General features: G+C 40.4%; 47 protein-coding genes and 10 tRNA genes (2 of these 57 running past the window's edge). 44 read left to right on the forward strand and 13 right to left on the reverse strand.

Annotated features, from left to right (window positions below):
- Nucleotides 1–822: the 3' portion of an ABC1 kinase family protein gene (locus tag J8Z25_RS07420; RefSeq protein ID WP_250661922.1), read on the forward strand. Its footprint begins 501 nt before the window's first position; only the last 822 of its 1323 coding nucleotides appear in the window; its start codon lies off the left edge, out of view; its stop codon occupies nucleotides 820–822.
- A gap of 107 nt (nucleotides 823–929) precedes the next feature.
- On the opposite strand, the gene J8Z25_RS07425 is transcribed toward J8Z25_RS07420, so the two are convergent.
- The 4 genes from J8Z25_RS07425 to J8Z25_RS07440 form a co-directional block, all read right to left on the reverse strand.
- Nucleotides 930–3269, reverse strand: a complete 2340-nt coding sequence (locus tag J8Z25_RS07425) for an arylsulfatase (RefSeq protein WP_250661923.1) — start codon at nucleotides 3267–3269, stop codon at nucleotides 930–932.
- Between the two features lie 15 nt (nucleotides 3270–3284).
- Entirely contained in the window at nucleotides 3285–4517 is a 1233-nt protein-coding gene (locus J8Z25_RS07430) for an anaerobic sulfatase maturase (RefSeq protein WP_130051713.1), read from the reverse strand.
- Nucleotides 4518–5176: 659 nt separating this feature from the next.
- Nucleotides 5177–5253, reverse strand: a tRNA-Pro gene (locus J8Z25_RS07435).
- A 105-nt stretch (nucleotides 5254–5358) separates the two neighbouring features.
- A complete protein-coding gene (locus J8Z25_RS07440; RefSeq protein WP_130051712.1) occupies nucleotides 5359–5976 on the reverse strand; it encodes an arylesterase in 618 nt (205 codons plus the stop codon).
- On the opposite strand from J8Z25_RS07440, the gene J8Z25_RS07445 reads away from it, so the two are divergent.
- The 22 genes from J8Z25_RS07445 (at nucleotide 5977) to J8Z25_RS07550 (ending at nucleotide 21116) form a co-directional block, all read left to right on the forward strand.
- A complete protein-coding gene (locus J8Z25_RS07445; RefSeq protein WP_130051711.1) occupies nucleotides 5977–6696 on the forward strand; it encodes an ABC transporter ATP-binding protein in 720 nt (239 codons plus the stop codon).
- Nucleotides 6686–9187, forward strand: a complete 2502-nt coding sequence (locus J8Z25_RS07450) for an ABC transporter permease (RefSeq protein ID WP_250661924.1) — start codon at nucleotides 6686–6688, stop codon at nucleotides 9185–9187. Before J8Z25_RS07445 ends, J8Z25_RS07450 begins: the two co-directional genes overlap by 11 nt.
- 137 nt (nucleotides 9188–9324) lie before the next feature.
- The gene (ruvC, locus tag J8Z25_RS07455) at nucleotides 9325–9849 is read left to right on the forward strand and encodes a crossover junction endodeoxyribonuclease RuvC (RefSeq protein WP_250661925.1); all 525 of its coding nucleotides are present in this window, start codon (nucleotides 9325–9327) and stop codon (nucleotides 9847–9849) included.
- Between the two features lies 1 nt (nucleotide 9850).
- Complete coding sequence (ruvA, locus tag J8Z25_RS07460; RefSeq protein WP_130051709.1) at nucleotides 9851–10471, forward strand: Holliday junction branch migration protein RuvA; 621 nt, start codon at nucleotides 9851–9853, stop codon at nucleotides 10469–10471.
- Between the two features lie 7 nt (nucleotides 10472–10478).
- On the forward strand, nucleotides 10479–11483 hold the full coding sequence (ruvB, locus tag J8Z25_RS07465) for a Holliday junction branch migration DNA helicase RuvB (protein WP_130051708.1): 1005 nt from the start codon (nucleotides 10479–10481) through the stop codon (nucleotides 11481–11483).
- A 981-nt stretch (nucleotides 11484–12464) separates the two neighbouring features.
- Nucleotides 12465–13169: a protein TolQ gene (gene tolQ, locus J8Z25_RS07470; RefSeq protein WP_130051707.1), complete on the forward strand. Its 705-nt coding sequence runs from the start codon at nucleotides 12465–12467 to the stop codon at nucleotides 13167–13169.
- On the forward strand, nucleotides 13156–13581 hold the full coding sequence (gene tolR, locus J8Z25_RS07475) for a protein TolR (RefSeq protein ID WP_130051706.1): 426 nt from the start codon (nucleotides 13156–13158) through the stop codon (nucleotides 13579–13581). The genes tolQ and tolR overlap by 14 nt, the downstream gene beginning before the upstream one ends.
- 1 nt (nucleotide 13582) lies before the next feature.
- Nucleotides 13583–14521, forward strand: coding sequence for a cell envelope integrity protein TolA (tolA, locus tag J8Z25_RS07480; RefSeq protein WP_167658576.1), 939 nt, complete (start codon nucleotides 13583–13585; stop codon nucleotides 14519–14521).
- A 9-nt stretch (nucleotides 14522–14530) separates the two neighbouring features.
- The gene (gene tolB / locus J8Z25_RS07485) at nucleotides 14531–15889 is read left to right on the forward strand and encodes a Tol-Pal system beta propeller repeat protein TolB (RefSeq protein WP_178926866.1); all 1359 of its coding nucleotides are present in this window, start codon (nucleotides 14531–14533) and stop codon (nucleotides 15887–15889) included.
- A gap of 34 nt (nucleotides 15890–15923) precedes the next feature.
- Entirely contained in the window at nucleotides 15924–16463 is a 540-nt protein-coding gene (gene pal, locus J8Z25_RS07490; protein WP_130051703.1) for a peptidoglycan-associated lipoprotein Pal, read from the forward strand.
- Nucleotides 16464–16475: 12 nt separating this feature from the next.
- Nucleotides 16476–17237 (forward strand): tol-pal system protein YbgF, encoded by a 762-nt coding sequence (ybgF, locus tag J8Z25_RS07495; protein WP_130051702.1) that lies wholly within the window; start codon nucleotides 16476–16478, stop codon nucleotides 17235–17237.
- A 168-nt stretch (nucleotides 17238–17405) separates the two neighbouring features.
- Nucleotides 17406–17481 (forward strand) — tRNA-Lys (locus J8Z25_RS07500).
- A 62-nt stretch (nucleotides 17482–17543) separates the two neighbouring features.
- Nucleotides 17544–17619, forward strand: a tRNA-Lys gene (locus tag J8Z25_RS07505).
- 55 nt (nucleotides 17620–17674) lie between these two features.
- Nucleotides 17675–17750, forward strand: a tRNA-Lys gene (locus J8Z25_RS07510).
- Nucleotides 17751–17806: 56 nt separating this feature from the next.
- A tRNA-Lys gene (locus tag J8Z25_RS07515) sits at nucleotides 17807–17882 on the forward strand.
- A gap of 57 nt (nucleotides 17883–17939) precedes the next feature.
- Nucleotides 17940–18015: transfer RNA gene (locus J8Z25_RS07520), tRNA-Lys, on the forward strand.
- Between the two features lie 58 nt (nucleotides 18016–18073).
- A tRNA-Lys gene (locus J8Z25_RS07525) sits at nucleotides 18074–18149 on the forward strand.
- Nucleotides 18150–18200: 51 nt separating this feature from the next.
- Nucleotides 18201–18276 (forward strand) — tRNA-Lys (locus J8Z25_RS07530).
- Between the two features lie 53 nt (nucleotides 18277–18329).
- Nucleotides 18330–18405 (forward strand) — tRNA-Lys (locus J8Z25_RS07535).
- Nucleotides 18406–18534: 129 nt separating this feature from the next.
- Nucleotides 18535–19575: a quinolinate synthase NadA gene (gene nadA, locus J8Z25_RS07540; protein WP_054561293.1), complete on the forward strand. Its 1041-nt coding sequence runs from the start codon at nucleotides 18535–18537 to the stop codon at nucleotides 19573–19575.
- Nucleotides 19576–19725: 150 nt separating this feature from the next.
- Nucleotides 19726–19813 (forward strand) — tRNA-Ser (locus J8Z25_RS07545).
- 94 nt (nucleotides 19814–19907) lie between these two features.
- Nucleotides 19908–21116, forward strand: a complete 1209-nt coding sequence (locus J8Z25_RS07550) for a DUF6538 domain-containing protein (protein ID WP_178926867.1) — start codon at nucleotides 19908–19910, stop codon at nucleotides 21114–21116.
- Nucleotides 21117–21432: 316 nt separating this feature from the next.
- On the opposite strand, the gene J8Z25_RS07555 is transcribed toward J8Z25_RS07550, so the two are convergent.
- Nucleotides 21433–22923 (reverse strand): KAP family P-loop NTPase fold protein, encoded by a 1491-nt coding sequence (locus J8Z25_RS07555; protein WP_178926868.1) that lies wholly within the window; start codon nucleotides 22921–22923, stop codon nucleotides 21433–21435.
- 436 nt (nucleotides 22924–23359) lie between these two features.
- Nucleotides 23360–23659, reverse strand: a complete 300-nt coding sequence (locus tag J8Z25_RS07560; protein WP_250661926.1) for a carboxymuconolactone decarboxylase family protein — start codon at nucleotides 23657–23659, stop codon at nucleotides 23360–23362.
- A 229-nt stretch (nucleotides 23660–23888) separates the two neighbouring features.
- On the opposite strand from J8Z25_RS07560, the gene J8Z25_RS07565 reads away from it, so the two are divergent.
- Nucleotides 23889–24773, forward strand: a complete 885-nt coding sequence (locus tag J8Z25_RS07565) for an AraC family transcriptional regulator (RefSeq protein ID WP_130051699.1) — start codon at nucleotides 23889–23891, stop codon at nucleotides 24771–24773.
- A gap of 27 nt (nucleotides 24774–24800) precedes the next feature.
- Here J8Z25_RS07565 and J8Z25_RS07570 read toward each other — a convergent pair whose 3' ends face one another.
- Nucleotides 24801–25199, reverse strand: a complete 399-nt coding sequence (locus J8Z25_RS07570) for a DUF2750 domain-containing protein (RefSeq protein WP_130051698.1) — start codon at nucleotides 25197–25199, stop codon at nucleotides 24801–24803.
- Between the two features lie 85 nt (nucleotides 25200–25284).
- Nucleotides 25285–25866, reverse strand: coding sequence for a TetR/AcrR family transcriptional regulator (locus J8Z25_RS07575; protein WP_130051697.1), 582 nt, complete (start codon nucleotides 25864–25866; stop codon nucleotides 25285–25287).
- 120 nt (nucleotides 25867–25986) lie between these two features.
- Here J8Z25_RS07575 and J8Z25_RS07580 point away from each other — a divergent pair, with 120 nt between their 5' ends.
- From J8Z25_RS07580 to J8Z25_RS07615, 8 genes are all read left to right on the forward strand, one after another.
- A complete protein-coding gene (locus J8Z25_RS07580; protein WP_167658851.1) occupies nucleotides 25987–27030 on the forward strand; it encodes an alkene reductase in 1044 nt (347 codons plus the stop codon).
- Between the two features lie 210 nt (nucleotides 27031–27240).
- A complete protein-coding gene (locus J8Z25_RS07585; protein WP_167658850.1) occupies nucleotides 27241–29598 on the forward strand; it encodes a TonB-dependent receptor domain-containing protein in 2358 nt (785 codons plus the stop codon).
- 57 nt (nucleotides 29599–29655) lie between these two features.
- The gene (locus J8Z25_RS07590; protein WP_250661927.1) at nucleotides 29656–30783 is read left to right on the forward strand and encodes an alkaline phosphatase family protein; all 1128 of its coding nucleotides are present in this window, start codon (nucleotides 29656–29658) and stop codon (nucleotides 30781–30783) included.
- Complete coding sequence (locus J8Z25_RS07595) at nucleotides 30780–31841, forward strand: alkaline phosphatase D family protein (protein WP_502934596.1); 1062 nt, start codon at nucleotides 30780–30782, stop codon at nucleotides 31839–31841. Before J8Z25_RS07590 ends, J8Z25_RS07595 begins: the two co-directional genes overlap by 4 nt.
- A gap of 140 nt (nucleotides 31842–31981) precedes the next feature.
- Nucleotides 31982–35305 (forward strand): exodeoxyribonuclease V subunit gamma, encoded by a 3324-nt coding sequence (recC, locus tag J8Z25_RS07600; protein ID WP_239977436.1) that lies wholly within the window; start codon nucleotides 31982–31984, stop codon nucleotides 35303–35305.
- Nucleotides 35292–38867, forward strand: a complete 3576-nt coding sequence (recB, locus tag J8Z25_RS07605) for an exodeoxyribonuclease V subunit beta (protein ID WP_250661928.1) — start codon at nucleotides 35292–35294, stop codon at nucleotides 38865–38867. The genes recC and recB overlap by 14 nt, the downstream gene beginning before the upstream one ends.
- Before the next feature lie 5 nt (nucleotides 38868–38872).
- Nucleotides 38873–40966 (forward strand): exodeoxyribonuclease V subunit alpha, encoded by a 2094-nt coding sequence (recD, locus tag J8Z25_RS07610; protein ID WP_502934600.1) that lies wholly within the window; start codon nucleotides 38873–38875, stop codon nucleotides 40964–40966.
- Nucleotides 40953–41408 (forward strand): GNAT family N-acetyltransferase, encoded by a 456-nt coding sequence (locus J8Z25_RS07615; protein ID WP_167658845.1) that lies wholly within the window; start codon nucleotides 40953–40955, stop codon nucleotides 41406–41408. The genes recD and J8Z25_RS07615 overlap by 14 nt, the downstream gene beginning before the upstream one ends.
- On the opposite strand, the gene J8Z25_RS07620 is transcribed toward J8Z25_RS07615, so the two are convergent.
- Both J8Z25_RS07620 and J8Z25_RS07625 read right to left on the reverse strand, forming a co-directional pair.
- Entirely contained in the window at nucleotides 41405–42034 is a 630-nt protein-coding gene (locus J8Z25_RS07620) for a trimeric intracellular cation channel family protein (RefSeq protein WP_130051689.1), read from the reverse strand. The genes J8Z25_RS07615 and J8Z25_RS07620 overlap by 4 nt on opposite strands.
- A gap of 117 nt (nucleotides 42035–42151) precedes the next feature.
- Entirely contained in the window at nucleotides 42152–43441 is a 1290-nt protein-coding gene (locus J8Z25_RS07625; protein ID WP_130051688.1) for an amidohydrolase, read from the reverse strand.
- A 317-nt stretch (nucleotides 43442–43758) separates the two neighbouring features.
- On the opposite strand from J8Z25_RS07625, the gene J8Z25_RS07630 reads away from it, so the two are divergent.
- The 6 genes from J8Z25_RS07630 to J8Z25_RS07655 all read left to right on the forward strand — a co-directional run bounded on the left by J8Z25_RS07630 (nucleotide 43759) and on the right by J8Z25_RS07655 (nucleotide 49800).
- The gene (locus tag J8Z25_RS07630; RefSeq protein ID WP_130051686.1) at nucleotides 43759–44421 is read left to right on the forward strand and encodes a Crp/Fnr family transcriptional regulator; all 663 of its coding nucleotides are present in this window, start codon (nucleotides 43759–43761) and stop codon (nucleotides 44419–44421) included.
- A gap of 54 nt (nucleotides 44422–44475) precedes the next feature.
- Nucleotides 44476–44880, forward strand: a complete 405-nt coding sequence (locus tag J8Z25_RS07635) for a V-type ATPase subunit a family protein (RefSeq protein WP_250661930.1) — start codon at nucleotides 44476–44478, stop codon at nucleotides 44878–44880.
- Between the two features lie 105 nt (nucleotides 44881–44985).
- Nucleotides 44986–45489: an Mpo1 family 2-hydroxy fatty acid dioxygenase gene (locus J8Z25_RS07640; protein ID WP_130051684.1), complete on the forward strand. Its 504-nt coding sequence runs from the start codon at nucleotides 44986–44988 to the stop codon at nucleotides 45487–45489.
- 21 nt (nucleotides 45490–45510) lie between these two features.
- Nucleotides 45511–46299 carry an SDR family oxidoreductase gene (locus J8Z25_RS07645; protein WP_130051683.1) on the forward strand — a complete coding sequence of 263 codons (789 nt, stop codon included), beginning with the start codon at nucleotides 45511–45513 and terminating at the stop codon, nucleotides 46297–46299.
- Between the two features lie 178 nt (nucleotides 46300–46477).
- Nucleotides 46478–47479, forward strand: coding sequence for a branched-chain amino acid aminotransferase (locus J8Z25_RS07650; RefSeq protein ID WP_284693412.1), 1002 nt, complete (start codon nucleotides 46478–46480; stop codon nucleotides 47477–47479).
- 167 nt (nucleotides 47480–47646) lie between these two features.
- Nucleotides 47647–49800, forward strand: a complete 2154-nt coding sequence (locus tag J8Z25_RS07655; protein ID WP_250661932.1) for a prolyl oligopeptidase family serine peptidase — start codon at nucleotides 47647–47649, stop codon at nucleotides 49798–49800.
- A gap of 73 nt (nucleotides 49801–49873) precedes the next feature.
- Here the strand turns inward: J8Z25_RS07655 and J8Z25_RS07660 are convergent, their stop codons facing one another.
- Complete coding sequence (locus tag J8Z25_RS07660) at nucleotides 49874–50932, reverse strand: DUF481 domain-containing protein (RefSeq protein ID WP_250661933.1); 1059 nt, start codon at nucleotides 50930–50932, stop codon at nucleotides 49874–49876.
- A gap of 134 nt (nucleotides 50933–51066) precedes the next feature.
- A complete protein-coding gene (locus J8Z25_RS07665; protein WP_167658837.1) occupies nucleotides 51067–52362 on the reverse strand; it encodes an anti-phage deoxyguanosine triphosphatase in 1296 nt (431 codons plus the stop codon).
- A gap of 214 nt (nucleotides 52363–52576) precedes the next feature.
- Between J8Z25_RS07665 and J8Z25_RS07670 the strand changes: the two genes are divergently transcribed.
- The 6 genes from J8Z25_RS07670 to ttcA all read left to right on the forward strand — a co-directional run bounded on the left by J8Z25_RS07670 (nucleotide 52577) and on the right by ttcA (nucleotide 57422).
- The gene (locus J8Z25_RS07670; protein WP_250661934.1) at nucleotides 52577–53395 is read left to right on the forward strand and encodes a glucosaminidase domain-containing protein; all 819 of its coding nucleotides are present in this window, start codon (nucleotides 52577–52579) and stop codon (nucleotides 53393–53395) included.
- Complete coding sequence (locus J8Z25_RS07675; RefSeq protein WP_250661935.1) at nucleotides 53388–54056, forward strand: DUF2987 domain-containing protein; 669 nt, start codon at nucleotides 53388–53390, stop codon at nucleotides 54054–54056. Before J8Z25_RS07670 ends, J8Z25_RS07675 begins: the two co-directional genes overlap by 8 nt.
- A gap of 498 nt (nucleotides 54057–54554) precedes the next feature.
- On the forward strand, nucleotides 54555–55448 hold the full coding sequence (gene ppk2 / locus J8Z25_RS07680) for a polyphosphate kinase 2 (RefSeq protein WP_130051656.1): 894 nt from the start codon (nucleotides 54555–54557) through the stop codon (nucleotides 55446–55448).
- An 11-nt stretch (nucleotides 55449–55459) separates the two neighbouring features.
- The gene (locus J8Z25_RS07685; protein ID WP_250661936.1) at nucleotides 55460–55771 is read left to right on the forward strand and encodes a hypothetical protein; all 312 of its coding nucleotides are present in this window, start codon (nucleotides 55460–55462) and stop codon (nucleotides 55769–55771) included.
- A gap of 118 nt (nucleotides 55772–55889) precedes the next feature.
- The gene (locus J8Z25_RS07690) at nucleotides 55890–56309 is read left to right on the forward strand and encodes a hypothetical protein (RefSeq protein ID WP_178926881.1); all 420 of its coding nucleotides are present in this window, start codon (nucleotides 55890–55892) and stop codon (nucleotides 56307–56309) included.
- A 219-nt stretch (nucleotides 56310–56528) separates the two neighbouring features.
- Nucleotides 56529–57422: a tRNA 2-thiocytidine(32) synthetase TtcA gene (ttcA, locus tag J8Z25_RS07695; protein WP_130051653.1), complete on the forward strand. Its 894-nt coding sequence runs from the start codon at nucleotides 56529–56531 to the stop codon at nucleotides 57420–57422.
- 43 nt (nucleotides 57423–57465) lie between these two features.
- Here the strand turns inward: ttcA and uspE are convergent, their stop codons facing one another.
- Nucleotides 57466–57671, reverse strand: partial view of a universal stress protein UspE gene (gene uspE / locus J8Z25_RS07700; RefSeq protein ID WP_130051652.1) — the end only. It continues 718 nt past the right edge of the window; only the last 206 of its 924 coding nucleotides appear in the window; its start codon lies beyond the right edge, outside the window; the stop codon is at nucleotides 57466–57468.

Here is a 57671-nt window from a genome sequence, read left to right on the forward strand (position 1 = left end):
GTTGATAACTTAGCTTACATTCTTAAGCTCAGTGGCTTATTACCCAAAGAGGTAGAAATACAGCCTCTTATCGATGAAGCAAAACAACAGCTTATAAACGAAGCTGACTACGAATTAGAAGCTAATTATTTAAAACGCTACAGCGAGTGTTTAAAGGGTGACGACAATTACCTTATTCCAAATGTGGTAGATTCGCTTAGTTCTTCTCAAGTGTTAGTCATGAGCTTTGTTGAAGGACAAGAGCTAGATGAACTGGCAACCACAGAGCAAGCGCTACGTAATAAAGCGGTTGAACAGTTACTAAGCCTATTTTTACGTGAATTATTTAGCTTTAAACTAGTTCAAACAGATCCAAACTTTGCCAACTATCAATATCAAATCGACAATCAACGCTTAGTGCTTTTAGACTTTGGCGCTACCCGTGAGCTACCTCAGCATATTAGTGATGGCTACTTACAGTTATTATCTGCTGCAATAAATAATGACAGAGCAGGAGTTGCAACAGCTTCACAGCATATTGGCTATTTTCAAGAAGGGCTAGCTCAAGAATATATAGATAATGTTGTCGAGATATTTCTACTTGCCTGCGAGCCACTGCGCCATCAAGGTGAGTATGATTTTGCAAATAGCGACTTACCAAAACGTATTAAAGAACTCGGCATAAAAATGAGTACAGCCTCTGAGCACTGGCACGCGCCCCCTGTAGATGCCTTATTTGTTCACAGAAAACTAGCAGGCCTGTTTTTAATCGCTGCAAAGCTAGGCGCAAAAGTGAATGTAAACAGTATTTTTGAAGAGTTTAAGCGGCAGAAGAGTAGATAATATATCAAAGTAGGTTAATCAAAAGTCCCGCATGAAATGCGGGACTCTTAGAGTTAACCTTTATCTATTGCATCTTATCTATTGAACAATAGAAGTCGTTACCTGTTCTATTTTTTGTTAAAAGTAAAAGGGGCTTCATAGTCAAGACTTACGGCACCACCCTCATCTTCACCAATACCCACACCATCATCAAGTGAGAATAAGCTGGCAATTGTATTTGGGATCAGCTTTTTAGCTGCAAGTTTGCCGTTAACGTATAAATATACATTACCACCTTTTCCTAAACCTGCGGCGTTCCCTTTACCCCCTTTGCCATCTTCATCATAACGAAACTCAACTTTGATCTCATTTTCACCTTTTTTGAGTTCCGAACCAGAGACTTTAGTATACTCATACGTCAACCAATTATACTCGAATGTTGGTACTCCGTTTTTAACAAATAAAGTCCAACCAGCGAAGTTACCGCCTTGTGCAATAACAACACCATTGGTGTTTTTCACATCATCAGTAATGACTTTTGCAACTAAATCAAAAGATTTATTTTTGATATTTAAAAAAGAGTTTTCAGGAATACCTTTAGCCCCTTCATATAAAGTCAAACTCTGTTTACCAAACATCGCATCGGGTCGGCCAGCTATTTCTGCATTCATACGCTCAAGCGTGCGGTCATCAATTGGGTAAACATGATTCTCTTGTGCTTCTTTATCGAAAAGCTTTTTAATTTCTTTGAGTTTCTTGGGGTACTTATCAGCTAAATTGTTAGAAAGAGACCAATCCTGTGTGGTGTCAAACAACTCCCACTCATCTTTTTGCAAGGTAGTGAAGTTCGCTGATGATTCGGTTAATGCCCAATGTGTAACCCTTGCTAACCAGCCATCTTTGTAAATAGCTCGATTACCAGCAAGCTCAAAGTATTGAACTTTGTGATCTGTTTCTGCATCGGGGTTGTTAAATGATTGCGCAAAACTCACCCCAGCCATAGGGATTTGCTTAATACCTTCGACTTTCTTAGGAAAAGGAAGTTTAGCTGTTTCTAATACTGTCGGAGCGATATCAACGACATGTGACCACTGGCTACGGATGTTTTGACTATTCTTTTTAATGCCATGAGGCCAACTTACTACCATGGCGTTTCGTGTACCGCCATAATCTGATGCCATGCCCTTAGTCCATACAAAAGGCGAATCACCAGCGACAGCCCAACCTGAAGCGTAATGTGGAAAACTTTCTGGCCCACCGAGTTTTTCGATATTTTCCAGAGCATATGAAGACGGTTCGTCAATGCCATTATAGAAAGCTAGCGAGTTGAAGCTACCATTTCTATTCCCCTCTGCACTTGCTCCATTGTCCCCTACGATGTAGAAAATTAGGGTGTTGTCGAACTCGCCATTTTTCTTAAGTGTTTCAACAACTCGACCTATTTCATGATCCGTATGTGCTAAATAGCCAGCATATACTTCCATTTGTCGTTCAAATACACGCTTTTCGTCAGCAGTGAGCGAATCCCATCTAGGAACAAACTCTGGCATGGGCGGCAGTACCGTATTTTTCGGAATAATGTTATTTGCTTTTTGTCGCTCAAATGTTTCTTGTCTCAATTTATCCCAGCCCATTGAGAACTTACCTTTGTACTTATCAATCCATTCTTTGGGAGCATGATGCGGCGCATGTACGGCGCCAGGCGCATAGTAAATAAAGAAGGGTTTATCGGCATTATAACTTTGCTCTAAATTTAGCCATTCAATGGTTTTGTCTGTCATATCCTCAGTAAAGTGATAATCTTTCTTACGTGGCGTTTTTATGCGAGTAATACCATCAATTAATACTGGTTGATACTGGTCCGTTTCCCCACCAAAAAAGCCATAAAACTTATCAAACCCGACTTCTTTCGGCCATAAGGTTTGAACCCCAGCTGGACCTGTTTCCCATGCTGGGATCTCATGGTTTTTACCAAACATAGCCGTGCTATAACCGTTGTATTTCAAAATTTTAGGTAATGCTGCGATGTAATTAGGTCTTACACCAGTATTTCCAGGAAAAGCTGTTGCCGTTTCGGCAATAGAGCCCATGTTATTTTGGTGATGATTACGTCCTGTTAATATTGCTGTGCGCGTAGCGGAGCTAACGCCAGTCGTATGGAATTGGTTATACATTAAGCCTTGTTTAGCCAGCGCACTTAGCGTTGGCATGTCAACAGCACCACCAAACAGTGATGACTGACTAAAACCAACATCATCGAGTAATATTACAAGTACATTGGGGGCTCCATCTGGTGCTTTCACACGGGATGTTGGATCTGGTCGCTGTACATCTCTAACATCTAATTGAGAGTAAGTTTGAGGTCTTACATCCGGAATTGGAAGCTGAGTTCTATCAGGTGTGTCAGCACTGGCTATATATGGAGTGAGTGCGCTAGTTAAAACCACTGATTTTTTAATTATATCCATTTAGTTTTATCCCTTTTAATTGTTAGAAGATTTCAGAATTAACGGACCATTTAATGCTTGCATGACATAACTAGCAGGGTAACCGTTAGCCAGTAATTGAGTCATAGCATGTAAATACTTTTGGATTGAGTTGAAAAAATGAAAATACCCGTCGCACAGAACATTCTCATACTCGCCAGTATCTGCAAGGTAACGATGTTTAGGGCAACCCCCATTACATAACTGACGAACATTACATTTTTTACATCGTTCAGATAAACGAGATTCTTTATTGAAAATATCTTTATTATTTGAAGCAATATCTTGAAAAGAACTCGTCATCACATTACCTATTTTTGACTCGGGATAAGCAACATGATCACAAAAATAAACGTCGCCATTAGCCTCTACGGCATAAGATGAGCCGCAATTTTTTGCGTGAATACAGTTAGGTGAGGGGTTACCAATATATTGAGTTAACGCCTGCTCAAAGTTTAAAATAAAAACCTTACCTACATCTTCTTTGATCCAAAGGTTAAATATATCGACAAGAAACTTTCCGTATTCCTTTGCATCTACAGCCCAAGAAAGTGGGTTATATTTATTTTGTTGGTAGGATTTAGCAGTAGAAAAAATGAGATTACTGGCAAAGTGCTGACCTCGAGATTGTTCATCTTTTGAGGGTAGTGATTCTACAACTGGGGAAAACTGAATATGTTTAATCTTATGCTTACGAAAAAAGGTATAAATTTCTTCACCATGTTGGCAATACTCTTTAGTAACACAAGCTAATACGTTGTATTGCACATTCATTTTCTGTAAAAGCTTAATCGCACTGAGGATCTCGTTGAATGCGCTCTTACCTTGTTTAGTACGGTATTTTGCTTGTAGCCATTCGGGGCCATCTAAGCTAATTCCTACAAGAAAGTTATTTTCTCTAAAAAAACGACACCAATCGTTATTCAATTTGGAGCCATTAGTTTGGATGGTGTTTTTAATAACTTTTTGGCCTGCATATTTTCTTTGAAATTCGACAGCTTTTTCAAAAAAATTAAGCCCAACCAATGTGGGTTCACCGCCGTGCCAAGCAAATTCAACCTCGGGTGTGTTTTGACTATTAATGTAATTACGTACGTATGCTTCGAGAGTATCCTGTTGCATCGACTTATTAGATTTCAGAAGGGTATCTTTCTCTAAGTAAAAACAATATTCACAATCGTAATTACATTTTGAACCTACAACCTTGACGGTGGTATGAAGTCCACTCATAAATATTCCATTATCATGTATGTACCTTTTAAGGTTAGTACGAATTTATTTTTATACAACTGATATATATAAAAATTATAATTTTTATTCACAGCATTTATATAAATTGATGTATGGAAAGAAGAAAGTTCAGAAAAATTTTTAGCCCTCAGAAAGCCCAAATTGATTAGTTATTTTTGAGGGTTTGAAAAACCTTTTAAAGTAAAAGGCAGTGTGGGTTTCCAGAGTTTTACAAATTTGGATGTGCGCAATACACAGGGAAGTCCAATTAATAGAACTTAATCAAACTTGAAAGTCGCGAAATTTCATGAGCGGAACCTGAGGCGTAACTCATTTTTGTCCAAAGGCGTGTTAGAGTGGCTGTCTGCTTCTCGTTCAAACCTATCAGTTAGGAGCAGTTCTATCCTAATTTTTAAAAGCATAAGCTCAGATATAAGGTGCTACAGTTCATTGCCCCTCTATTACAAATTTTTTTTCTGAAAAGCTTTTTATAAATTCTATCGTGAGGAAGGTAACAAAGGTGCCATTAGCTGTCTTCCTATATATCCCCCCAATCAACACCTAATCAAACCTAAAAATGAGAAAATAAATTTAGTTAAGTATGGTGCGATAAAGTAAATAGGTAAGTTAAGTAAATTATTGAATAGAGTGTAGAAAAATGGTCGGCATAGCAGGATTTGAACCTGCGACCCCTGACACCCCATGACAGTGCGCTACCAAGCTGCGCTATATGCCGACGTTGAAAGTCATAGTACGGCTTTTTTTATAAAAATCAATATCAGCGCAGTTCGATTGCCTGTTTATTGTTCAGGCAATCGGTATTAAATCAATGGGCTAGTGGTTAATCTAGCCAATCGTTGATCGTTTTGTACATAAAGTCGCGTATTAATGGTTGAGCATCGGCGTTAGGGTGGAGGTTATCGTTTTGCATAAGCTCAGGACGGCCTGCAATATTAAGCATGAAAAAAGGCATGAGCTCAGAATCTGTTTCATCAGCAATAGTTTTAAAGCTATCGGTGAAAAGTTTGGTATAACGCGGACCATAGTTTGGTGGAATTTGTACTTCCATTATGGCGGTTTTCGCCCCAATTTGTTGGCTTTTCGCTATTAAATCACGTAGGTTAGTTTGCAGGCGTTTAATAGGGAAACCACGTAAACCATCGTTTCCGCCAAGCTCAATAAGCACATGAGTGGGTTCAAATTCACTTAGTAACGCGTCGAGTCGTCTTAAGGCGCCGCCGGTAGTTTCACCACTAATACTAGCGTTTACTAAATATACAGATTGGTCTTTTTCATCGTACTTATCTTGTAACAATTTAACCCAGCCTTGTTCTTGTTTAAGGCCGTATGCGGCGCTTAAACTGTCACCTAAAATTAAAATTGTGTTGTCAGCTGCTGCCGTAAGTGGTTTGATTACTAACAGTAAAACGAATATAAAACGTAGGATTGGATGCATCATATGTCAGCGCTTTCTCAATTAAACATCATTCAAGTTAAAGGACTTTCTAAAACGGTCACCACGGTTGAGGGCAACTTGACCATCCTCAGTGACATCAGCTTTAATGTCAAGTCGGGTGACTCAGTTGCAGTAGTGGGCACCTCTGGTTCGGGTAAGTCTACTTTATTAAGTTTGTTAGCCGGACTTGACCAATCAACTAGCGGCAGTATTTATTTAGATGGTGCTGCTTTGCACGAATTAGGCGAAGAAGCACGCGCGGCACTTCGCGCCGAAAAAGTGGGGTTTGTGTTTCAGTCTTTCATGCTTGTACAAAGCTTAACAGCACTTGAAAACGTGATGCTACCGGCTGAACTTGCCGGTAGTAAAGACGCGAAACAGCAAGCGCTTGAGCTACTTGAAAAAGTAGGTTTAAGTCACCGTGTTGGCCATTACCCATCGCAATTATCTGGCGGTGAGCAGCAGCGTGTAGCTATTGCGCGTGCATTTATTGGTACACCGAAAATCTTATTTGCCGATGAACCATCAGCGAACCTTGATAGCAAAAACGGTAAATTAATTGAGTCATTATTATTTGAATTAAATAAAGAGCACGGCACGACACTTATTTTAGTAACGCATGATGAGCAGCTTGCACAAAAGTGTCAGCAAATTTTACACATTGAAGCAGGGCAGTTAGTAACTGTAAAAGAAAGCGAAGGAGTGCAAGCGAATGTGGGCTAAATTAGCACTAAAACTGTTTTCACGTGAGTTTAAACGCGGTGAGTTAACAGTGATCAGTGCAGCAATTGCCTTAGCTGTTCTCACTGTTTTAACACTGTCTATGGTTACCGACCGAATTGGTCAAAGTATTGAAGAAAAAAGCAGTGCCTTTATTGCTGCTGATCGCGTTTTAGCAAGTAACCATGCTTTACCTGCCGAGTTTTTAGAAAAAGCCAACCAAGAAAACTTACGTACCGCTAAAATAACCTATTTCGATACCATGTTATTTGCTGGTGACGAAATGCAGCTTGGCTCGGTGAAAGCGGTATCAAACACCTATCCGTTAAAAGGCGAGTTAAAAGTAAAAACTAGCCTGACTGATCAACCACAAGTAACTGCTGATATCCCAAGTCGTGGTGAAGTGTGGTTAAGTGAATCAGTGTTTTATGCGTTAAACATTAAAGTGGGCGATAAAGTAGAGCTTGGCGCTGCTACGTTTACTGCTAGTCATGTTGTAGCCGAAGAGCCTGATGCACCGTTTAATGTGTTTTCAAGCAGCCAGCGAATCTTAATTAATGAAGCAGACATAGCCGTTACAGAGGTAATTCAGCCGGGTAGTCGAGTGTTTTATCGTCAGCTTTATGCTGGCAGCAAAGACAATTTAGATACCTTCTATGCGTGGTTAAAACCACAAATGAAAGAAAACCAGCGTTGGTATGGTGTTAAAGACCGCCAGTCTCCTATTTCTAATAGTTTAAATCGTGCCGAGAGCTATCTATTGCTAGCTGGTTTACTTGGCATTATTTTAGCCGCTGTTGCTATTGCGGTATCGGCAAAACGGTATTGTGAGCGTCAATATGACCCGGTTGCCATGATGAAAACGCTGGGCGGAAGCCGCGCTATGATACGTAAAATCTATTTACTTCACTTGAGCCTTGTTTGTTCAATGTCGGTCATAGTTGGTTTACTGATTGGTTATGGCTTACAAGCAGTTGCAACAGATTATTTAGCACAGACCATGGGCACTGCACTACCAAGTGCATCTGCTAAACCGTGGATTATTGCTATTAGCACCGGCGTGATTTGTGCGGTAATGTTTTCTATTAAACCACTACTCGATTTATTTGATATTCCTCCGCTGCGCGTGTTGCGCCGTAATTTAGGCGACCGTTTATTGGTTAGTAAAGTACACTTGGCTATGTCGGCGCTTACTGTGTTTTTACTCATGTGGTTGTTTAGTAATAACATCAAAATAAGTGCCATTTTGTTTCTTTCAACTGCATTTTTAATCGCGGTGTTATTTGCTTTATCAAAGGTTATTTTTGGCGGTGGTCGCAAACTCGGTTTAAGCCCAGGTAATAGTTGGTCATTGGCTATAGCATCAATTCAAAAGCGTGCCAACGTTAATGCCGTACAATTAATTAGCTTTGCATTGGCTATAAAATTGTTACTGTTTTTAATTGTATTGAAGAACGACATGATCTCGGATTGGCAGTCACAGCTTCCAGAAAATGCACCTAATTCATTTTTAGTGAACATTACTGAGCAAGAACTAGAACCTATTACTAGTTTCTTAGCGCAAAATGATATGCCAACGTCTGATTTTTACCCTGTTGTTCGTGGCCGTGTAAACGCCGTTAATGGTGAGCTGGTTGCCCGCGAAGTATCGCAAGAAGATAACGAAAAGAAAGACGAAGAAGCTCGCTCTGGCATTGGCCGTGAGCTAAACCTAACTTGGCGCAAGGACTTGCCAAATCAAAACGAGCTTATCGACGGTGCATGGTTTAGTGAAAACTCAGTGGCTGAGGCATCGGTTGAAGAGTCTATGCTTAAACGCTTAGATGTAAAAATAGGTGATACGCTTACTTTCTTAATAGGTGCACAGTCTTTCGATGCAAAAATTACCAGTGTTCGAAAAGTTAACTGGACGACACTCAAACCTAACTTCTTTATTATTTTAAGTCCTGATGTGCTAGCCAGTTTTCCTGCTACTTATATTTCATCGGTGAATGTAAAAGCGGATAAAAAACGCGAATTTAATGAGTTAATGCGTCAATACCCAACAGTGAATGTGATTGATGTTGAAAGCTTTATTAAACAGATTCGCTCAACAATAGAGCAAGTATCATTAGCGATTGGTTTTGTACTAGCAATTGTCGTTGCCTGTGGAGCTTTAGTGCTTATTTCACAAGTACAAGCAAGTTTGGGTGAGCGTATGCAAGAGATTGTCATCCTAAGAACTTTAGGTGCTAAAGGGCGTTTAATTAAAAATGCCACCTTATATGAGTTTTTATTATTAGGGGTTACGGCAGGCTTAGTCGCTGCCATTGTCAGTGATATTGCTTTATTAATTGTACAAAAACAGATGTTCGAATTAGCAGGTAAATTCCATCCTCATATTTGGCTTATTGGCCCAGCAGTAGGAGGCCTATTTGTGGCATGTTTGGGTTATTTGATGATAGCGCGCACAATGCGAAAAAATACCCAAGGCTTATTACGCTCACTGGCATAAGATTCTAACTAAAAACGCGTTTATAAAATGCTCGCAATTGCGGGCATTTTTTATGAATTGCAATTGGTTACTGGTAATTTATACAGTGCTCTGGCATTATTAACACAGATAATAATGATAATAGATGGGTCAGTTAGTTGGCGATTATTTTAGGGATTGATCCTGGTTCACGATTAACAGGGTACGGCGTGATTGCTCACCAAGGTGCTAAGTTCACTTATTTAGGAAGTGGTTGCATAAAATTGGCAGAACACGATTTTCCTGTTCGTTTAAAAATGATTTACCAAGGGATCAGTCAATTGGTAGAGCAATTCTCCCCAGACAGCTTTGCTATCGAAAAAGTGTTTATGGCACATAACCCTGATTCGGCACTTAAACTTGGTCAAGCTCGTGGCGCTGCCATTGTTGGCGCTTCAATGGCTGAGCTGCCAGTTTATGAATATTCAGCAAGGCAAATCAAGCAAGCTGTTGTGGGTAATGGCGGAGCCGATAAGTCTCAAGTACAGCATATGGTAAAGAATATTTTAAAGCTGCCAGGCACACCTCAAGCCGATGCCGCTGACGCTCTAGCAATTGCTATATGTCATGCACACTCAGAACAAAATTTAATTAAACTTGCGGGCAGTGCGAGCAAAACCGTAAGAGGACGATTAAGGAAGTAATATGATTGGTCGATTAAATGGCTTACTTGTTGAAAAACAGCCGCCAGAAATTCTTATTGAAGTAAGTGGTGTAGGCTACGAAGTGCAAATGCCTATGACCTGCTTTTATGATTTACCCGCAGTAGGTGAGCAAGCGATTATTTATACCCATTTTGTGGTACGTGAAGATGCCCAGCTATTATTTGGTTTTAACAATAAAACAGAGCGCGCTTTATTTAGAGAGCTATTAAAGGCTAATGGCGTAGGGCCAAAGTTAGGACTTGCGATTTTATCGGGTATGTCAGCACAGCAATTTGTAAGTTGTGTAAACAATGAAGATGCAACCACACTGGTTAAACTTCCGGGGGTTGGTAAAAAAACTGCTGAGCGCTTAGTACTCGAAATGAAAGACAGACTGAAAGATTGGGGTAATGACTTATTTACACCATTTAGCGATAATGCCGTCATTGAGCCTGCAAGTGATGATACCCTAGTGGCAAATAATGCTGCCGATGATGCAGTGTCTGCACTTGTGGCATTAGGTTATAAGCTACCGCAAGCACAAAAAGCGGTGAAAGCAGTGAACAAACCAGATATGACGACAGAGGTTCTAATTAAAGAAGCTCTAAAATCAATGTTGTGAGTAAACCATGATAGAAGCAGATCGCTTAATAGATGCGAGTGAACAAAGTAACGAAGACAGTGTTGATCGTGCCATACGGCCAAAACTGTTAACAGATTACACAGGCCAGCCGCATGTTAAGCAACAAATGGAAATATTTATCGAGGCGGCTCGCCATCGTGGCGAAGCCTTGGATCACCTATTAATATTTGGTCCACCGGGTCTTGGTAAAACCACACTTGCAAACATTGTTGCCAACGAGCTTAACGTTAATATTAAAACAACGTCAGGGCCAGTACTCGAAAAAGCTGGCGATTTAGCTGCTCTTTTAACTAACCTTGAAGAAGGTGACGTACTTTTTATTGACGAAATTCACCGCTTGAGCCCGCAGGTCGAAGAGATTTTGTATCCAGCAATGGAAGACTATCAGCTGGATATTATGATCGGTGAGGGCCCAGCCGCACGTTCAATTAAACTTGATTTACCGCCATTTACTTTAATAGGTGCGACAACCCGTGCAGGTTCACTCACCTCACCACTGAGAGACCGTTTTGGCATAGTGCAGCGTTTAGAATTTTATTCGGTTGAAGATTTATCAAAAATAGTTGCTCGTTCAGCAAGATTTTTAGATTTAACTATGTGCAATGAAGGAGCCACAGAAATAGCCAAGCGCTCACGTGGCACACCGCGAATAGCGAACCGTTTGTTACGCCGTGTTCGTGATTACACGCAAGTTAAATCTGACGGTAAAGTTAACGCATCGGTTGCAGAGCAAGCCCTCGATATGATTGATGTCGATAAAAGCGGTTTTGACTACATGGATAGAAAATACCTATTAGCTATTATCGAAAAATTTATGGGCGGCCCAGTTGGCCTTGATAACCTTGCAGCTGCAATAGGCGAAGAAAAAGAAACGATAGAAGATGTAATAGAACCGTTTTTAATTCAACAAGGCTTTATACAACGTACCCCGCGCGGACGACTTGTATCAGACATCGCTTACTTGCACTTTGGACTAACCCCAGATAAATAACAAAACTCAGGTTAGTTACAAAAGCTTTAAGTTATAAGTATTAAGCAGCTCGAGAGGGCTGCTTTTTAATAGAGATAAGTTGACTTTTTAAATGGCAATATAGATTTTACCGCATACCGCATACCGCATACCGCATACCGCATACCGCATACCGCATACCGCATACCGCATACCGCATACCGCATACCGCATACCGGCAAGAGTCATCTAACACCTGTAATTCACATGCTGTTAAGTTTTTGATAGGTATTCTCGTTGACGTTTGCGCAGGCAAAAAAAAGCCCGCATAAGGATGCGGGCAAACAACAAGTTGAAGGAAGTAATTCAGGGAACTAGGGTCTACTAAAAGAAGGTTTTATCCTGATTTCAGTAAACCTAGAGCAATACGAAACTTCATATTGCTAAAAACGGAGCTTAATGAAAGAAACTTTCATGAGGTTGCTAGCTCGGTATAGGTAAATAATACGCAATGATGGATTTTTCTTCAAACTAGAAAAATTTAATTTTCAGATTAAAAAAACTAATGTGAGCAAAAAATTCTATTGTTTTCTTTTTGTTCGCTTTGTGGTTATTTTCTCTTTAACTGCATGAATAGAGTGGTTTTTATAAAATTCATATTCTGTATTCAGGATTAGTTTAAGTATTCTGTAGTAGATTTGCAAAAGTACTTTTGGGTGTTTATGCGTAATTTATGAATAAACGTCGTGTTTTTGATTGTTTTGGTTGCTTTTAAGCGTCACTCTAGTGACTTATTATTAAGGTAAAAATATGCATAAAAGTATTTGTAAAATTCAATCTGGCTAAAAAATAACTAAGCAAATTGCTTTTTACCGTTATTTGCCGCTAATTCACAGCAAGAGCGTTGTCAGTTCATAATTGACTAGATACACTAGTTGTAACTTTTGGCCATGTTTGTGGTCAATAAATACAAGTGTAAAAAATATAACAAATTACATAGAAATCTATTTTTAGGAGTTTAACGTGGGATCAGGGCTTAACTTTTTAGATCTTATTCTAGAAGCCAGTGTACTTGTCCAGCTAGTAATGTTGGCATTAGTCGGCATGTCGGTAATGTCATGGGCAATTATTTTTCAACGTAAAAAAGCGATTTCTGATGCACTTAATGGCGCTAAGCGCTTTGAGCAAAAGTTTTGGTCAGGAATAGACTTAAGTAAATTATATAATGAAGTTTCAGCTCGTCCTGGTGGCGCATCAGGTGTTGAAGCATTATTCGTTGCTGGTTTTAAGGAGTTTGCACGACATAAGAAAAATTCACCGCAAAGTGCAAGCATCGTAATGGAAGGCACACATCGTTCAATGCGTGTTGCGTTGTCACGCGAAGTTGAAAAACTAGAATCAAGTTTATCGTTTTTAGCGACAGTGGGTTCAATTAGTCCTTATATCGGCCTTTTTGGTACGGTGTGGGGTATCATGAACGCATTCATTGCATTAGGTGAAGTTAAGCAAGCAACTTTACAAATGGTTGCGCCGGGTATCGCCGAAGCACTTATCGCAACAGCGATGGGTTTATTCGCTGCAATCCCTGCAGTTATTGCGTACAACCGTTTTGCAAACAAAGTAGAAAAGCTTGAAGGTAATTACATTAACTTCATGGAAGAGTTCGCCAATATTTTACACCGCCAAGCAGCTGCGCAAATAGAGGCTAAAGCGAATGTATCAGCGTAAGAAACGTCGCCCAGTAGGTGAGATAAATGTAGTTCCTTACATTGATGTAATGTTGGTACTACTTATTATATTTATGGCAACTGCACCACTGATTACCCATGGTGTAAAAGTGGACTTGCCGAAAATGGAAGAATCGGATCTTGTAGATACCAAAGATACACCACCTATCATTGCGTCAATTGATGCTGAAGGTAAGTACTATGTAAGTATCGGCACTGATCCAGAAGCTCCTATGGAAGCAATTGATGTAGCTGCTGTTATAAAATTACAACTTCAGAAAAACCCCGATACTCCGGTTATGATAAAAGGTTCTGGTCGTGTTTCTTATCAAGAAGTGTTGCTGTTAATGGACTTTTTGAAAAATGCCGGTGTGCCTTCAGTGGGTCTTATGACTGAGTCATTTGAGGGTTAGTATGCGTGAATCAGTAATAAAGTCGCTTCTATTGCACCTTGGTATTATTGTTTTCTTAGTCGTATCAGCGAACTTTCATATGCCAGCTCCTAAGGTAATGGAAGTGACATTGAATCCGGCTATGCCTGAACCAGAAAAAGCGGTTTCTGCAGTAACGGTTGATCAACAAAAGGTTGAGCAGAAAATTGCTGAACTTAAAAAGCAAGAAGAAGCAAAAAAACAAGCCGAAGCAAAGCGAATTCGAGATCTTGAACGTCGTGCAAATGACGCACGTAAGCAACGCGAAGCTGAAGACCGTCGTCTTAAAAAGTTAGAGCAACAACGCCGAGCGAAAGAGAAAGAAAAAGCAGAAGCTGAAGCACAAGCGAAGAAAGCACGTGAAATACAAGAGAAAGAACGTGCCAAAGCTAAGCAAGCTGAAAAGCAAAAGCAAGAAGCTGAAGCCGCAGCAAAAGCCGCAGCTGAAAAACGTAAAGCTGAAGAAGAGGCGTTAAAGAAAGCGGAAGCAGAGCGCAAGCGTAAAGCTGCTGAAGCTGAAGCTGAACGCAAACGTAAAGAAGCTGAAGCAGAGCGTAAACGTCAGCAGGCATTGCAAGAACAAATGCTGCAAGAGCAGTTAGCTGCTGAGCAGGCTGCACGAAATAAAATACGTCAGCAACAAGTCTTGAGTGAAGTTGATAAATATAAAGCGTTAATTATGGCGCGTATTCAACAAACTTTACTTATTGATGAAAAAATGAAGAATAAGCAATGTCGCGTTAATATTCGCCTTGGTTTTAACGGGTTAGTAACTCAAGTAAAATCACTTGGTGGTGATAAATTAGTGTGTGAAGCTGCTCTTCGTGCTGTCCGTATGGCCGATACACTACCAGTTTCGCCTGATAAAGATGTTTTCGAGCAACTGAAAAATATTAACTTAACAATTAAGCCAGAATTCTAAAGGAATGATATGTTCAACCAGATAAAAACAGCATGTTTTATTGTATTACTGGGCTTTCATGGCATTGCCAGTGCTGCACTAGAAATTGTTATCACTGAAGGTATTGATGGAGCACGCCCAATAGCGGTTGTTCCATTTAAATACCAGGGCGTTGGTCCCATCCCTGAAAAATTGAGCACCGTTATTGCAGCTGATTTGATGCGTAGTGGTAAATTTAAACCTATTGATGTGACAAGTATGCCTCAATTACCCGGCAAAGATGCTGATGTAGATTATGGTGCATGGGTCAATCAAGGTGTTGAAGCGGTACTTGTTGGTCAAGTTGAGCAACAACCGGGTGGACGTTACTTAGTAAAGTATGAGCTTATCGATGTGATCCGTGGTCAAATTACAGGCGGCGAAACGCAAATGATGAGTAATGGTCAATTAGTGAAGAGCCAAGACCATGTATTAGATGCTCGTGAGAGTGTTATATCTGAAACAGGGTTTCGCCGTTATGCGCACCGTATTAGCGATGTAGTTTACGAAGCGCTTACGGGTGAAAAAGGTGCATTTTTAACAAAAATTGCTTACGTTATTGTACGTGATAATGAACCGAAGCCTTATCAACTCGTTGTTGCTGACTATGATGGCTACAATGAGCAAGTATTGCTTCGTTCTAAAGAGCCACTTATGTCCCCAGCTTGGTCACCAGATGGTACTAAGCTTGCGTATGTAACCTTTGAAAATCGTCAAAGCCAAATTTACATTCAAGATTTGTATACGGGCAAACGTGAGTTAATCACAAGCCATCCAGGTATTAATGGTGCACCACAGTTTTCACCTGATGGTAAAAAACTATTATTAGTACTTTCAAAAGACCGTAACGGTGCAACAGAAGTCTATGTTTTAGACCTTGCAACTCGCAAAGAAAAGCGTTTAACAAATCATCGTAGTATCGATACAGAGCCTTCTTGGTACCCAAATGGGCAAGATATCGTGTTTACGTCTGAAAGGGGTGGTAATGCCCAGATTTATAAGTTAAATTTGCAAACTGGTAGAGCAAAACGTATGACGTTTGATGGTGATATGAATTTAGCAGGTTCGATTTCACCAGACGGAAAAGAATTAGTGATGGTGAATCGTACTAACGGTCAATACCATCTTGCTAAAAAAGAGCTAGCTACAGGTGCGTTTCAAGTATTAACAAGAACTCGCCTAGATGAATCGCCGAGTATCGCTCCAAACGGTTCGATGATTATCTACAGCACGCTTCATAATAATAAACAGGTGTTGGCGTTAGTGTCTATGGACGGTCGCTTTAAAGCTCGCTTACCTGTGCTAGATGGACAAGTTAAGGCGCCAGCTTGGTCGCCTTATTTACAGTAATTTTACTGGTTTACTCAATATAGGAATCAATTCAATGCAACTTAATAAAACTTTAAAAGGCCTGCTTATTGCTGTGCCAGTGATGACATTAGCGGCGTGTAGCTCTTCTTCAGGTGTTGATGAGGGTGCTGCAAACCAATCTAACCAAGGTATGGTTGAGCAATCAAACACTGATACTGTTGAAGTTGCAACGCTTACTCCAGAGCAACAAGCTGAAGAAGCACTTCGTGAAAAGTACGAAGCGTTACGTCAAGAGCAAATCATCTACTTTGGTTTTGATAACGCAAAAATCCAAAGCAAATACGCGGAGCTTTTACAAGCACACGCAGAATTCTTAGTACAAAACCCATCAGTTAAAGTACTAATCGAAGGTCACGCTGATGAGCGCGGTACGCCTGAGTACAACATCGCACTTGGTGAGCATCGTGGTCAAGCAGTAGAAAAATACCTACAAAGCTTAGGTGTTTCTGCTAGCCAAATGTCAGTAGTGAGCTATGGTGAAGAGAAGCCAATGGTTAAGTCTCGCACTGAAGAAGCGTTCGCGAAGAATCGTCGCGCAGTATTAGTTTACTAATAAAGAGTCATTATGAAGCCGAAAATTATTTTGGCAGCAATGATCTTAAGCGGGAGCACCCAGTTATGGGCTGCTCCCGCTCCTGTTTCAGAAGCTGCAAGCTCGCAATCGAGCATTGAAAAGCGTTTAATCGCATTAGAAAACATGATGAAGTCACGTAATTTATTGCAAGCTGAGCTTCAGCAACAGCTCAATATCTTACAAGACGAAGTGAGCCAAGTTCGTGGTATTACTGAAGAGCAAAGTTACAAGCTTGAAAAAGTACTTCAGCGTCAGCGTGAGCTTTATCAAGAGATTGAAAACCGAGTCAGCCAAGCTTATAGCCAGCCCGCTGCCGCACAAACTCAACCTACTAACTCTTATACGGATGTAGGTGCATCACAGGCAATTAGTTCAGATTTATCTGAAAATGAAGCCTATGAGCGTGCAGTGGCGTTAATAATGAAAGATAAACGTTATGAGCAAGCAATTCCGGAGTTTCAAACATTCTTAACTACTTACCCTAATTCAGTATATGCATCTAATGCACATTATTGGTTAGGTCAGCTATTAACAATTCAAAACGATCAAGCAGGTGCGACTGAGCATTTCAAAGTAGTTGTGAATGAATACCCTAATTCTAATAAACGCCCAGATGCGATGTTAAAGTTAGGAAACTTATTAGCGGAGCAAGGTTTAGGCGAACAAGCCCTTAAAACCTTTAATGATTTAATTAATCAGTACCCAAGTACCACCGCTGCAAAATTAGCCACAGAACGTCTGTCGCAAATGTAGTTTTGACCTGATTAGACTGCTTTTTGACATAAGCGGTCTAAAATTAGGCAACTAGACATAAAAACTTAAAAAAAGAGATATTTTCTGTTGCACTCAGCATTTAAATAAGTATTATAAGCGCCCGCAGCAGGCGATTGGTAACAACAGCCGAAATGCGGAAAAAAGAGCGGGTCATTAGCTCAGTTGGTAGAGCAGTGGACTTTTAATCCATTGGTCGATGGTTCAAGTCCATCATGACCCACCATTCTTTCAGAATGGTAATCTTTAATCGACGGATTTACGTATAGCTTTTAAAAGCATTAGAGCGGGTCATTAGCTCAGTTGGTAGAGCAGTGGACTTTTAATCCATTGGTCGATGGTTCAAGTCCATCATGACCCACCATTCTTTGAATGGTTTTCTATCGGCGGATTTACGTAGCTTTTATAAGCATCAGAGCGGGTCATTAGCTCAGTTGGTAGAGCAGTGGACTTTTAATCCATTGGTCGATGGTTCAAGTCCATCATGACCCACCATTCTTTGAATGGCTTTATATCGGCGGATTTACGCAGCTTTTTATAAGCGTCAGAGCGGGTCATTAGCTCAGTTGGTAGAGCAGTGGACTTTTAATCCATTGGTCGATGGTTCAAGTCCATCATGACCCACCATTCTTTTTGAATGGTCTCATATCGGCGGATTTACGCAGCTTTTATAAGCATCAGAGCGGGTCATTAGCTCAGTTGGTAGAGCAGTGGACTTTTAATCCATTGGTCGATGGTTCAAGTCCATCATGACCCACCATTCTTTTTGAATGGTCTTATATCGGCGGATTTACGCAGCTTTTTATAAGCAACAGAGCGGGTCATTAGCTCAGTTGGTAGAGCAGTGGACTTTTAATCCATTGGTCGATGGTTCAAGTCCATCATGACCCACCATTCTTCGAATGGTTCTATATCGGCGGATCTACGCACCTTAATATCCAGAGCGGGTCATTAGCTCAGTTGGTAGAGCAGTGGACTTTTAATCCATTGGTCGATGGTTCAAGTCCATCATGACCCACCATTCTTTTTGAATGGTCTCATATCGGCGGATTTACGCATCTTAATATCCAGAGCGGGTCATTAGCTCAGTTGGTAGAGCAGTGGACTTTTAATCCATTGGTCGATGGTTCAAGTCCATCATGACCCACCATTCCTGATTTATCTTTTCTTTCTAAGTTATCCTTTATTTATCTTAACAGCACACAGCAATACTGTTCTTTAGCTTAAGATTCTCGTATAATTCGCGCCATGAATGCACTGTGGACTAAGTGGTCGAGAAATGAGTCTAGCTGAACAAATTATGCCTGAAGATTATATCTTCCCTCCAAAGCCTGCACCGTTATCAAAAGACGAGCAAGCAGAGTATAAGGCACGTATCAAACAATTATTAAAAGACAAGAACGCGGTTCTTGTTGCCCATTATTACACTGATCCTGAAATTCAAGCACTAGCTGAAGAAACAGGCGGTTGTGTTGCTGACTCGCTAGAAATGGCGCGTTTTGGCGCTAAGCACGACGCAGATGTAATTGTGGTAGCCGGTGTTCGCTTTATGGGCGAAACAGCAAAAATCCTAACGCCAAATAAAACAGTTGTTATGCCAACGCTTGCTGCAACTTGTTCATTAGACGTAGGTTGCCCAATTGAAGAATTCTCAGCGTTTTGTGATCAGCACCCTGATCGCAAGGTAGTAGTGTATGCAAATACATCAACAGCTGTGAAAGCCCGTGCAGATTGGATTGTTACTTCTTCATGTGCTCTAGAAATCGTTGAGCACCTTGATGAGCAAGGCGAAAAAATCATTTGGGGTCCAGATAAACACTTAGGTTCTTACATTCAAAAGAACACAGGTGCAGACATGATCATGTGGAATGGCGCCTGTATCGTTCATGACGAGTTTAAAACCAAAGCACTTAAGGATATGAAAGCCTTACACCCAGATGCGGCTGTATTGGTTCACCCAGAGTCTCCTGCGGAGATTGTAGCCTTAGCTGATGCGGTTGGTTCAACAAGCCAACTTATTAAAGCTGCGCAAACTATGGACAATAAAAAGTTCATCGTAGCGACTGACCGAGGCATTTTCTACAAAATGCAGCAGTTATGCCCAGAGAAAGAGTTCTTTGAAGCACCAACAGCCGGTGAAGGCGCAACCTGTAAAAGCTGCGCACATTGCCCGTGGATGGCAATGAACGGCTTAAAAGCGATTGAAGAAGCACTGACAGACCCTGAGGGTAAAGAAGTATTTGTAGATATGGATTTACGCGAAGGCGCATTAAAGTCGCTTAACCGTATGTTAGATTTCTCAGCAACGCTTCAACGTTGAGAGCGAATCGTCTATATATACAAAAGGCAAGGTCTATACCTTGCCTTTTTTGTTTGATTACTAATCACTTAACCACCGTATTTTAAAAAGCCCTTGCGTCTATAGGGTTGTTTTCATACTATAACGCCGCGCTAAACTATAAGCGCCTAAGGTGACGTGTCCGAGTGGCTGAAGGAGCACGCCTGGAAAGTGTGTATACGGCAACGTATCGAGAGTTCGAATCTCTCCGTCACCGCCATCCTACCTCAAAGCCTTTTATCCTGTGATGCCCATGTTTATTGGCCTGCAGGGAAATCACTACATCTTCAAACTGGTACAAAAGGTTAGTACAAATGGGAATTACGGCTTCTCCACAAAGACACCCAAAATCGGGTATTTATTATTTTAGAATGGGAGTTCCTAAAGACCTCCGTTCAACTATAGGTAAACGTGAATTCAAGGCATCTTTAGGTACGACTAACTTAAGCGAAGCAAAACGTTTACACAGTGAGCATTATCAACAAGCATTGCATAAGATTGAATTAGCCAAGTTAAAACTCACTGGTGAGGCTAATGTTGCGCTTAATTACAAAGATTGTGTGATCATTGCAGAACGTTGGTACGAATATTCAAAGGTTAAAGCTGATAATTCAAAGGGACACAATTATCACTTAGTTAAAACTTTTAATAATGGTTTAAAAGATACAATTAATGCTAAAGGAAAGATAACGACAGAAGTAGTTAGATATGAAACAGATTTTGGGCTTTCTGACACTTTATCAATTTCAGGCAAAGATCTCGACTCAGCTTCAGAGCAGCAACTGAATGAGCTAGCTGAAGATTTAAAAGATGAAATTGATACCCAATTGAAACGTGAAGATATTGTTTTACCATTTCCTAGCGCTAGTTACAGGCAGTTAGCTGTTGCATTCTACCCTTACTTGATAAAGCTTGAGCAGTTGTGTAGAGCTCGATATAAAAATGATTATGGATATGAACCAGTTGAGATTAAGGTAGCTAAAGAACCACTGTCTTTTGAAATATCACCAAGGACACCCGTCTATAGTAAAATCACTAATGTAAGTAAAGATAGTCTTTCAACAGTATCAAAAGAGTTTTTCAAGTCAGAAAAGATCAAACACAAAGGCTCTCTGAGCCGCGTGAAGACACTTAATGAAACAACCCTTAAGGTTGATCGCTTTATAGAAATTATTGGTGACAAGAACATTGCAGATATCTCTCGTAGTGATGTAATGGCCTTCCGTGATACCTTATTACAATTACCTAAATCGAAAAATAAAAGTATTCGTAGTAAGCCAATAGAAGACCAAATTAACCTTGTTAAAACAGAGTCTCTAGATACTATTTCCGCTTCAACTGTTAAAAACTCATTGCGTCAGCTATCTACAGTTTTCTCATATGCAGTAGATTTAGAGCTTATATCTAAAAACCCTGTATTTGGTGTAAAAGTAAGTACATCCCTAAGGAAAACTGAAGTAGAAGAGGGCAAGGGGTATACGGATAAAGAAATAGAACGTCTGTTTACTACTGAATGCTTTTAATCCCCCCCCTTTGGAAGTTTCCACTAATGGTGCATTATCGAAGGGTAGCCCCCCTAGGGGGGAGGGGTGGAGGTAATAGGTTACCTTAGCGATTGCATCGGGTCACTGCGTTTACACAATATGTGTTTTACTTTTCGTCTATTTTGTTCGTGATCCTAACTTAACCTTCAGGGTGTTCATTTTTGGCATCTTGCCGTTATTGAACACCTTGAGCTTCTTCAGGTTGCCCATTTTCGGCCATTGGCTGATTTTGGACAGACTCTTCAGGGGCTTCTCCAAGGTGTCCAATTTCCGCATCATGCGGTTTGAATCCAGACTAGTCCAGCCTGCCAGCAAGTTTGGAAATTTTTATGTAATCACTCCAAAGCCAAAATCTACTAGTTGATGAACGTTTGGCTTCTTCTCTATGTTTTCTGTAAATATTAGCGATTTCATAAAACGCAACCTCGGACATGGTTCCTGCGCTAGTTGCTCTGTTTGTGAAATGGTTGTGTGCTCCTATAACGGTGGTTCTATGCTCTCGGACATGACTATTATTTAAAGTAATATCATGCATTTTTGAGCAATGAACCATTAATGAAGCGAAATTATTAAATTTGGTTGGGTTATCAGCATAACTGGGGTTACCTATTTGCATATTTTGCATGTTTGTTACTATTTCAGGATAAGTTCCATCGTTGTGACCGAAAACATATTTTTTGGTGTCCATCTCAGCTAAAACCAACAGTAAGGTAAAGATATTTATATATTGTATACCATTTGTTTGTTGGAACTCACTAGAGGCGTACCTAAGACACGCCTTTAGCTTTGCAACGAGTTGATCTAAATCTCTCAGACTCAAGTCGTAAATTTGTGCAATCCAACATATGTAGTCGTTTAAGCCATTATCAGATAAGTGATTAACAACTATAGGATAGAGATGAACCCCTTCACAATCATATGCAGATTTTAGATCTTGCATTCCTAAGTACATTGCTAGATTTGGTTTGTCTAGACTAGCTTCTCTATCGAAAAACCTTTTGAGGTATATTGTTGAATCGAAATCTGAGCCATAAATTGCTTTAATTGAGTGTTGTAATTGTTCACTGTCAGTTGCTACTACAAAAACAAAGTTCTTAGTAGTGAAGAAGTGCTTGATAACTTCAAGCATCTCGATTGCATAGCTAGGTCTGCACCTGTCAAGTTCATCGATTAAAACGATAACAGGTAACTCGTAACTAAAGTTTTGTTTCAGTACTTCCCCTAATTGAGCTAATTGATCACGTATGTCTTTGATTGCATCGATTTGCTCGACATGATTGTCCATTACGGCTTTTAAGTAGTCTTGATCTTCCTTTTCAAATAAAGCTTTTGTTACTTCAGTACCTACACTAGCTTCACCAAGAAGGTGTTTTGTAAGTAGCCCAGCACCAGCAACTACAGTTCCTTTTAAAGCTTTACCCAGAAAATGTTGGACTTTATCGAACTCATTACCAATATCTTCATTTATCTTAGATAATTGGTTTATCAATTCACTTGCTACCACAGACAAAGGTATTTCTGAGAAATCACTCTCCCAAGCGTCAATATAAATAGTGGGATGGCCTTTCGAGCATAACTCTGAATAAAATCGTTTTAGAAATTGGGTCTTACCCGTTCCCCATGCTCCGTTAAGGTTTAGAACAAAGCCGTCATGTTCCCCAGTAATATAACTAGCTAGGAACTCACCGTATTCACCTCTATTGAGCTTACAGTTTTCGAAAGTGTATTTATCAAGCCACTCTTTATATTTGCAGCTAGTTATTAGTGATTGGCTGTTTGAGGTCATCTCGATCAATCCTTTGTTTTATAATTAGTTTGTAACTTTCTGAATCCTAACATGAAAATGTTAAATACCTAAACTGCTTAACTTTGGTTGATACAAAAGGCTGGTACAAAAAGCTGAGGTAGTGTAGCATTATGGTATTGAATTTAAAGGTTTTTATTTAGGTGGATGACAGTCGAGAGTTCGAATCTCTCCGTCACCGCCATTTCTTAAATTTACCCCACCATAGCAAAGTGCTTTTCGAGATTACACTTGGCCCGCATGGCTATATTGCTGCTGACCTTTCTGGCAAGCTCTATCACTAATAATTCAAGTTGCGCACGGCTATAGCCTAGTAATATGCAGCGTTTAAGTTGCTCGCCAACTAAGCTGCTGGCATCCTCTAACGCAAATAATGCGCCTAAAGAGGCAAGCTCACATACCCTGTTGTTTTGCTGGTCTAAACCAAACGGAAGCTGGCCAAATGTGAGCGTGTTTTTAGTTGTTGCTCTGTGCGTTTGATTACCAATGCATTTGAACCTTGAATATCATCAACTGATTTTAAAACCTCTAGTGCCATTAACGATTTTGGCACCCCAGAATACACACTAATATGCGGTAAAATATCACATAACACTTGCATTGATACGCCATCATTAAGTGCGTGCTGACATGCTCGTTTTAACAAAGGCTTGTCATGAACGGTGACCAAAGCAGCGATCGCGACAAACACAAATAAATCCGTGTTGTTTAAGTTCATAATTTCTCTTTTGATTTTAGGTATTGAATATATTGAGGTTTTGCAGTAGAAGCTGATTGCAAAGAGCATGCAATCGAAAATTTGAAAATACATTATGGTTGATCACGGCGGTTTCTGCTTGCCATAAATGATTTAATTTTTGCCTAAAACAACGAACTGTTACCTTAAATGGTCCTAACCTTAATTTACGGTGATACACTTAATTGAGTATATTTAAGAGGTAATCTAAATGCGTCAGGCATTAATTGAAACAGTGAAAGCGATAGCGATAGAAGATGGTAGTTTTGAAACATCTATTCCAGAGTTATTAGTGTTCAGACGAAGCGAAGTTTCATTACCGATGGCCTGCGTGTATGAATTAGGACTTGGTATTAGTTTGCAAGGTGCAAAACGAGTTGTGCTAGGTGAGCATAGTTATGATTACACTGACGGCCAATCATTGGTAACATCAGTCGATGTGCCTGTTGCGTCGCATATTACTCGTGCCAGTAAAGAGCAGCCGTTTTATGGCCTTTATTTACGCTTAGATGTTCATGAAATCAGCCACATCGTTGCTGAAATGGAATTTACAGGGCAAGACAAGTTCCCTAAACACCAAGCAATGTCTGTGGTTGACACAGATAATGGCTTGCTTGATGCACTTCATCGGCTTCTCAATCTAGACAATGAACCTCAATTAAAAGCTAATCTTGCGCCACTTATTAAAAAAGAAATTGTATTGCGATTGTTAAATAGTCCTCATAGTCCGTATTTAAGGCAGATTGTGATGTCTGGCTCTGCGCATCAGAAAATTGCGAAAACATTGTGCTGGTTAAAAGAAAACTTTACTAGTCAATTTTCAATAGATGATTTGGCTCGTGATGCACACATGAGTCCTTCGACATTTAGGTTGCACTTTCGTGATGTGGTAAAGATGAGCCCGTTGCAATACGTAAAAAACTTGCGGTTGCAAGCGGCAAGGCAATTAATGTTGAATGAACGAATTGATGTTGGTTCTGCAGCACTAAAAGTAGGCTATGAAAGTCCATCTCAATTTAGTCGTGAGTACACGCGCTTTTTTGGTAAACCCCCCATAAAAGATATTTCGGCTATACGACAGCACCAAACAGCATAAAAAAAGAGAGCACATGGCTCTCTTAGTTTAAAAACGTCTTTTTGGCATTCTTAGTTGTGAGTCAAATTCATCGGGGAATAAAATCGTGCCGTCATCTTGCTCTGTCGGAAACACAGCAATCAATAAATCATCTTGTTCGAGTCCCGAAGTCCAGCGACTTAACCAGTCTTTGACTGGAATGGCTTTTGGCGTACAGTCTTGCCACTCACCGGTTGCCCAGCTTTGCGCGAATTCGCGACTAGGCCATACAGGCACGCAGTCATCGTCTTCATTAGAGAGCATCACACAGCCATGCTCATCATTGAGGATCCACACTTGTTTAAACTCTTGAACCGTTTCAAACATATAAGCGAGTCGTTTCTTAGCGCCTAAGGCGAGTACAGCATCAAATTCAGTTTCAACACGTTTGGCAGTTGCATTATTCATGACAGGCTCACTCTTTTAGTTATACACAGCTACACCTTAATCATAAGGTGATAAATTAATATGACAAGTAAAGTTATTAGCTAAATTAATTTACTAATGCAGCAAATAGATCGTCTGCAAGTTGTTGCAGAGATTTTGGGTCTTGATTTGTCAGCGCATAGGTACGAATACCGTATATGCCCATGACTAAAAAGCGTGCCAGTTGCTGAGCTGACTTGCTACTTGCAAATTCGTTATTATCAAGGGCTTTTTGAATTTGCTGTGCGAGGGCATGCTCGTATGCGTTTAAATTACCACGTAGCACATTGCAAATTTGTGGGTCGTTGCCTTCAACCTCAGAAATACTCTTTGTAAGTAAGCACACCTTGGCAACTTCACCTTCAATACATTCATCAACAATCACAGTCAGGTAATGTTTGAGGGTTGATAACACTGACTGTTGATCATTAAAAAGTGCCGTAAATTGTTGGTTTCTATCTTTTTGATACTGCTCGGTGGCAGCCAAAAACAAACCTTTTTTATTGCCATAAGCGGCATATATAGAGCCTGGATGAAGATGAGTCACTTCCTTTAATTTTTGCATACTGGTCTTTGCATAGCCAAATTGCATGAACGCATGCATAGCTTGGCGAAGTACAAATTCAGTATCAAATTCAGCAGTTCTCATTAATGCTCCTATTATTTACAATTGAAGTTTACGTAATCTTGAACGATTATTCAAAATAAACCTTGAAGTTAGTTTATATCGCCCTTATCTTGAATGTATGTTCAAGATAAGGATAGAACCATGAAAACCGATTTACTTTCTTCGTTTAAGTTAAATGACAGTATCGAATTACAAAACCGCGTACTGATGGCACCGCTTACTCGCTGTATGAGTGACGATAACCTAGTGCCAACCCAAGCGATGGTTGATTACTATGCGCGCCGTGCCGATGCCGGTTTAATTATTAGTGAAGCAACCATTATTCGCCCAGATGCCCAAGGTTACCCAAACACACCGGGCCTATTTACCAGTGAGCAAATTCAAGGTTGGAAAAAAGTCACGGATGCTGTGCACGCTAAAGGTGGGAAAATGTTTGCTCAACTTTGGCATGTAGGGCGAGTGGCTCACCCACATTTCTTTGGAGGTGATGTACTGGCACCATCTGCAATCGGCGTTGAAGGGTCGGTACCAAGAATGCGTGAGCTGACTTACGTTACACCAAAAGCTGCCACTATTGAAGACATCCAAGGTTTAATTGCTGATTACGCAAAAGCGGCCGAAAACGCCATTGAAGCGGGTTTTGACGGCGTTGAAATTCATGGCGCAAATGGTTACTTGATTGATCAATTCTTACATTTTGCTGCAAACCAACGTGAAGACCAATATGGTCAAACACCAGAAAACATGTCACGTTTTGCCCTAGAGGTCGTCGATGCAGTGATTGCAGCAATTGGTGCAGATAAAACAGCATTACGCTTATCGCCTGGTGCGTATTTTAATATGACTGAAAGCGAAGGTGATAAAGCTGTATTTGATTATTTATTATCAGCGCTGGAAACACGTAAACTTGCTTACTTACATGCTGGAATTTTTGATGACAGCATGCGCTTTGAAAGCTTAGACAATAAAACAACGTCTGAATATATGCGCGGTGCATACAAAGGTACTTTAGTCGGTGTAGGGAGCTATACCTTTGAGTCAGCTAATCAAGCTATCGATAACAACCAATTTGACTTAATTGCGATTGGTCGTCCATTCATTGCGAATCCGGATTACATCAGCAAAGTTAAAAATGGTGAGCAATTAACACCATACAGTGAAGAAATGCTGGCTGAATTGATTTAAAACACCTAATAACATTATCCAACCAAAAAGCGTCCTGTTAGTTTAATTGGGCGCTTTTCTAATACTTTCTTATTTATTAATCAGTTAAGTCTTAAATCTGCCATCTAAATGCATTAATTTTTTAATTATTGTGTCAAAAATTTTGACCCTAAATGTCATACGCGCTCTGCATACTGTGCCCGCTTACAAATACGTAACCTTGGAAAAACAATGAGCACAGTAACTAAAAAAACAAAGCTAAGCCTTTTAATAGCAACGCTTTTAGCAACATCAGCAAATGCAAACACGAATAACGAAATTGAAGAAATTACGGTGGTTGCAAAGCCAACCAGTTATGCCAATAACGTCATTGAACCTGCCATGCTTGAGCAACAAAGTTCAGTATCAAGTGTGTTAGCCGTAATTGATAACCTACCGGGTATTAGCATCAACGAAGGTGATGCATTTGGTGGTGACGATTGGTCAACCACTATTACTATGCGTGGTTTTAGTATTGATGGTAATCAACAGCAATTAGGTATGACCATTGATGGTATTCCTAATGGTGGTTCTAACTATGGTGGCGGTGCAAAAGCAAACCGTTATCTAGATAGTGAAAATTTAGCAACTGTTGAGGTAGGGCAAGGTACTTCTGATATTGCCTCTGCATCACTAGAAGCGCTAGGCGGTACTTTTAATTTTGTGAGTGCACAACCGAGTACAGAGCAAAGCACCACGTTTGCTTACACTACAGGCGATCACAATGCTAGCCGCTACTTTGTTAAACATGAAACCGGCACGGTGTTCGATAATACGCAAGCCTATATCAGCTACTCGCAAACAGATACTAGCCGTTGGATTGGTGATGGCAGCAATGGCGGTAAGGACAATCAGCACATTGAGGCTAAATTTGTATCGGATTTTAGCGACCTGACAATAACAGGTCGTGTTTCGTATGATGATGTTCACGAAATTAACTATAACAGCATCAGCATTAGCGAATTTGAACAAAACCCTGATTGGGATCGTTTAACGTGGAATTGGACCGGTGTGCCTCATTTTGATCAAATGTTTGCTGAGGGCTGGGGTACATTACGCGAAAATACCCTTGCTTATGTAAAGTTTGATTACGCGTTAAGTGCCACTTCAAACTTAAGCATATCGCCTTATTACCATAAAAACTCGGGTCGTGGTGATTGGATTCCGCCTTATTTAACGTCACCTGTTAATGGTGATGGCAACCCAACATCAATTGGTGGTGAAAATGCTGGCAGCTACGGCTTTACCGACAGCGATGGCAACCCACTTGCACCTGCTGCAGGTTGTACGGCAAGTTTAGAATGGCCATGGTCTTCAGGCCCAGGCTTAAACCCGGCCTGTTACCCTGATGATGCCATTCCGGTTATGTCTTATCGTCATACTCACTACAAAAAAGACCGCTTAGGTATGACTGGCGAGTACCAAGTAACTCTTGGCAATCATGACATTGAAGCTGGCTTTTGGTTTGAACAAACAGATCGTGATGAATCACGAGATTGGCATAAAGTGATTGATGCCCGTATCTATCATCATTTTGATCATACGCCATATTGGACTCAGTACAAAAACACCTTCGAAACGGATACTTTTAAATGGTATGTGCAAGACTCAATCAGTTTAGGTGATTTCACACTTAATTTAGGGGCTAAACAGTACCTTGTTGAGCTTCAGCGTTATAACCATTTTGAAGATGAATACTCAGATAAAATCGACAGTGATTCAGACGTACTGTTTAGCGGTGGTGTGTTGTATCAGCTATCAGCAAGCACAGAGCTATTTAGCAGCTACAGCGAAAACTTTGCGGCAATTAAAGATGGTGTACTTGAACGTGATTCATCGACACTGACCGAGATTGAACCTGAAACAGCTGAAAACATCGACCTAGGTGTACGTTACAGTGATGACCGTTTACGCTTAACAGCAACAGCTTATAGCATTGAGTTTGATAACCGTATTACCTTTATTGCCCCGGGCAGTGATACAGATGGTATTGATTACACCATTGGCACGAACGGATCTTACATCAATGTAGGTGGTATTGAGTCAACGGGTGTTGAGCTATCAGCAAGTTATATGCTGACTGACAAATGGAACCTTTACACATCTTATACGTACAATAACTCTGAGTATCAATCGAACGATCCAAGTGCTTACAACAGTGATGGTGAGTTACTTGAGGAAGCATCTGCAAGCTTCAAAGCGGGTGATGAAGTCATTGACTCGGCACAAGATTTATTTGTGGTATCGGCAGACTATTACAGTGGTGATTTCCGCTTTGGTTTATCGGCTAAATACACAGGTGAGCGTTTAGGTGCATGGACTGATGAACAAACCCGTTCGCGAAACAAGGTTGATGGCTACACCTTGGTTGATTTAAACATTGGTTATAACACTAGCCTTGATTCAGGTGTGTTCAAATCACTCGACCTTGCATTTGTGGTGAATAACCTGTTTGATAAATCATACCTAGCAGGTGGCACAGGTAATGGTTCAACCTACTTTATTGGTGCACCACGTACTGCGGCTTTAACACTTACAGCGCAGTTTTAAATAATAAGCTAACGTTTTAAACAGCCCATCTTTGGTGGGCTTTTTTGCAGGTGAAATATGAAAAAATTAATTTTAGCCACAGCAGTGGTTGCAGCATCACTATTAAGCTTAAGCATTAAAGCTGCTGACAATGTTGTGCTTGTAACTCTTGATGGGCTTCGCTGGCAAGAAGTGTTCTCTGGGGCAGATAAAAATTTAATTAATAACAGTGATTTTGTAGAAGATACAGATGAACTAAAGGCGCTTTTTTGGCGAAATGACCAAGCACAGCGAACTAAAGCGTTAATGCCATTTTTTAGTGACACATTGGCAAAGCAGGGCGTTTTGATTGGCGATAGAACTCAAGGTTCATTGATGTCGGTAAGTAACCCATGGTACTTCTCATACCCAGGTTACAGTGAAATTTTAACCGGCATTGTAGATGAAAATATCGATAGTAACGATAAAGTTTCTAACCCGAATAAAACCATTTTAGAGAGTTTAAATACTCAGCCTGAATTTAAAGGTAAAACCGCACTTTTTGGCAGCTGGGATGTGTTTCCTTACATTGTAAACCGCGAGCGAAGTGAGGTTTTTGTTAATGCTGGCTTTGAATCCTTTGATGCGGTGAAATCAGAGGAGGTTAGTTTACTAAACCAAATGCAAAGCGAAATTCCGAGTCCTTGGCACAATGTTCGCCTCGACAGCTTTACCTACCGATTTGCCAAACAATATTTATTAAATAAACAGCCGCGTTTGCTTGTTATTAGCTTGGGGGAAACCGATGACTTTGCCCATAACGGTAAATACGATGCCTATCTAAAATCAGCTAAGCAAAGTGATGCGTTTATTCGTGACCTTTGGCAAACAATACAACAAACGCCCGGCTATAAAGACAATACCACATTGATTATTACTACCGATCATGGCCGTGGCAGCCATGCTGATGATTGGCAACATCATAGTTCGAAGCGTGCTTTGGCACGTTCAGAGCAAGGTAAGCAACGTTTTCCAAACGGCATTGTTGGCTCTGACCATATTTGGCTAGCGGCAATTGGCCCAGATATAAAAGCAACTGGCTTAATTAAGCCAAACAATGAGCTCAAACAAGCGCAAGTGGCTGCAACTGTACTGAGCATTTTAGGCGTCAACAGTCAGCAAGTTAACCCGAAAATGGCAGCGCCGATTAAGGAGATCTTAAAATGAGTTTTACACTTAGCTTTTTTAGAAGCGCCTTATCAGGGTTAATGCTGGTTAGTAGTGTGAGTGCGATTGCCGCGCCAAGTAAAATTTTGTTTGGCTCGTGTGGTCATCAAGACAAGCAAATTCCTATTTTTGATGCTATTAACAAAGAGCAAGCAGATCTATTTATGTTCCTTGGCGATAATATTTATGGTGATACCGAAGATATGTCGGTGCTTGCAGATAAATATCAACGTTTAGGGCAAAAGCCGGGCTTTAAAACATTACGTGCGAATACGCCAATAATTGCCATGTGGGATGACCATGATTATGGCGAAAATGACGCTGGCAGCGAATACCCCAAAAAACAACAGTCACGAAAAATCATGCTCGACTTTTGGCAAGAGCCAGCGGATTCAGCTCGTAGAACTCGTGAAGATGGCATTTACACCTCGTACACTTACGGTGAAGGTGAGCAAACTGTAAAAGTCATCATGCCTGACTTACGTTTTAATCGCGCGCCTTTAAATCATGTATCGGCGAAGACCTATCAACTTGAACGAAAACCCGCAAAACAAGGGCCTTATAGCCCAACAACCGATAAAAATGCCTCTATGCTAGGTGAAAACCAATGGCAATGGCTCGAACAAGAGCTCAAGTCTGATGAAAAGATAAAAATCATTGCATCAAGCTTACAGCTATTGGCTGATTTTACAGGCTGGGAGTCATGGGCTAATTATCCTGCTGATCGTGAGCGCTTATTTGCGCTTATCAAAAAGCATAAAGTAAACGGTGTGATTATTGTCAGTGGTGATACCCACTGGGGTGAGCTGTCAAAGTATCAACAAAACCTTGACTACCCATTGTACGAGATGACCAGCTCAGGACTTACAGAAAAGTGGAAAGATGTTAGCCCAAATAAACACCGTGTAGGTGCTTATACTCATGAGGTTAACTACGGCGATTTAACAATTGATTGGCAAAAAGCAGACCCTACCATTCGCATTGCGCTTAAAGGTATCAAGGGTGATGAGATAATGCACACCGAGTTCGCGTTATCGACGATAAGCCCATACCAGTAAATATTGCCTCCAGCGCATACCCGCATCTAATACCCGGAAACATGGATTAAGCCCTGTTTGCGGGTATTTCTCTCTATCCCATCTAATTAAAATATCTTACACTGTGTCAATTAGTTAGTTTCAAGCAAGGACAGTGTAAAGTGCTGAATATAATTCAATCAAATCGCATGGAAGCACTGCAAGCGCGGTTTCACGCTCTTCTTAAAGTTAATCCATTAACGAGCCCCTTTAAAAAAGAAATTGTGCTTGTGCAGTCACCGGGTATGTCGCAGTGGCTAAAAATAGGCTTAAGTGAACACTTAGGGATTGCTGCTCAGGTTGATTTTCCGCTACCTTCGAGTTTTATTTGGCAGCTTTATCAGCAATTGTTGCCCGATGTACCAAGTGAATCACCGTATAACAAAGCTAATCTTGCTTGGAAGCTGTTTGCGATTTTACCAAACTGCATTGATGAGCCGCTGTATTTACCACTCAAAACCTATTTAGATGGTGACACTGAAGGGCAAAAAACGTTTGCCTTGTGCGAGAAAATTGCCGACGTTTATGACCAATATTTAATGTATCGTCCTAATTGGATTGCAACTTGGGAGCAGGGCATCGATGAGCTTGATGATGTTGATGTAGGCATTGCACCATGGCAGCCAGATCTTTGGCGTAAGCTGGTCGCGCATAGTAAAGAACTAGGGCAAAGCCAATATCACCGCGCCAACATGCAAGACAAACTCCTTGCAGCCCTTGAAAAAATGGACGCAAGCCTATTACCTGAGCGTATTAGTTTATTTGGTATTTCTGCAATTGCGAGTAGCCAGCTTGAAGTGTTTCAGGCCATTGCGAAAAAAACGCAGGTATTTTTGTTTTTCTTTAACCCTAGTGAACATTACTGGGGCGATACACTCGATGAAAAAACAGCAGCCAAAATTACCGCTAAATATGCTAAACGCCCGCAGTTACAAGCACTTGAAGACAGTGCGAAAAACCCTGATCACGAGTACTTTTTTATCGGTAACCCGTTACTCTCATCGTGGGGTAAATTAGGCCGAGACTATTTTGAGCAGTTACTGCAATTAGATGCGCAGTGGCTTGACGGATTCGATAACGATTTTGATGACAGTTTGTTATCACAAATTCAGTCTGAGATTTACCAATTAGCCTTTAAGGGTGAGTCACTAACGCCTGATAAAGAATGGTTCATCAATGACGAAGGCAAACTGCCAATTCAGTCAGATGATACCAGCATTGTGCTTAGCGATTGTCACACGCCACTTCGTGAAGTAGAACGACTACACGATTACTTGCTTAATTTATTTAATGAAAATAAAGAGTTAACACCTAAAGATATTATTGTAATGATGCCAGATGTTGGCACATACAGCCCGTACATTGAAGCGGTGTTTGGTGGTGCAGAGGGGCGACGCTTTATTCCTTATGCGTTAGCTGATTTAGCTATAGAACAAGAAAAGCCCGTGTTAAGCTCGTTTGCAAGTTTAGCCGATTTACCTTACTCACGCTTTGGTGTGTCTGACATTCTTGATTTACTGCAAGTCACGCAAATTGCTGAGAAATTTAATCTCGAACCGCATGAATATGAGCAAATTGGTTTTTGGCTTGAACGTGTTGGCGTAAAATGGGGCTTAGATGCAGCTCACAAAGACAGTTTTGGCTTACCTGCGATTGATTTAAATACTTGGCAACACGGTTTAAACCGCTTGCTATTGGGTGTTGCACAACGTGATGAACAGTTGCCTTTCTCGGGCATTTACAGTGCCGATGAAGTGGAAGGCATGGCACTAAACACGCTGAATAAACTGATTGAATTTATTGACGTACTGGCACGTTATAAAACCAAGCTACAAGCTGATGCACCACTCAATGAAAAAGCAGAAACGCTAAAAGAGTTATTAGGTGAAGTATACAGTGATGAAGGAGAGCAAAGCTGGGATTTATTAGTCCTACAAAAAGTACTTGATACGCTGATCAAGCATTATGAAAATGGCGATTATCAACAAAACGTTTCGCAGCGCATTGTTAGTTACCTTGTTAAACAAGGTATTCAAGAAAAAGGCGTAGGGCAGCGCTTTTTAGTGGGACAAGTTAACTTTTGTACCTTGATGCCAATGCGGGCTGTGCCATTTAAAGTAGTGTGTATGCTGGGTTTAAATGATGCCGATTATCCGCGAACAGTTCAGCCAATTGGTTTTGACTTAGTACCTTACTCAAAACGCCAAAAAGGGGACCGTTCTCGTAAACTCGACGACCGTTACCTGTTTTTAGAAGCGATTTTAAGTGCTCGTGAGAATCTATACATCAGTTATATTGGTCGCTCATGCTTTGATAACCAACCAAGAATGCCGTCAACCTTAGTGAGCGAACTGCTAGAATACATAGCACGTAGTTTTGAATTTGCAGATCAAGAAACAGACTTAAAGCTTCCAGAGGCGCTGATTAATTATCAGCACTTACAGCCATTCAACCCAGCCTATTATCTGACAGAGAAAAGTGATGATAAGCAAAAAGCAGACAAACCATTAGCAACACAATTACATAGCTATAATCCTGTTTGGATGCCAACTCAAAGTGTCAATCCTGAGCCTCAGCAAGCGCTTAATGTTCAGCCAGAAAGTAGCGTTGAGTTAAGTCAGTTTATTCGCAGTATTTGCCAGCCTCACGAGAGCTTTTATCAGCAAAGCTTGGGTTTACGCTTGCCGCAATTTAACGATATTGCTAAAGATGAAGAGCCGTTTAGCTTAGACGCGTTACGTCGCTACTTTTATCTAGACGAAATTCTCGAAGCCAGTATTCAAGAAATGCCCCTAAACCAAGCGCAAATTATGCAGCGTGGTGAATTACCGCAAGCACACGTTGGTGACTTAGTGTTCGAAAGTATGCAGCACCGAGTCGATGCTCTTGCAGGGCAAGTAAAAGCGCATATTCAAGGTGATGAAGCATTACCCGTTGAAGTAAATATTAAAATTGCCAACACCAGATTAGAAGGTTGGTTAAATCATATATATGGTCAAAAACAGGTGTTTTATCGCACCGCCAGTATTAAAGCAAAAGATGTTATTAGGGGCTTTGTGCATCATTTAGCGGCGCAAATAATGGGCCAGTCAGTTGAAACCCTCATTCTTGGTTTAGACAAGCAAATTAGTTTTTCACCTTTGTCAGAAGACGATGCCCGCAAGTATTTAAACGATTGGTTCTCGCTCTATGAAACGCTTTTAACTCGCCCAGTGGCGTTTTTCCCAGTCAGTGGCTACGAGTATATAAAAACAGATAAAGATATGGTCAAAGCAAACAATAAATTCGCGCCGCAATACATAGGCATGGGTGAAGGCGAAAACCCGTATATTCGTTTAACCATAAAGAGCCTAAAAGACTGTGAAGAAGAGTTTATTAAATGGAGCGAGCTGCTGTTATCGCCACTAGTTGAATTAGCACAGGAGGCAGATCATGCAAACGCTTAATCCAATGAGTATGGCGCTGTGTGGGCAAAGCCTTATTGAAGCCAGTGCTGGTACGGGTAAAACTTACACCATCACTGGTTTGTATTTACGGTATTTGTTGGGCTTACAAAAAGCGACCGGTGAAGATGAACAATTAAATACGCCGCTGAGTGTTGAGCAAATACTGGTGGTGACCTTCACAGAGGCTGCAACGCAAGAAATTAAAGACCGTGTGCGGGCGCGTATAATCAATGCCAGAGATGCTCTGCTTGGTAAAAAGCCCGATGATGAGCTGATTGAGCAAGTGATTAACGAGGTGACTGATAAACACGCGGCATTTGATTTGTTAGACGCCGCGGCGAAGTCGATGGATGAAGCCGCTATATTCACTATTCATGGCTTTTGTCAGCGAATGCTGAAACAACATGCTTTTGAATCAGGTGTGGCGTTTAACTTAGAGTTTATTTTAGATGAGCGTGAGCTTATTCAAGAAACCCTCAATGACTTTTGGCGTGCCTTTGTCTACCCACAATCAAAAGAGCGCACGCAAGCAATTACCGATATTTTCCCAGTGCCTGCATCACTGTATTCACAGGTAGTGAGTTTACTCAACAAGCAAGGGGCAACAATCACCCCCGAGTATGACCTTGACGATATATGGCAAGCTCGCGACAACTTTGTGGCAAAAGTACCGGCATTTAAAAAGGCGTGCCTTGAGAGTGAGTTTATTAATGCTGTAAAAGCATCTGATTTAAGTGGCTCAAAAACCCCAGGTCGCAAAAACAGCCTTGCAGCGCTTGAAGAATACCTAAACAATGATGAGTTGTTTTTTGTATTTGGTACCAGTAAATACTCGTTTGAAGTATGGGGCTCAGAGAGTTTAAACGATCCTGCAAATTACAAGAAAAACGGCAGTTTGCTTAGTCATGCAATGGTGGCTCAGTTTGATGAAATGGCCAAACTGAGTAGCCTTATCAACAACGGATTGAATATTGCGATAGTGCAATATGCTGCTAAATGGGTGGCAAATGCATTAGTTAAACGTAAGCAAGAGCAAGGCGTGATCACCCCTGATGACTTATTAAGTAACTTGCATCAGGCGCTTTTAAGTGAGCAAGGCAAAGCGTTAAGTGAAAAAATTGCCGCCTTGTTTCCGGTTGCCATGATAGACGAATTCCAAGATACCGACCCCGTTCAATATGGCATTTTTAGCCGCATTTATGGCATTAAAAACACCACCCTTGCCATGATAGGCGACCCTAAACAGGCTATTTATGGTTTCCGTGGTGCAGATATTTTTACTTATATAGGCGCAAAACAAGCTGTTTCAGAGGACAAACAATACACCCTAGATACCAACTACCGCTCAAGTGAAGGGGTTGTTGATAGCGTAAACCGCTTATTTGCTAAAAATGACAATAGCTTTATTTACAACGACGCAATCCCATTTCAAAAGGTTAATGCAAAAGGAAAACAGCAAGACAAAGCGTTTTTAATAAACGGTGAAATGCCCAGTGCGTTTGAATTTTCGGTTTTTGTTGATGAATACGCAGAAGCGAACAACAAGCCAACTAGCAAAGGGGTGGCTCAACAGGCATTAGCTTTGCAGTATACGAAAAAAATCACTGAGCTACTCAAGCAAGCTGATGCAGGCGATGCGACTATTGCAGGAAAACCACTTACTGCTGCCGATATCTGTGTGTTAGTGCGAGATCGAAACGAAGCACAGCTGATGAAAGCCGCACTTGCAGAAGCTACCATTGCCAGCGTGTATTTGTCGCGTGATAGTGTTTTTAACCAAGAGCTTAGCCACCATTTACTTAACTTTTTAACAGCATTACATGGTCAGTATGATGAGTCATTACTGCGTGGTGTACTTGCCGGGCCATTGTTTTGCTTAAGCTACAACCGCATTTATGAACTTCACGAAAATGAAAGTGCATGGCAAGAGCATCTAAACTTTTTTGCTCAGCTTGCCCATATTTGGCATAAACAAGGCGCCATGGCGATGCTCGAACGTTTATTAAGCCATAATCAGCTCGCAGCGCGTTGGCAAGGCTTAGGTTACAATGTTGAACGCTGGCTTACCGATTTCCGCCATTTAGGGGAAATTTTACAGCAAAAGCAAATTGAGCTTGAGGGAACCCATAGATTGCTGCGTTGGTTTGCGCAAAAAGTCAGTCAACAAGATGGTGAAGCGGTGCAAGTACGCCTAGAAAGCGATGCTAATTTGGTGAAAATTGTCACCATGCACGCCTCAAAAGGCTTAGAGTACCCGATTGTATTCATGCCTTTTGCCTGTGGTTATCGCGAAAGCAAAGAAGCCCTTTATCATAAAGACGGTAAGTTGATTTATGATCTTGCTAAAAGTGATGATGCAATGCAAAAAGCAGAGCAAGAGCGCTTGGCTGAAGATTTACGATTGCTCTATGTGGCGCTGACTCGTGCCGTGCATTTTTGCTCAGTGGGGATGTATAACATTGCGCAAGGTCGCAGTGCTCGTCCGGGCATTCAAAGTACTAGCATTGGCCACGTATTATTTGCAGGGTTAGATGTTAAATCGGGCGATGAATGGCGAGCATTGTTACAAGAATTTTGTAATGGCTCAGCGCACATGCACTATGAGGTATTTACCCAAGCAGATGAGCTTGAAAAGCTAAGATTAGGCAGTTCTGACAGAGAACCAGTCTATAAAGTAAATACTGTAAAAGCAGAGATCCAGCGTGATTGGCGCTCAACCAGCTTTAGTAGCTTAACGCTGAAAAAGCATACTGACCACATTGAACTTGGGCGCAGTGATGAAGACCACGCAAAAGATGAGTTTTTAGCCCAAAATGCAAATGCTATAACACCTTACAGCTTTCCTAAAGGCGCAAAGCCGGGTAGTTGTTTACATGAAATATTTGAACAATTGGACTTTACCGACCCTTATGCGTTAAAGCGTCCAGCCACTGAGCAAGACGACCATGCACTTGATAAAGTGATCAAAAAATTATTTGAAAAATACCATATTGATGATAGCTGGCAGGAAATGACAGAGCAGTGGATCCTAGCAGCATTGAACTGCCCATTAAACGATAAAGGGCTTAGTTTATCAGTACTTGAACCTGATACGTGTTTGGTCGAAATGGAATTTAATTTACCGTTGTTCTCGCTTTCAAGCGATAAGCTTAATCAAGTGTTGGTGCAACATTTTAAATTACCAGGACAGCTTGATTTTAGTGAGGTGCAAGGCTTACTAAAAGGCTTCATAGATTTAATATTTTGCTGGCAGGGTAAGTATTATATTCTTGATTATAAATCGAACTTTTTAGGTAATAGTGCGGCTGACTACCAACATGAGCAACTAGAGCAAGCTATGACCAGTCATCAGTATCATTTGCAGTATTTAATTTATACCGTGGCACTACACCGTTTATTAAAGCAACGTATTCAAGATTACGATAGCGACACGCATTTAGGCGGTGTTTACTACACCTTCTTACGTGGTATGAGCGAAGGGCAAGGGGTGTACTTTAATCAGCTAACGAAACAGCAAATATCTGAGCTTGATAGCTTATTCGCACAAGGAGCCATGCTATGAGTCAAATGACATTCGGCTTTGATGATCATGAACCCCACGAGCCTATGAATAAGCAATCAAACAGTAATGAACAGGCTAGTAAAAATCAACAAGCAGAACAATCAACGAAACATGTTGAAAACGATTCAGCGTTGCCTGCTATAGAAGTTAAAACTCAGCCTCTATTGAGTTATTTGCTTGAGGCAAAACGTATTCGCTTGGTTGATGTTAAGCTCGCAGAGCTTTTAACCGGTTCACAAACACTGATAGAGAAAAACGATACAGCGCACAGTGAGGTTTTTTACCTGATTTTATTGCTTGCGGCAGCGCAGCAAAGTCAGCACAGCTGTTTAGAGCTGGCTAATATAAACTGGCAAAATCCGTTTGAAATTAAACAGCAAAGCTTAGGTGATGCCAGTATCGCAGCCCCTGAGGTTTTAACGCCGTTTGATATGGAATTTGATCTTACTGAGGCCGTTAATAGACTAATGAATGCTGAGTGCGTAGGGGACGACAAGCCACTGCTATTGTTTGCTAATAAACTTTACTTTGCCCGTTTGGCAGAGTACGAAACCACACTGGCATTGCGTTTACATCATTTAGCAACGAAAGAGCTCACCCTTGATGAAGCTGCATTAAAGGCATTACTTGAGGTGTATTTTCCAAACAGTGAACATACAACCAACCCAAGCGATCCTATTAAAACATTAAACTGGCAAAAAGTAGCCTGTGCGATAGCTGCAACAAAAGGCTTTAGTGTGATCACTGGCGGTCCGGGTACCGGTAAAACCACCACGGTAACTAAGCTACTAGCCATATTACAATCTTTGTATGCCAGTGCACCGCTAACAATAAAGCTGGTTGCACCGACAGGTAAAGCTGCAGCTCGTTTAACCGAGTCGATTTTAGGGGCGAAGCAAAAGCTCAGTATGATCCCTGAGAATATCGCGCCACTTATTCCAGACAGTGCGCAAACGATTCACCGCTTACTTGGCGTTATTCCACATACTAATAAGTTTCGCCATAACAAGCGTAACCCGCTGCATTTAGATGTTCTGATTATTGATGAAGCATCGATGGTTGATTTGTCGCTTATGGCAAAACTAATCGAAGCACTACCTAGTCATGCAAGGCTTATTTTACTTGGCGATAAAGACCAATTAGCTTCGGTTGATACGGGCAGTATTCTTAGTGACCTATGCCAAGGGTTAGAGCTTGGCAAAATGCCTGATTACAGCAGTGAAAGAGCTGCGCAGCTTAATCGCGTTTGTTTTAATAATCAGAGCGCTATACCCGCGGCGAGCAGCCATTTTGTACTTAACGATTGTATTGCGTTTTTACAGCAAAGTTATCGTTTTGACGGCAGCAGCGGTATTGGTCAATTAGCACAAGCTGTAAATACCAATAACAGTGGCTTACTGGGCTACGTTGAGCAAACGATTAATCAAGGCTGTTTTAAAGACCTTAAACTTAATTACAGTGTAATCAGTAAACCGATTGAGTATTTTGTGCAGCAAGCGGCTTTGCAATACCACGATTATTTGCATCTTATCCAGCAAGGGGCAAGTGTAGCCAGTGTGCATAAAGCATTTGCGCATTATCAGTTACTAGCTGCCGTCAGAGAGGGAGATTATGGAGTAAATAGCCTTAATCAGCGTATTGAAAAAGCACTTACTCAACAAGGCTTAATTGCGCCATATCAAAGGCACTATGTGGGTATGCCAATAATGATCAGCCAAAACGACTATCAGTTAAAACTGTTTAATGGCGACATAGGTATTTTAATGCATGATGAGCAAGGTCAGTTAAAAGCCATGTTTATTGATGAACAAGAAAACATTCGTGCCTTTTCACCAGCACGTTTACCCGCTCACGATAAAGTATATGCAATGACTATTCATAAGTCGCAAGGCTCAGAGTTTGCTTACACCGCGATGATTTTACCGCCAATTAAACAGGCTAATCAGGGGATTAACAGACAGTTGGTTTACACGGGGATCACCCGCGCGAAAACCACATTTGAGCTGGTGGCCGATAAAAATGTATTGCTAATGGCAATGAATAAATCTGTTACTCGTGCATCAGGTTTATACGATAGGTTAAAACATGAAGCTCGTTAAAGTAACCGACGTCCAACTTAACCAGTTAATGGATTGGTTTAACACAGAGGCAGAACTGCGTATTTGGTCAGGGCCATTTTTTAACTATCCATTTGATACACAAAGCTTTAAAAAAGATTTAAACCTAGATGCGCTGAATTCCTACGCGTTGGTTAATGGCGATGGCCAGATGCTTGGGTTTGGTCAATACTATTTACGTGAAGGGCGTTGTCATTTAGGGCGGTTAGTTATCGCGCCAAGCGAGCGTGGCAAAGGTCTTGCAAAAGTGCTGATAAATTTACTGGGAGAGCAGGGTAAACAGCAGTTGCAGTGCGATAGCTTGTCTTTGTTTGTGTATACCCACAATACCCTTGCTAAAACGGCCTATGAGAAACTGGGTTTTATACAAACCCAGTACCCAGCTGACATGCCACTCGACGGGTGTATTTATATGACCTGCTAAGAGCGTTTAAAGCTGCTTTTACGAAACAGGTTAGGTTGCCAACCAAAATGGATGGCGCCTAATCTTAAAAATACCGTCACAGCAAATGCGCCAATAATGCACCAAATATAACTTACCTCAAGGGTGAATAAGGCTGCATAGGTTAACCCTCCCGATAAGCAAGCGGTTGAATAAAGCTCTTCACCCATAACTAGAGGCACTTCTCGGCAAATTACATCGCGCATCAAGCCACCAAAAATACCGGTGGTCATGCCCATAGTAATTGCAACAACCATATCAGCTCCTTCTATTAGTGCCTTTTCTATACCGATAATATTGAAAATTGCCATACCTACGGCATCCATTAACAACATGGTGGTGTTACTTAAATCGGGTAAATGACGAATCGATAAAATGGAGGCAAAAATGGCAATGTAAGTAGCATATAAATAATCTGGTTGGGCTATCCAAAAGACCGGCTTATTGAGCAAAATATCGCGTAATGTTCCACCTCCTATTGCTGTTACCGTAGCAACCACCACCACACCAAAACCACCGACACTTTTTTCATGACCCAGTAAGGTGCCTGAGATTGCAAAAAATGCTACACCGATAATGCTTAAAAAGTGAAAGTATTCTGATGTCATGAGGCTTCCTTACCTATTTGATAGTAAGTTAACCTTAGCAAAATGAACTTTATTGATGCTGAACAGATAAGAAAATAGGGCGGGTAATGATGTTACCCGCCGGTATGAGAGTATTGATTATTTAAGGTAATCAATCACTAATTGCGTCATTGCATTTACTCCAAGCTGTAAAGCTTTCTCGTCTGCAAAAAAGTGTGGTGAATGATTACTTGGCGCTGTAACAGCATCTTGACCTTTTGGTGTTACACCTAAGAAAAAGAACATTCCTGGTGTTTCTAAGGCGTAGTAACTAAAGTCTTCTGCACCTGTGATAAGTGGGGTTGTGATCAGGTTTTCTTTGCCAACCACACCTGCAAGTGTTGGGGCCATTTTCTTGGTAAGTTCAACATCGTTCACTGTTACTGGGTAACCATGGTCAATGTGAACATGCGCTTCTGCGCCACCAGATTCAGCCACCATCTCAGCGGTTTTAGCTAAACGTTTTTTAATGTCAGCGCGCATTTCTTGGTCAAAGGTACGAATTGTGCCAACCATTTCAACTTGATCTGGGATGATGTTGTTACGTATACCACCATTAATGGCACCAAATGAAACCACTGAAGGCGCTTTGGTTACATCAACTTGGCGTGAAGCAATGGTTTGAGTTGCCATAATAATTTGTGATGAAGCTACAATTGGGTCAACACCATTCCAAGGACGAGAACCGTGAGTTTGGCGGCCTTTTACTGTGATTGTAAATTTATCGGCGCTGGCCATTAACGGCCCTTCACGAAAACCAATTTGTCCGGTATTAAGTGAGCTGGTTACGTGTAAACCAAATACGGCTTCTGGCTTTTCTTTAAATAAGCCTTCTTTAAGCATAAGCTCAGCACCGCCTTCTTCGCCCTCTGGAGCACCTTCTTCAGCAGGTTGGAAGACAAATAGAATATCACCTGCTAGTTGGTCTTTAATTTTAACTAAAGACTCCGCTGCCGCCATTAAAATAGCCACATGGTTATCATGACCGCAGGCATGCATTACGCCAACTGTATTACCTTTGTATTCAGCCGTTTGAGTTGACGCGAATGGTAAATCTACTTGCTCTTTAACAGGTAATGCATCCATATCAGCACGCAGCGCAATAAGCGGACCTTTTTTACCACCTTTGAGTTTGGCAACGACACCTGTATGAGCAACACCTGTTTGCACTTCAAGGCCTAAAGAGCGTAAATGCTTAGCTACGTATTTGGCAGTTTCAAACTCACGGTTACTAAGTTCTGGGTTTTGGTGTAAATGTCGGCGCCATTTAATGACTTTTTCGCTGACGCTTTTATTTGCAGATTTAAGTTCAGTATTAATATCACTAGCAAATGCAGGGGTAGAAATAGCACTGAGAAGTAGGCTGGTCGAAAGTAGTTTGTTTAACATCCCGTATCCTTTTATTATTTAGATATCCAAACAACCTCAAAATTCGAGTTTCAGTTGGAAATAAAAGCGGTTTAGGCAAGGCATTGATTGCAAGTAATAGATGTTCTATTGTTAAAATCAATAACGCAGTATAAATCGCTTTTAAACCAACCCGTTGGGCGCTTCGCAGGCACTTACTCTCATCGTTGTTACTTCTTAAAAGGGAATGCCATTCTTGCAAAGTAACGCCTTGATATTAAGCACCTGTGAAACGCTGAATTCTGCATTTTGAGGTGGCTTGGATATATGCACACTACACCAATGTAAAGGATAAACACTTGAATGAACAAGACCTTTCGGTTATTAACCAAGATAAATGGTTTAAAAATCGAGCACAATTATTTAGGGACAAGCTAGTAAAAAATGCTAAATTAATCACCTTAAATGCCGGTGATGCATTGTTTTTGCGTGGTGATGAAAATAATGGTCTGTATTGTGTTATTAATGGCGTGCTTAGAGTTTCTGGCGTTAATAACCAAGGCAAAGAAGCTGTACTCAGTTTTGTAACCAGTGCAATGTGGTTTGGTGAAGTTGCTTTGTTTGATGGTGGTCAACGCACCCACGATGTTTATGCACAAACTACGGTAAGGCTTTTACACGTATCAGAACGGGCATTAACTCAGTTATTACAAGATCATCCCGCTTATTGGCATGATTTTGGGCTGTTGCTTACTAACAAAGTGCGAAATCTGTTTGATTCATTAGAAGATCACGCATTACTAACGGCAAAGCAAAAGGTGATTAAGCGCTTATACATGCTTTATCAGTCATCACTACAAAACTGTTTGCCGCTTACTCAGCAACAACTTGCCGATATGACCTATCTAACACGGCAAACTGTTAATCAAATTTTGCAATCCCTGCAAGCTGATTCAATTATTAATCTTAAATATCAAACGATTGAAATAATTGATATCGATAAATTGCAATCTCAATGCTAGTTTGGAACTAAAATTGCTACAAAGCTGTAATCAAGCTTAAACGGAAGACAACTTGTGGCAATTACGTTTCATAATCAATATAACCCTTATCACACTTCGGCTGCTACTAAGCTGTCGCAAACGGCCCGCCCTGAGGGTGTAAAGGCCATGCATACGCCTGCATCTTCAGCACAACAACTGTTGCAAAAGCACTCACAGCCCAGCTCTTTTCTAGCACAGGCGCAAGAAGCCTTGGTTTATCAGCGACTCGGTGTTGATAAAGAGAAAATTGACGAAATAAAAGCGCAAATAGAAAAACTTGCCGAACAAATGCAGCAACAAGGTGCCGACACCAAAGCACTGCAAGAAAAAATGAATGAGCTGCAAGCGATGCTTGATGAAGAATATCAAAAAGGACGCGAACGCATGGATATGCAGCCAGAGGCCGACAAAGGCAAGATAATTGATGCGCTGATTTGATATGCGAGTTTAATAGAGCTAGTTAAAATGTCGGATAGTTGACATTCTTGCTAGTAAATTATCTGCTAATCTGAGTTTTGAACACAGTTTTGGCAGGAAAATATAATGAAAACATTAAAACAACAACTGACAAATTACGCCCTTTATCACCGTTCTAAACGCAATATTTACACCCACTTTATTGGCATTCCATTAATTGTGTTTGCAATTATTTGTTTATTGCAACGCGTCACGCTTATCTCTGAGCCTGTTGTCATCTCTTTAGCAACCGTGGTGATTGGGCTCACCTGTCTCTATTACTTAATGCTTAGTTTATCGATGGGGTTAATTATGGCTGTATGCTTAAGTGTGTTAAGCATTGCTGCTGAGCCTGTGGTGTCGCTTTCAACACAATTATGGCTAGCCGTAAGTATTGGCAGTTTCGTTGTTGGTTGGGTTTTTCAGTTTATTGGTCATTATTTTGAAGGTAAAAAGCCAGCCTTTGTTGACGATTTAATTGGTTTGGTAATAGGGCCTTTATTTGTATTAGCCGAGTTCTTGATTATGCTTGGTTTTTATAAAGATATTGCTGATTATATCGAACAACATGCTGGGCCTAACAAAGCATAACAACAATAATAAGGAACACACATGCAATTAAATGGTAAAACAGTTTGGGTAACTGGGGCATCTTCTGGAATTGGTGAAGCACTTTGTGAGCAACTGGCGGCAAAAGGGGCAACGCTAATATTGTCTGCCCGCAATGAAGATAAACTCAATAAGCTGAATAAACGACTCGGTGGTAATCATCACGTAGTCCCCCTTGATTTGGCAAAACCCGAAGCCTTACTTGAAGATATGCCTACGGTGATAGAGCGACTTGGCCAAGTTGATGTGCTTATCAATAACGGTGGGGTGTCGCAGCGTAGCTTATTTTTAGAAAATGAATTTACGGTTTATCGCCAACTGATGGAAGTGAATTACTTTGGTTTAATTGCCTTAACTAAGGCGGTCGTACCGCAAATGGTGAAGCAAGGTATGGGGATGGTGGTTTCAATTAGTAGTGTCGCAGGTAAAGTTGGTTCGAAGTTTAGAACTGGTTATTCGGGCTCTAAGTATGCGGTAGTCGGCTTCATGGATTGCTTAAGAGCAGAATTAGCTGATAAAAACATTAATTGCCTGACCATTTGCCCAGGTTCAATTAAAACAGCCATTGCACATAACTCATTAGATGGCCAAGGTAAGCCACAAAATAAGCCAGAGCATTCAATTGAGAACGGCATGGATGTCGCTAAAGCCGCTGCAAAAATGATTAAAGCCATTGAAGCTGAAAAAGATGAGGTTGTAATTGGTGAAGGCATAAGTGGTTTAGCACCGACCATTAAGCGCTTCTTTCCGAGCTTCTTTAATCGGCTAACGGCAAAAATGAATTACCGATAATTCGCTATTATTTATTAGTAAATGATTCTCAGTAAACAATGTGCAACTTGGCTTGCACATTTTTTGTACCAAACGGTCGAATTATTATCACTATAATCTATAAAAGGCACTAGTTTGCTATGGTTAAACGGGGATAGATTAGCTTACAATGGGGTAAAAGTAGTCCAAACAAGAGAGAATAACAATGGCCGCATTTGGTACTGTATTTATGCCACAAATGATCCAAGCACGTTTTGCTGATAACTTATGGAGTGAAAGCGCGCTGGTCCCATCTGATAAAATCGAATTACATGCGGGTGCTCACGTATTACATTACTCAAGCACCTGTTTTGAAGGATTAAAAGCATTTCGTCACGAAGATGGCTCGGTCTATATCTTTCGTATGGATGCTAACATTGCTCGTATGAAACAAAGCTCTAAGTTACTAAACTTACCTGACTTTGAAGAAAGCATGCTCGAGCAAATGATCAAAGACATTGTAAAAGAGTACGCAGACGAAACACCAACACCTCCGGGTTCTATGTATATTCGCCCAACTCACATTGGTACAGAAGCAGCAATTGGTAAAGCCGCTGCACCGTCAATGAGCTCACTTCTTTATGTATTACTTTCGCCAGTGGGTGATTATTTTTCAGGTGGTGCAACGGCATTACGCGTATTACTTGAAAAAGACGGCATGCGCTGTGCTCCACACATGGGTATGGTTAAAAGTGGTGGTAACTACGCAAGTGCATTAGGCCCAATCTTAGAGGCTCGTTCAGAACATCAAGCAGACCAAATTTTGTTCTGCCCAGGTGGCGATGTTCAAGAGACTGGTGCTGCAAACTTTATTCTAATTGATGGTGATGAAATCATCACAAAAGCGCTTGATAGCACATTCTTACACGGCGTGACGCGTAATAGTATTTTAACGATTGCGAAAGATTTAGGTATGACGGTATCTGAGCGTAATTTTACCGTTTCTGAGTTGCTTGAAAGAGCTGCTAAGCCAGGAACTGAAGCAGCGTTATCGGGTACTGCTGCGGTACTTACTTCGGTTGGTACGCTTATTCATAACGACCAAGAGTTTAAAGTAGGTTCGGGTGAGCCGGGTGAGAAAGTCGCTAAATTACGTCAAGCATTGAATGATATTCAATGGGGTAAATCAGCAGATACACATGGTTGGTTAACAAAAGTATAATCTCAAGAGTGTTTACTTGTGTAAAATTATAAGAGCCACGCCAATGCGTGGCTTTTTGTTTTTACATTGGTTTACAGCGCATTTCGTGATTAACCGCAAATAACTAGACATTCTAATGTATTAATTTTACTTTCATTTCATTAACAATAACTAAAAGTAAAGTGACTATGATCAAGAAAACATTAGCATGTGCAATTGTTGTTGCATTGGCGGGTTGCGGTGAATCTACCCCTACAAAAACAGAACAAACAGTAAAAACTGCAGAGGTTAAAGCTGCTGTGAATTATCCAGAAACTAAAAAAGGCAATGTTGTCGACGAATACTTCGGTGAGAAAGTAGCCGATCCATATCGTTGGTTAGAAGACGATATGAGCGACGAAACTGCACAGTGGGTAAAAGCCGAAAATGACGTTACTTTTTCTTATCTAAAAAATATTCCTTATCGCGATGAACTTAAAACTACACTCGAAAAGTTAATGAATTATGAAAAAGTGACAGCTCCATTCAAAGAAGGTGAGTACACTTATTTTTATAAAAACGATGGCCTGCAAAATCAGTACGTGGTGTATCGTAAAAAAGGTGACTCAGAAGCTGAAGTTTTCTTAGACCCTAATACCTTCAGTGCTGATGGAACAACATCAATGTCGGGCTTAACTTTTACAGAAGACGGCACCTTAGCTGCCTATCAAATTTCTGAAGGTGGTAGTGACTGGCGTAAAATCATTATTATTGATACGGCAACAAAACAGCCTATTGAAGTGGCATTAGTCGATGTTAAATTCAGCGGTATCTCTTGGTTTGGTAATGAAGGCTTCTATTACTCAAGCTACGATAAGCCAAAAGGAAGTGAGCTTTCTGCAAAAACGGATCAACATAAAGTTTATTATCACAAATTAGGCACAGCGCAAGCTGATGACCAATTAATTTATGGTGGCACAGAAGCACAGAAACATCGCTATATTGGTGCTGAGGTTACTCGTGACAATCGCTATTTAATTATTGCTGCAAGCACTTCGACATCAGGTAATAAGTTATTTATCAAAGATTTAACTAAGCCTGATAGCAAGTTAGTGACAATTTTAGATAATACAGACTCAGATACATCAATTATAGATAATGACGGTACAAAGCTTTATTTAGTGACTAACTTAAACGCACCAAATAAGCGTGTTGTTACTGTGGATGCTGCTGATCCAAGTCCTGACAACTGGCAAGATTTAATCCCTGAAACTGAGAATGTATTGAGCATTTCAAAGGGCGGTAATTACTTCTTTGCTAAGTATATGGTTGATGCTATATCGCAAGTAAAGCAATACGATAAATCAGGTAAACTTGTGCGTGATATCAGCTTACCAGGTGTGGGTACCGCGTATGGCTTTAGCGGTAAACATGATGCACCAACACTGTATTATTCATTCACTAATTACACCACACCAGGCAACATTTACTCGTTTAATGTTGAGTCTGGCGAGTCTGATGTGTATCGCAAGTCAGGCGCTAAATTTAACAGCGAAGAATATACTTCAGAACAAGTGTTCTACACATCGAAAGATGGCACTAAAGTTCCGATGATTATTTCGTACAAGAAAGGCACTGAGCTTAATGGTAAAAATCCAACTATCTTATATGGCTACGGTGGCTTTAATGTAAGTTTAACGCCAAGTTACAGCCCGACAGTTGCTGCATGGCTTGAGCATGGTGGTGTTTATGCTGTTGCTAATATTCGTGGTGGTGGCGAATACGGTAAAGATTGGCATGTAAATGGTACACAGCTTAAGAAGCAAAATGTATTTGATGACTTTATTGCGGCGGCTGAGTATTTAAACAAAAAACAATACAGCTCACCTGATTATCTGGCGGTACGTGGTGGCTCTAATGGTGGCTTGTTAGTTGGTGCGGTTATGACACAGCGCCCTGAGTTATTTAAAGTCGCGTTACCTGCTGTAGGTGTTTTAGATATGCTGCGTTACCACACCTTTACAGCGGGTGCTGGTTGGGCGTATGACTACGGCACCAGTGAACAAAGTAAAGAAATGTTCGATTACTTAAAAGGCTACTCACCTGTGCACAATGTTAAAGCGGGTGTTAGCTACCCGGCAACCTTAGTGACAACAGGGGACCATGATGACCGTGTAGTGCCTGCGCATTCATTTAAGTTTGCTGCTGAACTGCAAGAAAAAGGTGCGAAACAAAACCCATATCTTATTCGCATTGAAACAAATGCTGGGCATGGTGCAGGTACGCCAACAAGTAAGATCATCGACCAATATGCTGATATTTATGGCTTTACCCTCTATAACATGGGTATTAAATCGCTATAAGGAAGTGTTTGCTTAACAAACATTGAAAACGCCGAGCTTAAGCTCGGCGTTTATATATCCATCAAATTAACTTTTATAAATCTATTCCCAGTGCGAAAATCATTTTGTAATCTTCTTTTTCTGGTACCACACCGTTTTCATCGGCAATAGGGTCGGCTAAGTAATCCCATACTAATGACATGTCAAAATCGATATCATCTGTGATCTCAAATTCAAACGCAGCCATTGCATATTGTGAATCACCCCCGGCGTCACTATTAGCCGTCAAATAACGATAATTAAGTGAAAAATCAATTTTCTTGGTTACTTCTAATTCATAATTTGTAGCTATGAACCAAGACATTGATGAGTTGCTTTCATCTTCGCCTTCAGCAACAGTGTCAAATTGCGTTTTTTGGTATGCTGGCCCTGCTGTAAAATCCCATTCTGTTTTATCTGTATCCATTACATAGTAACCAACACCTGCGCCCACAGTGTATTTATTAGCGATATTTTGGAACGGATCACGATAGTACTCAAAGAAAATAGGGCGGTAATACATTTTTTGTGTATAAAACCAGTCATAAGTGCCGTTAGCACGAATGTTGTTTTTAGTAACTTGATTATCGCTGGTAGTCCGGTAGCCCAAAATTTCAGATAAAAAACGACTAGATGCAGTACGGCGTTTGATATCAGCTTTAACAGAATACTCAGTTTGGTCAGTATTACCGCGAGCTAAATCTGCACCCATCGACAATTTTATAGTCCATGCACTAAGTTCACTTTCTACTGAAGGAGCAATAGAGACTAAATCGCGATAACGGTACTTAGCAGGTTGTTCACCCACTTTGATAAAACCACCGGATATATTAAGTGCACCGCTGAGCTCCTTCCCATCGTTAAAACGAACTGTATGGTGGCGGTCAGAGATAATCATGTAGACATCTTCACGATCGATTATTAATGTGTCGAGCACATCACTATCGAACTCGATCTCTTTATCATACATTGAGACAAGTTCACCTTTAAGCCACTCACCAGAGTTTAGTCGTATCCAATCAAATCGAGAAGCATCTTTAATTATTAAATTTCGCTCTTCAAGTAACGGATCAGGAAGTTGTTCTGCGCTATAGCAGGTAAATGTACTTACCATTATAGCGCTTAAAAGTAGGTGTTTTTTGAGCATCATTTCAATCCCTGTTAAATAGAATGCATCCAAAGAGGAGTGGTTATTTTCTAATAACCTGTTTAATTTTAGAACAGTTTTCAGCTGTATTCAAAAACTAGTCAAGAAGTAGGTAAAAACAACCTCTGATATGTTTTATAGGCATATTCATCACTCATCCCAGCTAAGTAATCACAAATTATACGCATAGCATTATCTTCTTGCTGATGAGCGTTAAGCCACATGTCTTGGGTTGTTTCAGGTAATAAACGCATGGGGTCACTAGCAAAGGCACTAAATAATTCAATTAGCAGATTTTGCCCTTTAAACTCAACTTGCTGCATTTTTGGCTCGCGAATTAACCGTTTAAAAACAAAATGCTTTAGCACGTTGAGAATTTCAGCAAATTCATCAGGTAAACTTACAGTGTACTGTAATATTTCAGATTCAAAATCAGCATTTTGTACAATTAATTTGGCATTAATTATAAAGGTGTTAACCAACTCACCAATGGCGTCCTTTCTTTCATATTCATGATGGGAAAACAGTCTAGCTGTAATCGAACTTAAGTGTGTTGTTAACCAAGCAGAGTCTAATTCTTGTAATTGTACTAAGGCATGGTTTTGCCAATCTGCAAGGGTTAAAACTTCAGTGGCTATGGCGTCTTCTAAATCGTGTACGGCATAAGCAATATCGTCAGCCAATTCCATAATTGCTGAATCTATTGATTTATAGTGAGTTTTAGCTCTAAATTCATCAACCTTATAGTGACTGCTCAGTAGTTGTTTATCATTATTCGACAGTGGGTCAATAATCCAATCGAAAATATCTTTATCATCTTGATACAGACCTTTAGCTGGTCGCCAATGGTCGGCTTTGATAAAGCTACGCTGTTCACTTTTTGGTGGAATGGTGTGCCACAAGTCATCAATAAAGGCTGGGTATTTAATAAAGCCAAGCAAGGTGCGTCTGGTTAGATTCATGCCATATCCATTAGAATAAGGCTCAAGTTTAGAAACAATTCTCAGGGTTTGGGCATTACCTTCAAAACCACCATGATCGCGCATCATGTAGTTTAATGCTATTTCACCACCATGACCGAAAGGTGGATGACCGATATCATGAGCAAGACATAAGGTTTCAAGTAAACTACCACTCGGAAAATTCGTAAATTCAGGGTGTTGCTTTTTTAAGTGGCGTAATAATCCACTACCAATTTGTGCAACTTCTAAAGAATGAGTAAGGCGAGTTCGGTAAAAATCATTTAAGCCAATACCCATAATTTGGGTTTTAGCCTGCAGACGCCTAAATGCTGCAGCATGTATGATACGAGAGCGGTCAACTTGCCAAGCTGAGCGGTTATCGTTGGGACGATATTTTTGCTGATCAATAATGCGAGCTTGCCAAGATTGGCACATAAAAATAACCTTCCTATTTCTCGTTTGGTTGCATTTAAGTATACGCAAGCGCTTGAAAATTGCGAGTAAATTGGCGGTTCATAACGCTTCTTTAGTTATACTTTAAGAAACTATCTCAGGGCTAATTCGCCAAAAAATGTCTGCTTTGGTATACTTCGCCATTGTGTGTGCGTGAAGTTACCGCATATTAGTAAAAGTTTATTTGAGAGAATACATGCTGAATTACGTTTTTAGAGCTTTACTGGCCGCTTTTTTTGCATGGGCGTTGTTGTCGCCATTTATGGATAAAGATACTCTGGATGAGGGGGATGAACAGTCACAGACAACACCTATTGGCACTCAGCGCGTAATCAAAAAAGAAAAGCCATTACATAATGTAAAACTGCCTGATTTTGCAGCGTTTACTGATGTGAAAGAAAAGAAACATGCATTTTTTGACTTTATCCGTCCTGATGTTGAGGCTGAGAATAAAAAGATCCTACAACAACGTGCGCTCATAGAAATTGCACGCATGATGCTTGAGTATAATGAGCCGCTAAGTAGTAAACAGCAATCAGATATTAAGAAAATACTGACCAGCTACAAGTTACCAACCACTATTGATACCTTATCACTGACCCAAGCTCTGCGCCGTGTAGATATCATTCCAAAAGAACTTGCGCTTATGCAGGCGGCTAACGAATCAGCATGGGGTACGTCACGTTTTGCTCGAATTGGCTTAAACTTTTTCGGTCAGTGGTGTTATAAAAAAGGCTGTGGCATGGTACCACGTCGTCGAGCCAACGAAGCCGCTCATGAAGTGACTGCTTTTAAATCGGTACGTGCTGCTGTAAGCTCATATTTTAAAAATATTAATACTCACGCAGCGTATAAAGATTTACGATCAATTCGAGCCGATTTACGTCGCCAGCAAAAGCCAATTGATGCTACTAAGCTAACACAGGGCTTGTTGTCGTATTCTGAGCGCGGTGAAGCGTACATTGAAGAATTAAATAAAATGATAAATCAAAACAGAGCTTACTTTGATGAATAAATTCCTTCCGTGGTTAAAATTTACAACCATTGCGGTTGCACTAGGTGCAGTTGCCTCTAAGGCCGCTGCTACTGAATTTGTTGTTGCATACGATGGTTTTTATGATCGTTTGAAAGTCGTTAATAAAGGCGAATTTCAATACGCTCAAGTTAATTTTTATTTGTCTGATATTGCTACTAGCGAAGTATGTACAATCAAATCAGGTAAAATAATTACAGAGAAACAAGAGTTTGACTTAACTTATACAGATAAAGCTCAATTGCTTTTACCTTTTGATAAGCAGCTAGATACAGATAAAGCCGTTATTGTTGTTCAGCCAGAAAATCCAAAACATGATTGTCAATTAAGGTTGCAAATTGAAGCAACTGATCTGGCTGATTTTGAGCTTAGTAAAGCAAACTTGTATACGTTAAATGAAGAATTTGACGAGCTACTATCTGATTTGTCGGGCTTTTTCGTTAGCAAATTAATGTGGTTTTTGCTGCCTGAACAACAAGGTGTTGTACTAAAATTTAACGGCCAAGATGCTATCTCGGCAAACGGTGTTAGCTGTAAGGAGCAACGTTGCTCAATTAAGGTTTCTGATGACTGGCAAGATGATGAAACGGTATTAAGCAGTCATGCTAAGCTTATTAGCGCCACGCCTTGGATCGTTAAATAACCACTATACATCGGCTAAAATCGTTTAAATATCGACAAAAGGGATCTTATTAAGGTCCCTTTTTCAATGTTGAGAAGATAGTTCTTGTGTCTCTTTTTTTAAAAGTTTATCTCGTTACTTTAGTTTAGTATCAAAATTGAAAATTCAATATAAATAAAGCAATTTATATAACAGCTTCTCTTGTCTAGTTTATTCCCTCATTTAATATTTTTTCTAATTACTTGTATTGCAGCGCAGTTTAAGTAACAGCTTGTATTTAGATATGAAAACGGTATGAAGATATAGGTTTTATCTGATTGTTTTTTACTATAGAAAAAGGGCTTGATTTTACTTTTATAGGCTTATTTTTAATTAGCTATAAAGTGCTAACTTTATATTTTTTAATGATTTTTCAAGAAATAAAAATATAGATTTAGATCAAGTTACTTAGCAATAACTGGCTTAAAGTAAAACTATAAAGATCTCAATATAGGTACTTATAGTTTAAAAGGAGTCGTTATGCAGATAGTCAATGTCGAACCTGTATCAGTTAAAAAACAGAAATTAGCCGAAGCCAATGCGAAACAGAATGTAATTTTTGATTTAAATGTTAAAAACCCAAGCCTAAAGTGGAATGCAGACGGTAAATATCCATATAAACGCAAAATGGACCTGGTTGAATACGAGCGCCATAAACACGAACTGCAAATTGAACTTTTGAAAATGCAAGGTTGGGTAAAAGAGACCAATCAACAAATAGTGGTTTTATTTGAAGGTCGAGATGCGGCGGGTAAAGGAGGCACTATTAAACGCTTTATGGAGCATTTAAATCCGCGTGGTGCGCACGTAGTGGCTTTAGAAAAACCAACTTCAAGAGAGCGAGAACAATGGTACTTTCAGCGTTACATTAATCACCTGCCAAGCAAAGGTGAAATTATACTATTTGATCGCTCTTGGTATAACCGAGCCGGTGTAGAGAAGGTAATGGGCTTTTGTGATGATCACGAATATTTAGAGTTTATGCGTCAAACACCACAACTTGAACGTATGTTGGTGAATAGCGGTATTAAGCTATTTAAATATTGGTTTTCGGTCAGTAGAGAAGAGCAATTCAGACGCTTTAAATCACGTCAAAACGACCCGCTTAAGCAATGGAAGCTGAGTCCGGTTGATATGGCATCATTGGCTAAATGGCATGATTATAGTGACGCGAAAGATGCGATGATGTTTCATACCCATACAAAAGATGCGCCTTGGACACAAATTCGCTCTGATGATAAAAAACGGGGTCGTATCAACTGTATGCGTCATTTCTTAAGTTGTTTGGATTACCCAGAAAAAGATCAGGATATAGTCAATCGGGTTGACCCGCTTATTGTCACTGAACCTACCCGCATGTCTACGCGTCAGTAAAGGAGAATACAATGAAAAATTCAGAGTCAATATTTAAAAAGCGCCTTGCAAAGCTCGAAAAAGTTATCGAAAAAAGTAAAATAGAGGTGGCCAGAACCTCTGAAATTGCAAAAGATGCAGCACTTAAAGCACAAGCCGCTGTAGAGTGTGCCAGCGAAGCAGAGAGCCTGGCTAAAAATGCTAAAAAGCGGTTGAAAGAAGCCAAAAAGCAGTTAAAAGAAGCTAAAGTGTTAAAAATAGCGCAGAAAAATGCTTCTAAAAAATCGGCAATAAAACGTGCCAAACGAATGGCAAAAAATAAGACAAAAACTAAAAACACTTAAGGTTAACAAGGGGCGCATGGCTCATGTGCCCTTTGTTTTGTATTAAGCTTATTGCTGGACATTTTTACGATTCTCGTTATGCTAAACGTCAACTTTTCAGGGACTTAAAAGCATAATTATGAAAATTATTCCGGCATTTTTTGTTATTTTACTGCTATGTTCAGCTTGTAGCAGTTATTCACCTATCAACCAAGAAATGCAAACTAAGTTACAAGGCTCATGGCAGTCTACAAATAGCCCAGTTTGTGAAGCTAATTTTCATACTATAGCGTTTAAAAACAAAACATTAGAAATCTCTTATGACGAGCAGGGCTATATTTCTGAGACTGAAGCAAGAAAAACCTTTGTATATACTATTTTATCGACAGAGAAAAATTTAATTCGAGTGCAGCTTGAAAATGAAACTCGCTTAGATAAAAAAGGTAAACCTGTAGTTTGGCACCTAAAACCACTTAGAAATGATAAATACTGCTGGGGCAGAGATGATTGGCCTGATCTTGCTTGTACAGCTTCGCGTTATAAATGCACAGTAAAATGAAGTTAGCTTATTGAAGTCAGAAAACCCTAAAATAAGCCTGTAAATTGATGATCCTTTAATGCTATTCATAAAGAGCCTTAGTTTACGTAATATCTTCACGAGTTATGCTTTTTAATTATCCCAAGCTAATCATTTCAACTGGCTCAAAAAGTCCGTATAATCCACGCCGAACTTTTTACTATGAAACATGGCTTAGTAAAGCCTGTATGAGCAGAGCAAATGAATCAAACTGATACTAGAAAAGAAACTCTTGAATTTAATAAACTTCAAAAGCGTCTAAGAAGGCATGTTGGTAATGCGATTACTGATTACAACATGATTGAAGACGGCGATGTTGTTATGGCATGTATCAGTGGTGGTAAAGATTCATTCGCAATGCTTGATATTTTGCTTAATTTACAAAAAGCTGCGCCAATTAAATTTGAAGTGATTGCCGTAAACCTTGATCAAAAGCAGCCTGGTTTTCCTGAGCATATTTTGCCTGATTACTTTGAAACGCTAAATATCCCGTATTACATCGTTGATAAAGATACTTACTCAGTAGTAAAAGAAAAAGTACCAGAGGGCAAAACAACCTGCGGTCTGTGTTCACGACTTCGTCGCGGTACACTTTACTCATTTGCAGAAAAAATTGGTGCGACCAAACTAGCACTAGGTCATCACTTGGATGACATCGTCGAAACTATGTTTTTAAATATGTTCCATGGTTCACGATTAAAAGCGATGCCACCAAAATTACGTTCAGATGATGAACGTAACGTAGTTATTCGTCCGTTATCATATTGTCGTGAAAAAGATTTAATTAAATACGCTGAGCACAAAGATTTCCCGATCATTCCATGTAACCTATGCGGTTCTCAAGAAAATCTACAGCGTCAATCAATTAAAGCGATGCTGACAGAGTGGGATAAGAAAACTCCAGGTCGCGTTGAGAGTATCTTTAAGTCTTTACAGAATGTCAGCCCAAGCCAGCTTGCTGATAGAAACTTGTTTGATTTTGAAAACTTACCACTTGATAGAGAAGGCAATCGTGAAAGCTATGACTTTAGCGAGGCGGTGGTCTCATCAACAAACATTGATGAATCATTGTTCATTGATGTAACAAATATATAAAAAAAGCCCCAAACTGGGGCTTTTTTAATACATATTCAGGTTGTTACTTAGCGAGTGGGCTCACATAGCCATCTGGTTTTAGGGCTAAGACATCGCAATCAAGACTATCAATAACGTGCTCTGCAGTATTACCAACAAGCGCAGCACTCAAGCCAGTGCGACCAACAGTACCAATCACTACTAACTCGCTGTTAAGGCGTGCAGCAACATCTGGAATGACATCTTCTGGTAAACCTTCCTCTATGTAGC

It is taken from the genome of Pseudoalteromonas sp. SCSIO 43101, from assembly GCF_023650775.1.
In the GTDB taxonomy this organism is placed as follows: domain Bacteria; phylum Pseudomonadota; class Gammaproteobacteria; order Enterobacterales; family Alteromonadaceae; genus Pseudoalteromonas; species Pseudoalteromonas apostichopi.

Bases quoted from the DNA above. Each gene is read 5' to 3' on its own strand.
- J8Z25_RS07450 (WP_250661924.1), top strand. From the start codon at position 6,686: ATGTGGGCTAAATTAGCACTAAAACTGTTTTCACGTGAGTTTAAACGC.
- J8Z25_RS07580 (WP_167658851.1), top strand. From the start codon at position 25,987: ATGAAAACCGATTTACTTTCTTCGTTTAAGTTAAATGACAGTATCGAA.
- J8Z25_RS07565 (WP_130051699.1), top strand. From the start codon at position 23,889: ATGCGTCAGGCATTAATTGAAACAGTGAAAGCGATAGCGATAGAAGAT.
- J8Z25_RS07645 (WP_130051683.1), top strand. From the start codon at position 45,511: ATGCAATTAAATGGTAAAACAGTTTGGGTAACTGGGGCATCTTCTGGA.
- pal (WP_130051703.1), top strand. From the start codon at position 15,924: ATGCAACTTAATAAAACTTTAAAAGGCCTGCTTATTGCTGTGCCAGTG.
- J8Z25_RS07675 (WP_250661935.1), top strand. From the start codon at position 53,388: ATGAATAAATTCCTTCCGTGGTTAAAATTTACAACCATTGCGGTTGCA.
- J8Z25_RS07585 (WP_167658850.1), top strand. From the start codon at position 27,241: ATGAGCACAGTAACTAAAAAAACAAAGCTAAGCCTTTTAATAGCAACG.
- ppk2 (WP_130051656.1), top strand. From the start codon at position 54,555: ATGCAGATAGTCAATGTCGAACCTGTATCAGTTAAAAAACAGAAATTA.
- J8Z25_RS07570 (WP_130051698.1), bottom strand. From the start codon at position 25,199: ATGAATAATGCAACTGCCAAACGTGTTGAAACTGAATTTGATGCTGTA.
- recB (WP_250661928.1), top strand. From the start codon at position 35,292: ATGCAAACGCTTAATCCAATGAGTATGGCGCTGTGTGGGCAAAGCCTT.
- J8Z25_RS07555 (WP_178926868.1), bottom strand. From the start codon at position 22,923: ATGACCTCAAACAGCCAATCACTAATAACTAGCTGCAAATATAAAGAG.
- J8Z25_RS07445 (WP_130051711.1), top strand. From the start codon at position 5,977: ATGTCAGCGCTTTCTCAATTAAACATCATTCAAGTTAAAGGACTTTCT.
- ybgF (WP_130051702.1), top strand. From the start codon at position 16,476: ATGAAGCCGAAAATTATTTTGGCAGCAATGATCTTAAGCGGGAGCACC.
- J8Z25_RS07625 (WP_130051688.1), bottom strand. From the start codon at position 43,441: ATGTTAAACAAACTACTTTCGACCAGCCTACTTCTCAGTGCTATTTCT.
- J8Z25_RS07690 (WP_178926881.1), top strand. From the start codon at position 55,890: ATGAAAATTATTCCGGCATTTTTTGTTATTTTACTGCTATGTTCAGCT.
- J8Z25_RS07595 (WP_502934596.1), top strand. From the start codon at position 30,780: ATGAGTTTTACACTTAGCTTTTTTAGAAGCGCCTTATCAGGGTTAATG.
- tolA (WP_167658576.1), top strand. From the start codon at position 13,583: ATGCGTGAATCAGTAATAAAGTCGCTTCTATTGCACCTTGGTATTATT.
- J8Z25_RS07575 (WP_130051697.1), bottom strand. From the start codon at position 25,866: ATGAGAACTGCTGAATTTGATACTGAATTTGTACTTCGCCAAGCTATG.
- J8Z25_RS07665 (WP_167658837.1), bottom strand. From the start codon at position 52,362: ATGTGCCAATCTTGGCAAGCTCGCATTATTGATCAGCAAAAATATCGT.
- J8Z25_RS07550 (WP_178926867.1), top strand. From the start codon at position 19,908: ATGGGAATTACGGCTTCTCCACAAAGACACCCAAAATCGGGTATTTAT.
- J8Z25_RS07430 (WP_130051713.1), bottom strand. From the start codon at position 4,517: ATGAGTGGACTTCATACCACCGTCAAGGTTGTAGGTTCAAAATGTAAT.
- J8Z25_RS07590 (WP_250661927.1), top strand. From the start codon at position 29,656: ATGAAAAAATTAATTTTAGCCACAGCAGTGGTTGCAGCATCACTATTA.
- J8Z25_RS07640 (WP_130051684.1), top strand. From the start codon at position 44,986: ATGAAAACATTAAAACAACAACTGACAAATTACGCCCTTTATCACCGT.
- J8Z25_RS07615 (WP_167658845.1), top strand. From the start codon at position 40,953: ATGAAGCTCGTTAAAGTAACCGACGTCCAACTTAACCAGTTAATGGAT.
- J8Z25_RS07660 (WP_250661933.1), bottom strand. From the start codon at position 50,932: ATGGTAAGTACATTTACCTGCTATAGCGCAGAACAACTTCCTGATCCG.
- J8Z25_RS07685 (WP_250661936.1), top strand. From the start codon at position 55,460: ATGAAAAATTCAGAGTCAATATTTAAAAAGCGCCTTGCAAAGCTCGAA.
- J8Z25_RS07560 (WP_250661926.1), bottom strand. From the start codon at position 23,659: ATGAACTTAAACAACACGGATTTATTTGTGTTTGTCGCGATCGCTGCT.
- ttcA (WP_130051653.1), top strand. From the start codon at position 56,529: ATGAATCAAACTGATACTAGAAAAGAAACTCTTGAATTTAATAAACTT.
- ruvB (WP_130051708.1), top strand. From the start codon at position 10,479: ATGATAGAAGCAGATCGCTTAATAGATGCGAGTGAACAAAGTAACGAA.
- nadA (WP_054561293.1), top strand. From the start codon at position 18,535: ATGAGTCTAGCTGAACAAATTATGCCTGAAGATTATATCTTCCCTCCA.
- recD (WP_502934600.1), top strand. From the start codon at position 38,873: ATGACATTCGGCTTTGATGATCATGAACCCCACGAGCCTATGAATAAG.
- J8Z25_RS07655 (WP_250661932.1), top strand. From the start codon at position 47,647: ATGATCAAGAAAACATTAGCATGTGCAATTGTTGTTGCATTGGCGGGT.
- J8Z25_RS07620 (WP_130051689.1), bottom strand. From the start codon at position 42,034: ATGACATCAGAATACTTTCACTTTTTAAGCATTATCGGTGTAGCATTT.
- tolB (WP_178926866.1), top strand. From the start codon at position 14,531: ATGTTCAACCAGATAAAAACAGCATGTTTTATTGTATTACTGGGCTTT.
- J8Z25_RS07425 (WP_250661923.1), bottom strand. From the start codon at position 3,269: ATGGATATAATTAAAAAATCAGTGGTTTTAACTAGCGCACTCACTCCA.
- ruvA (WP_130051709.1), top strand. From the start codon at position 9,851: ATGATTGGTCGATTAAATGGCTTACTTGTTGAAAAACAGCCGCCAGAA.
- tolR (WP_130051706.1), top strand. From the start codon at position 13,156: ATGTATCAGCGTAAGAAACGTCGCCCAGTAGGTGAGATAAATGTAGTT.
- J8Z25_RS07670 (WP_250661934.1), top strand. From the start codon at position 52,577: ATGCTGAATTACGTTTTTAGAGCTTTACTGGCCGCTTTTTTTGCATGG.
- J8Z25_RS07440 (WP_130051712.1), bottom strand. From the start codon at position 5,976: ATGATGCATCCAATCCTACGTTTTATATTCGTTTTACTGTTAGTAATC.